Annotated in this window: 32 protein-coding genes and 1 pseudogene (1 of these 33 running past the window's edge); 20 read left to right on the top strand and 13 right to left on the bottom strand. The window is 62.7% G+C overall.

Annotation, left to right across the window (positions count from 1 at the left end; all coding sequences use genetic code 11):
- The 7 genes and pseudogenes from JHL17_RS25385 to JHL17_RS25355 form a co-directional block, all read left to right on the top strand.
- Positions 1–115, top strand: partial view of a glycosyltransferase gene (locus JHL17_RS25385; protein ID WP_200197469.1) — the 3' portion only. It extends 2,531 nt beyond the left edge of the window; the window shows 115 of its 2,646 coding nt (coding positions 2,532–2,646); its start codon lies beyond the left edge, outside the window; the stop codon is at positions 113–115.
- 304 nt (positions 116–419) lie between these two features.
- Positions 420–5,630: a glycosyltransferase family protein gene (locus tag JHL17_RS25380; RefSeq protein ID WP_200197468.1), complete on the top strand. Its 5,211-nt coding sequence runs from the start codon at positions 420–422 to the stop codon at positions 5,628–5,630.
- Between the two features lie 26 nt (positions 5,631–5,656).
- Positions 5,657–7,009 (top strand): nucleotide sugar dehydrogenase, encoded by a 1,353-nt coding sequence (locus tag JHL17_RS25375; RefSeq protein ID WP_200197467.1) that lies wholly within the window; start codon positions 5,657–5,659, stop codon positions 7,007–7,009.
- 40 nt (positions 7,010–7,049) lie between these two features.
- Entirely contained in the window at positions 7,050–7,772 is a 723-nt protein-coding gene (locus tag JHL17_RS25370) for a class I SAM-dependent methyltransferase (protein WP_200197466.1), read from the top strand.
- Positions 7,773–7,970: 198 nt separating this feature from the next.
- Complete coding sequence (locus JHL17_RS25365) at positions 7,971–9,533, top strand: glycosyltransferase family 2 protein (RefSeq protein WP_200197465.1); 1,563 nt, start codon at positions 7,971–7,973, stop codon at positions 9,531–9,533.
- Positions 9,534–9,623: 90 nt separating this feature from the next.
- Positions 9,624–10,443: pseudogene (locus JHL17_RS25360) on the top strand (IS66 family transposase); the annotation flags it as partial.
- 105 nt (positions 10,444–10,548) lie between these two features.
- Positions 10,549–11,436 carry a polysaccharide deacetylase family protein gene (locus JHL17_RS25355; RefSeq protein ID WP_200197464.1) on the top strand — a complete coding sequence of 296 codons (888 nt, stop codon included), beginning with the start codon at positions 10,549–10,551 and terminating at the stop codon, positions 11,434–11,436.
- Positions 11,437–11,867: 431 nt separating this feature from the next.
- Here JHL17_RS25355 and JHL17_RS25350 read toward each other — a convergent pair whose 3' ends face one another.
- From JHL17_RS25350 to JHL17_RS25335, 4 genes are all read right to left on the bottom strand, one after another.
- Entirely contained in the window at positions 11,868–12,233 is a 366-nt protein-coding gene (locus JHL17_RS25350) for a hypothetical protein (protein ID WP_200197463.1), read from the bottom strand.
- Between the two features lie 166 nt (positions 12,234–12,399).
- Positions 12,400–13,755: an SEL1-like repeat protein gene (locus JHL17_RS25345; RefSeq protein ID WP_200197462.1), complete on the bottom strand. Its 1,356-nt coding sequence runs from the start codon at positions 13,753–13,755 to the stop codon at positions 12,400–12,402.
- A gap of 2 nt (positions 13,756–13,757) precedes the next feature.
- Complete coding sequence (locus JHL17_RS25340; RefSeq protein WP_247893811.1) at positions 13,758–15,179, bottom strand: HlyD family type I secretion periplasmic adaptor subunit; 1,422 nt, start codon at positions 15,177–15,179, stop codon at positions 13,758–13,760.
- Between the two features lie 11 nt (positions 15,180–15,190).
- Positions 15,191–17,347: a peptidase domain-containing ABC transporter gene (locus JHL17_RS25335; protein WP_200197461.1), complete on the bottom strand. Its 2,157-nt coding sequence runs from the start codon at positions 17,345–17,347 to the stop codon at positions 15,191–15,193.
- Between the two features lie 361 nt (positions 17,348–17,708).
- Here JHL17_RS25335 and JHL17_RS25330 point away from each other — a divergent pair, with 361 nt between their 5' ends.
- Positions 17,709–19,670 carry an O-linked N-acetylglucosamine transferase, SPINDLY family protein gene (locus JHL17_RS25330; RefSeq protein WP_200197460.1) on the top strand — a complete coding sequence of 654 codons (1,962 nt, stop codon included), beginning with the start codon at positions 17,709–17,711 and terminating at the stop codon, positions 19,668–19,670.
- A 27-nt stretch (positions 19,671–19,697) separates the two neighbouring features.
- On the opposite strand, the gene fcl is transcribed toward JHL17_RS25330, so the two are convergent.
- Positions 19,698–20,678 (bottom strand): GDP-L-fucose synthase, encoded by a 981-nt coding sequence (gene fcl, locus JHL17_RS25325; protein WP_282189362.1) that lies wholly within the window; start codon positions 20,676–20,678, stop codon positions 19,698–19,700.
- A 174-nt stretch (positions 20,679–20,852) separates the two neighbouring features.
- Here fcl and JHL17_RS25320 point away from each other — a divergent pair, with 174 nt between their 5' ends.
- Complete coding sequence (locus tag JHL17_RS25320) at positions 20,853–22,034, top strand: glycosyltransferase family 4 protein (protein WP_200197459.1); 1,182 nt, start codon at positions 20,853–20,855, stop codon at positions 22,032–22,034.
- A 42-nt stretch (positions 22,035–22,076) separates the two neighbouring features.
- Positions 22,077–23,783, top strand: coding sequence for a glycosyltransferase family protein (locus JHL17_RS25315; protein ID WP_200197458.1), 1,707 nt, complete (start codon positions 22,077–22,079; stop codon positions 23,781–23,783).
- A gap of 16 nt (positions 23,784–23,799) precedes the next feature.
- On the opposite strand, the gene JHL17_RS25310 is transcribed toward JHL17_RS25315, so the two are convergent.
- Complete coding sequence (locus JHL17_RS25310) at positions 23,800–25,617, bottom strand: tetratricopeptide repeat protein (RefSeq protein WP_200197457.1); 1,818 nt, start codon at positions 25,615–25,617, stop codon at positions 23,800–23,802.
- A gap of 204 nt (positions 25,618–25,821) precedes the next feature.
- Here JHL17_RS25310 and JHL17_RS25305 point away from each other — a divergent pair, with 204 nt between their 5' ends.
- Positions 25,822–27,279, top strand: coding sequence for a glycosyltransferase family 9 protein (locus tag JHL17_RS25305; protein WP_200197456.1), 1,458 nt, complete (start codon positions 25,822–25,824; stop codon positions 27,277–27,279).
- 35 nt (positions 27,280–27,314) lie between these two features.
- Here the strand turns inward: JHL17_RS25305 and JHL17_RS25300 are convergent, their stop codons facing one another.
- Genes JHL17_RS25300 through JHL17_RS25290 form a run of 3 tightly spaced genes read right to left on the bottom strand, consistent with a single transcriptional unit; the run spans position 27,315 to position 31,029 of the window.
- Positions 27,315–28,235 carry a class I SAM-dependent methyltransferase gene (locus tag JHL17_RS25300; RefSeq protein ID WP_200197455.1) on the bottom strand — a complete coding sequence of 307 codons (921 nt, stop codon included), beginning with the start codon at positions 28,233–28,235 and terminating at the stop codon, positions 27,315–27,317.
- Positions 28,228–28,986, bottom strand: coding sequence for a class I SAM-dependent methyltransferase (locus JHL17_RS25295; RefSeq protein WP_200197454.1), 759 nt, complete (start codon positions 28,984–28,986; stop codon positions 28,228–28,230). The genes JHL17_RS25300 and JHL17_RS25295 overlap by 8 nt, the downstream gene beginning before the upstream one ends.
- A gap of 57 nt (positions 28,987–29,043) precedes the next feature.
- Positions 29,044–31,029 carry a tetratricopeptide repeat protein gene (locus JHL17_RS25290; RefSeq protein WP_247893824.1) on the bottom strand — a complete coding sequence of 662 codons (1,986 nt, stop codon included), beginning with the start codon at positions 31,027–31,029 and terminating at the stop codon, positions 29,044–29,046.
- Positions 31,030–31,196: 167 nt separating this feature from the next.
- On the opposite strand from JHL17_RS25290, the gene gmd reads away from it, so the two are divergent.
- Genes gmd through JHL17_RS25270 form a run of 4 tightly spaced genes read left to right on the top strand, consistent with a single transcriptional unit; the run spans position 31,197 to position 35,576 of the window.
- Positions 31,197–32,252: a GDP-mannose 4,6-dehydratase gene (gene gmd / locus JHL17_RS25285; protein ID WP_200197453.1), complete on the top strand. Its 1,056-nt coding sequence runs from the start codon at positions 31,197–31,199 to the stop codon at positions 32,250–32,252.
- A gap of 31 nt (positions 32,253–32,283) precedes the next feature.
- A complete protein-coding gene (locus JHL17_RS25280) occupies positions 32,284–33,276 on the top strand; it encodes a GDP-mannose 4,6-dehydratase (protein ID WP_200197452.1) in 993 nt (330 codons plus the stop codon).
- A gap of 1 nt (position 33,277) precedes the next feature.
- A complete protein-coding gene (locus JHL17_RS25275) occupies positions 33,278–35,101 on the top strand; it encodes a tetratricopeptide repeat protein (RefSeq protein WP_200197451.1) in 1,824 nt (607 codons plus the stop codon).
- A 43-nt stretch (positions 35,102–35,144) separates the two neighbouring features.
- Positions 35,145–35,576, top strand: coding sequence for a hypothetical protein (locus JHL17_RS25270; RefSeq protein WP_200197450.1), 432 nt, complete (start codon positions 35,145–35,147; stop codon positions 35,574–35,576).
- 38 nt (positions 35,577–35,614) lie between these two features.
- Here JHL17_RS25270 and JHL17_RS25265 read toward each other — a convergent pair whose 3' ends face one another.
- Positions 35,615–37,510 carry an O-linked N-acetylglucosamine transferase, SPINDLY family protein gene (locus JHL17_RS25265; RefSeq protein WP_200197449.1) on the bottom strand — a complete coding sequence of 632 codons (1,896 nt, stop codon included), beginning with the start codon at positions 37,508–37,510 and terminating at the stop codon, positions 35,615–35,617.
- Between the two features lie 213 nt (positions 37,511–37,723).
- Positions 37,724–45,055 carry a calcium-binding protein gene (locus JHL17_RS25260; protein ID WP_345773875.1) on the bottom strand — a complete coding sequence of 2,444 codons (7,332 nt, stop codon included), beginning with the start codon at positions 45,053–45,055 and terminating at the stop codon, positions 37,724–37,726.
- Positions 45,056–45,774: 719 nt separating this feature from the next.
- On the opposite strand from JHL17_RS25260, the gene JHL17_RS25255 reads away from it, so the two are divergent.
- From JHL17_RS25255 to JHL17_RS25235, 5 genes are all read left to right on the top strand, one after another.
- Positions 45,775–47,943 carry a tetratricopeptide repeat protein gene (locus JHL17_RS25255; protein ID WP_211113554.1) on the top strand — a complete coding sequence of 723 codons (2,169 nt, stop codon included), beginning with the start codon at positions 45,775–45,777 and terminating at the stop codon, positions 47,941–47,943.
- A 43-nt stretch (positions 47,944–47,986) separates the two neighbouring features.
- Positions 47,987–50,977 carry a class I SAM-dependent methyltransferase gene (locus JHL17_RS25250; RefSeq protein ID WP_200197447.1) on the top strand — a complete coding sequence of 997 codons (2,991 nt, stop codon included), beginning with the start codon at positions 47,987–47,989 and terminating at the stop codon, positions 50,975–50,977.
- Between the two features lie 215 nt (positions 50,978–51,192).
- The gene (locus JHL17_RS25245) at positions 51,193–51,723 is read left to right on the top strand and encodes a methyltransferase domain-containing protein (protein ID WP_200197548.1); all 531 of its coding nucleotides are present in this window, start codon (positions 51,193–51,195) and stop codon (positions 51,721–51,723) included.
- Positions 51,720–52,709 carry a polysaccharide pyruvyl transferase family protein gene (locus tag JHL17_RS25240; protein WP_200197446.1) on the top strand — a complete coding sequence of 330 codons (990 nt, stop codon included), beginning with the start codon at positions 51,720–51,722 and terminating at the stop codon, positions 52,707–52,709. The genes JHL17_RS25245 and JHL17_RS25240 overlap by 4 nt, the downstream gene beginning before the upstream one ends.
- A 19-nt stretch (positions 52,710–52,728) precedes the next feature.
- A complete protein-coding gene (locus tag JHL17_RS25235) occupies positions 52,729–55,800 on the top strand; it encodes a glycosyltransferase (protein ID WP_200197445.1) in 3,072 nt (1,023 codons plus the stop codon).
- A 414-nt stretch (positions 55,801–56,214) separates the two neighbouring features.
- Here JHL17_RS25235 and JHL17_RS25230 read toward each other — a convergent pair whose 3' ends face one another.
- Both JHL17_RS25230 and JHL17_RS25225 read right to left on the bottom strand, forming a co-directional pair.
- Complete coding sequence (locus JHL17_RS25230) at positions 56,215–56,916, bottom strand: TylF/MycF/NovP-related O-methyltransferase (protein WP_200197444.1); 702 nt, start codon at positions 56,914–56,916, stop codon at positions 56,215–56,217.
- 126 nt (positions 56,917–57,042) lie between these two features.
- On the bottom strand, positions 57,043–57,671 hold a 629-nt coding region (locus tag JHL17_RS25225; protein WP_200197443.1), incomplete at its 5' end, for an ISAs1 family transposase.

The raw sequence follows: 57,671 nt of genomic DNA, 5'->3' as shown, positions 1-57,671 counted from the left end.
TTACCGTAACGATCTGAGAAGGATCACAGCGGAGTGGAAAGAGATAATCGGAGATCCCTTCCATAATGCCGCTTTCAACCGCATGGGCGCCCCATTCACAAGGTTTCTATTATAAATTATTTGTATTTTTATTTTATTTTTCGCCAATATTTAGACAGGGGTTTGATTTTATAATGATAAAGGGAAAAGAATCTGTTTGCGAAACCTTATTGGATGGATTTCATGTCACAACCAAGCGCTCACCATATTGCCAGTTACTAATTAAAAGTGAATGCGTATCTTTGTCTGCTAATTTATCATTAAAGGGAAATATGATCAAACTATCTAAGAAATTTATGTATCTTAATATAAGGTGTTAAATAATTGATATAGCGGAAATAAATTAACTAAAATATTCACGCAAATAGGAAGATAATTCTATGAATGAAGTTATCTCTTTTGAGAAATCACGAACCTCAGTTGAGGAAGGGGATGTTTTATTAAAAGAAGGTTTTATAGAATCTGCTCTGGAGCTGTATAAGAATCATGTTCTCTATTTGAGATGGGATCCGAATCTTCATTGGCGCATTGCTAATTGCTATAAAAATATGAAGCGATGGAGTGACGCGGCTAACGCCTTTCGCGAAGTGATCAATATCGACCCGGAACGGAAGGGTGCTTGGTTCGAGCTCGGCGTTTGCCTGTCCATGCTCAATTTCCTTTATAGCGCTCGAACATGCTTCCAAATGGAAATCACTACATCTGGAGCAGCAGAAGCAAAAACTAACTTAAGCTATGTCGATTCTTTGCTATCTAATTTGGAAAATAAGCCCAGTTCGCGTGATAATGTATCCGAAAATACACCCTGGGTCCGTACTCTGTTGCGGAAAAACCGTCAGGATCCCTTACAAAAATCTGGAATCGAACCTAAGCAGACAACGTTATCTATTATTCTTTCCTTGAATGTTTTGACTATTTCTGATCTTGCTCTGGCCCTTCATGCGATCGAGTCGGTTCGTCGCCAGTCCTCTAATAATTGGGAGTTGTGCATCGGTCTCCTTGCTGCCCCGCCAAAGCTGCAATCTCTCATTGATGGGCTGTCGGAAAATGACCGTCGTTTCAAGGTGACAAGGCTTGCTCCAGGCGCCACCCTCAAGGATGCCCATCAGGCAGCTTTCGGCCTTACATCGTCAGAATACGTTGGCTTTCTCGACTCTTGCGATGAGTTAGCGCTCGACGCGACTCTAGAAGTTTCAAAGGCAATTATTGCCAATCCGCAAGGTCAAGCATTCTATACCGACCATGACCTTGTGGATTTGGCATACCACAGAACGGCGCCATCGAAAAAACCTGCTTGGTCAATTGGGCGCTTCCGCCGCGGCATGTTCTCCAGCCATTTCCTCGTGCTACGCCGGGATTTGGCAAAGGAAATCATATCCTGCAATGGTGCCGCTGAGTCGATTTGGCACATTGAGGTGCTGCTGCATGTCTCGGAACGGACTGAGCGCATCGTTCATATTCCCTGGCTGCTGTACCACCGACGGGTCAGTGCCACCACCTGCAACGAAGAGGTGGAAAGGAGCGAACAGATCCGCCGACTCAAGGAACAAACCCTAACTGCGCATTTGAAGCGGATCGACATGGCAGCCACTCAGTTCAGCGGGATCGGCAGCGGAGAAGTTCGAGGCAATACCGTACAGGGCAGGATCCGTAAAGGTAGCGATGACGCTCCTACTATGGTCGATTTGGTCATAGACCAAGTAATTGTGACAACTACTGCAATTGAAACACTCAGTTCCGATCCAGATGACAGCGACATCGCTCTCTTCCACTTCGACATTCCAAAGACATTCATCGACGGTTCCGTCCACGTTATCTCCGTCCGTACCAGTGGGCACAAGTCTTCCCTGACAATATTGCCACCCCAAGAGTGTTTCCTCACGGCTATTGAGGCAGGGGCCTGGACGATCCGTGGCCAGTTGGTGCAGGGCTGGCTAGTTGCTGTCGCCGACCTCACCATCAATCTGAGAATCTTAGTCGATGGCACAGTCGCCGGAACAGCTTCCGTACACGCAAGTGCAGGGAAATCAACAGAGTTCTCCTATTCGATTTCACGCCATTTTGTCAACAACCGGCCCCATTTGGTGAAGGTGGAATATGTCGACGAACCAGACAACTTCCTGCCCTGGCAAGGCGGCGGCACAGAAGCGCCGTTCCAGGCGCGCATCCTTGGAAACGTTGAACAGACGAAGGGTGGCATCGTCTCCGGCTGGGCCGTCGATATGGCCGCTCCAGACGCTCCGGTCGACGTCGAACTTCTGGATTCTGGCATTCTGGTCGCTCAGACGAAGACGCTCTCCAACCGCATGGATGTGAATGCCGATCTAGGGATCTCTGGAACACACGGCTTCCAGCTTTCCGTTCCCGAAAGGCTGTTCGACAACCGTCCCCACACCCTTTCGTTGGTCGTGCAGGGGGAGCAGCTTCCCATCAGGGCAGATCGCCAATTTCCAGTGAAATTGGACCGCACGGTGGTGCGCGATGCGGCGGATCGCTATGCCGGTTTCATCGAGAAGGTCGGACCACTAGTGATCAGTGGATGGGCCGCCGACCGAATGGACCCCTATCGCCCGGTGCATGTGGCGATCCATGTGGACGGCGTATGGGAGGCGACCGTCGTTGCTAACCAGTTCGAGAAGCGACTGCAGCATGTGACTCCAAGTGGCCATCATGGATTTACCTACAGATTTCCTTCGCGGCTAATGAACAGCGCTTGGCACAAGATCGAAGCGTTCTTCGTGCCAACCAGCTTGCCTCTGAAGAAATCCAAGGAGAAGGAAACTTCGTTCAACGTCTTTTTCCCCCTCATAGATTTCTTCTCCACCTATGAGGCGCCAGGAAAGTATCCTGGTTTCCTCCCGCCATCGCTGACCAACTTAGCCCGGCGCCCGGAACGACGCCTCATGGCCGCAGACAACGGCATCTTAGTCAGCCTTGTTGTGCTCAATTGGAACGGCAGACAATTGTTGGAGCCGTTCCTGCAATCTGTCCAAACGTATCTGCACGGACGCTCAATAGAAATTATCGTTGTTGATCATGGCTCTGACGATGAAAGCCTTCAAGTCCTCGATGATTTTAAGTCCACTCTAAATTTGTCTGTTATTTCCCGGAATGCCAATTATTCTTTCTCCTCCTCCAACAACCTCGCAGCCAAAAAAGCGGCAGGTCGTTACCTGTTCTTCGTAAATAATGACATCGTTTTCACTAACGATTGTCTTCCGATCCTGACCGAATGGCTAGATTCCGATCCGACTGTCGGGATCGTCGGAATGCGGTTGGTGGAGCCGGTGCCTCAAGCCGGTGGATGGGGCTACACCACACATCACCGCGGGATAGAATTCTGTCCGAAGGCTCTCTCCAACGGTGATTTCACCTATTTCCCAGCAGAGATCGCCGACAGCTATGCCGACATCGGTGCGGCATTCGAAGTGCCTGCTGTCACGGGGGCAGCCTTGCTATGCCGACGAGATGAATTCCTGAAAATAGGGGGATTCGACGAGAGTTATTTCTACGGGCTGGAAGATGTGGATTTCTGCCTGCGCTACGCCGAACGGTTCAGCAAGCGTATTATCTGCGATACGTCAACCGCTGCGATCCACAATCGTAGTTTCACCCGAACGGCAAGGTTGCTCTCGGACAAGCCCAATCCCATCCTCGCCAATCCCAAAAGTCAAAGCGACAACGCTGTCATATTCAGCAGGTGGATCAAGCGCCGAGTGGTGTGGAAGACACGGGCGTCTCTCATTGCTGGTTCGTCGACATGGCGACAGAAGCCGTTGCGCGTCACCTTCGCAGTAACTGATGCTTCTCTGGTAACGCCAGCGGGTGATTTCTACACTGCCATGGAAATGGCCGAAGCAATGCGCAGCCTATTCGGTTGGGAAACCTTGTTCGTTAAGCGCGATATGGAACGGATACCGGATACTGACGTTCTGGTGGTAATGCGTCACGACTACGTACTATCGAAGGTCCAGGAGGCCAACCCCGGCCTTGTTACCGTCGCTTGGATCCGGAATCGCGTCGACGAATGGCTGGCTGCCCCTGATTTCGAAGCTTATCATCTGGTTTTCTGCTCATCCAAGCTGGCAATCCAGACGGTCGCCGATGCAACAGGACGCACAGCCTATCTCCTGCCTATCGCTACAAATGAGGAACGCTTTCGCGCCAAGCCGCCAGTTGAGCGTCATGCAACGGACATCGTGTTCACCGGAAGCTTCTGGGGCGCATCCCGCGAGGCCATGGATATTCTCGACATGGACGAACTTCCGGGTCAGATCGCCATCTACGGCCACGGATGGAAAGATCACGGACGCCTGCGTAAATATTGGCGGCAAGCACTTCCTTACTCGGAACTGCCAGACGTTTATCCGTCAGCAAAGATGGTAATAGACGATTCTCATCCCGTCACCAGGGAATGGAATTCGCTAAATTCACGGATCTTCGATGCACTGGGCAGCGGTACTCTGGTATTGACAAACTGCCGCAAGGGCGCCGAAGAGATGTTTGACGATCGCCTACCAACTTTCTCTACGCGGGAAGAGTTGACGACTCTTCTTCACTATTACTTGAATAATCCGCAAGAACGGGAAAGATTGGCGCTTCAACTCCATAACGAAGTTTTGGACAAACACACCTACAAACACCGCGCACAAGCTTTCAAAGCGGTACTGGAGGAGCATGCCGGTGCGACACTTCATGTCGCCATCAAAGTCGGCGTCCCTAACCATGAAGAAAAGCACGGATGGGGTGACTGGCATTTTGCCCAAGCACTCCAACGAGCACTGCGCAGAGCTGGCCACCATGCTCGCATCGACATCTTGCCGGAATGGTATACTACCTTGTCAGTCAGCGATGACATGGTCATCGTCCTGCGTGGCTTGTCGGAATACAAACCAGCCCCCTCAAAGATCAACGTAATGTGGCTGATCAGTCACCCTGATGATGTACCTCTTAGCGAATTTGATCGCTATGATCATGTTTTCGTTGCCTCAGAGCCTTATACTGAACTGCTAAGACGACGGTTGGGTGACCGTGTTTCAGTCCTCCTTCAATGTACTGACCCCGCCGTCTTCCATACAGTTGGTGAGAAGCCTACGGAGTGTCCCGAAATTCTGTTTGTCGGCAACTCACGTGGAGTTCGCCGCCCGATAGTCGATCACGCAATTGAAATGGAAATAAATATTGGTGTCTATGGCGGGCGGTGGGATGGGATTATTCCGCAAAATCTCTGGCATGGTAATTATATACCGAACAACAATCTTAAATCATATTACTCTAATTCAAAGATAGTTTTAAGCGATCATTGGCCGGACATGAAGAGAGATGGGTTTATCTCGAATCGTATATTCGACGCTGGCGCTTGTGGATCTGCCATTATTAGTGATGATATCAACGGTCTTCATAAATTGTTTGGAGATTGCGTAATCACCTATGATGGAGCAAAAGATTTAACAGAAAAGGTAAGATACCTCCTAGATAATGATAGTAAACGTGCTGATGTTGGAAGAAAACTTCAGGAAAATATCCTCACGAACCACACTTTTGATCACCGCGTTTATGATATACTACAAGTAATCCGACCCCTCCTTTAACGAAGAATTTTATACGGAACGTCATAATGAATATAGCGGATACCAGTGGGCTCGATATTCCTGCGCTGGAGGCTGCCTATCGCGGCCGCAACGCGCAGGTGGCGGTGATCGGGCTCGGCTATGTCGGTCTGCCGCTGGCCCTGGCGCTGACCGGGGCCGGCTTCGCGGTCACCGGTTTCGACATCGACCCGGCGAAGGCGACGGCGCTGAACGGCGGGCGCTCCTACATCCGGCAGATCGCCGACGACCGCGTCGCCCAGGCGACGGCGACCGGGCGGTTCCGGGCGACGACCGACGCCGACGCGTTCGCCGCCTGCGACGCCGTGATCGTCTGCGTTCCCACCCCGCTGTCGCCGCAGCGCGAGCCGGACCTGAGCTTCGTCGAGGCCTCCACCCGCCTGATCCGCGACCGGCTGCGCCCAGGCCAGCTGGTGGTGCTGGAATCGACCACCTGGCCCGGCACCACCGACGAGGTGATGCGGCCGATCCTGGAGGAGACCGGGCTGGTGAGCGGCCGCGACTTCTTCCTCGCCTATTCGCCCGAACGCGAGGACCCCGGCAACATCACCTTCACCACCAGCACCATCCCCAAGGTGGTCGGCGGCGACGACGAGGGCGCGCGGCGGCTGGCGGTGGCGCTCTACGAGCAGGTGGTGCCGCAGGTGGTGCCGGTGTCCGGCACGCGGACGGCGGAGGCGACCAAGCTGACCGAGAACATCTTCCGCTCGGTCAACATCGCCCTGGTGAACGAGCTGAAGATCGTCTTCGAGCCGATGGGCATCGACATCTGGGAGGTGATCGAGGCGGCCAAGACCAAGCCCTTCGGCTTCATGCCCTTCTATCCCGGTCCCGGGCTGGGCGGCCACTGCATCCCGATCGACCCCTTCTACCTGACCTGGAAGGCGCGCGAGCACCAGATCTCCACCCGCTTCATCGAGCTGGCGGGAGAGGTCAACACGATGATGCCGCGCCATGTCGTCGACCGCCTCGCCCTGGCGCTCGACCGCCGGTCCGGCATCGGGCTCAGCCGGTCGCGCATCCTGCTGGTCGGCATGGCCTACAAGAAGAACGTCGACGACAGCCGGGAATCGCCGGGACTGCGGCTGATGGAGATGCTGCTGGAGCGCGGGGCGGCGGTCGAGTACCACGATCCCTTCATTCCCATGCTGCCATTCACCCGCGAGCATGCGGCGCTCGCCGGCCGGAGCTCCGTCGCCTGGGAACCGGAGCGGCTCGCCGGCTTCGACGCTGCGGTGATCGTCACCGACCATGACGGCCTCGACTATCAGGGCCTCGCCGCCCATTGCCCGCTGGTGGTCGACACCCGCAATGCGATGCGCACTGTCGAGGGCTTCGCCGACCGCATCGTCAAGGCTTGATCTCTGTCGTTGCAAACTAGGACGCGAAGGACCTTAGCACATGCCTCAAGATATCATCGACCTCTCATGCAACATTTGTGGCGGTACAATTTTCGGGCCGGGACCGGTTGGACGCATGTCAGATACTGGTAAGCCTCCTCATTGCACGCGCTGCGGATCACTGGAGCGACACCGGGCAAATAGAGCGCTGTTTCAGAGTATTCCCATTGGCGCTCTATCCTGGCGCCGCGCTCTTCAATTCAGCCCCGACATGGCCCTAAACAAAGCATGGTTCCAGAATTTCGAAGTATCGGTTTACGGTGGAGAGAATAGTCTCGACATCCAAAATATCAATCGCCCAGACGCATCATACGATTTTGTGTCTTTAAGCCATGTTTTGGAGTTCGTTCCAAACGATCATGAATCATTTTCGGAACTTATGAGAATTCTCAGCCCGAAAGGTATACTGCATCTTGTTTTATCACAGCCATTATCTAGACCACATTGCATAGATTTTTCATCTGCTACTGGAATTCACCAGTACTTTCATCTTTATGGTCAAGATTTTGAAAAGCGTTTTAGTATAAAGGAACACGGTTTTTATGCTACATTATTTAATGTTATGGACCCAATCACGGAGGTAACAGAAACCATACACGTCATCTCCAAATCAAAAGATTATTCGCAAAAAATAAATGAAGCTATTATATTTAATTCACGTCATATTGAAGTGTCTGAGATAAATCAAAAATCACGCATAGAGATTTGGAATACAGAATCATAAATTTGAAAAACATATAACTATTTTCGTACATCAAAGTGGATATTGGGTGTGCAATGCCGATATGTTCAAGTGGTTAATATGGCCGTTCCTGACGGCAACATAAATCCAAAAAAATACTAACGGATAATGATATTATTGACAATGATAACGCATGTGGCAATGCTATTAGTAAATTTTCTTCATCTGAGGCAGGTTAAAATGGGACTTTCATCCTCCAAGAAAATTCTTTGCTTTGCTCTCGCTTACTTAAACGTTGAGGTGTTTGAGAGATTTATCTCATCTATAATTCCTGAAAAAGATAAAATTGATTTAGTAGTTGTTGAAAATGGAAGTAAAAACTCAAACAAAATGCGTGAAATCGTGGATCGGTATGCGGATAATTTTATTATTGGTCATTTTCTTTTCAGAAGAAATATATATTTCAATGCAATGCAGCTTGCAATCGACGAAATTATGAGGAGTTCCCACATAAACTTAGGGAATTATGATTATTTCATAATCACAGATGGCGATCTTGTACCTGATAAGGGGTGGCTCGACGAAATTATTTCTGTTCTTTCTCATAATGCCGAGGTGTTTTCATGCGGAATGGGCGTTCATCTTGTGAATAAGCCCGCAAGTTTGTCAATGCAGAAAGTATTCCCGATCCCAGATGTTGATTGCGGATCATATATGGAATCTCGTATGGGATGGGTTTTTATGACTTTTACAAGGGAAAATTTTTATTCATTCTTCTCTTATAGAAATAAGTGGCAGACACTACTTCATGATCAAGAGCTATTTTATTACGCAAAATATCGGATGCAAAAAAAAGTTGGTAAAATTAAAAATATGAAGGCCTATCATCTTACTTGGGATTACTTAACGCCAGAGTATATAGAGAATAAGTATAAAATTATAGATCCGTGGCAGCATAATTCATATAGCGAGTATGTTCTTCACATTCCAGAATATGGAAGCAATTATTTTTTTGAATCTCCGATAGTTACTGAACATTCTACTGACTTAAAAACAAATTTGAGAGAAGTTGTATTTGAAAACTACCTAGATGAAGATGTTTCGGTGTGTTTGTCGGACGACAACGAGTTTTCGAAAAACTCTTCTCATGACATGAAAAATATATTAATTACCCAAAACGACACGGTATCGATTCATTTCGGAGCTATAGGCATTCTTAACTTTTTTATTAGAACAAAAGGCGGTAGGGTAATAGAAGGAAAGAGACCAGTATCTCCTGAAACTGATAAATTTACTATTCGAATATTGGAGTCAGGTGACACAATAGCAGAAATTTTTGATCTATCTAAAGCAGTTCCCTGTGGAGGGGAAGTTGCTACCCGTGTGGCTTTTAGAGAGGGAAAAGGGCTATTTATTCATACGGCCAAAACAGAAACACTAGGAGGTCGCGCGAAAATTTCATCGTTGGATCTATCAGGCGCAATCTACATGTTAGTGAGAGTATATTTAGATCACTCAAAAGCAAGTTCTGCTAGATTTAGTGTCACTGTAAATGGAGAGGGTAGCAACAACACCTCTCTTAACTGGAAATCTCCGCCATGTTCTTACCCTGAAAAAGGAAGAATTTATAAAATACCGATCAACATCATCGATAGAAAATCGGACATTTTCCTGGACGTTTTTCTATCTTCCTCTGAAGAAGACACCTCATATGGATGGTTTTATTTCGAAAACATTCAGTTAATCTATAGGGCCGATGAGATGCCGCATGGTGACTGGGCAACTGCTCACCGAACCGGCTGATTGGGCGCCGCCCGCCTGGCATTCTGCGCATTGGGGGTGTTCAGCAAACAAGTGCTGCGTTTTCGGGTGCGAACGTGAGTCAATATGTCCATGACAGTTCCGCCATGCTATCGTCTGATTGACGCCGAGAAGGACGCCCTGCTGGTCGAGCAGGCGGCGCTGATCGAGCGCATGGCGGCACGGATCGCCGAACTGGAAGCCTTGATCGGCAAGCCGAAGAAGACCTCGGCGAACTCCCACATCCCGCCTTCGCAGGATGGCCCCGGGGGCAAGGCCCGTAAGGCAAAGCGGGGGCGCAAGCCACGGCCATCGCGTCCCGGTGTCGTGCGGCCGCTCGCGTCCGATCCCGATCGCACCGAATGCTGCCTGGCCGACAACTGCCCGCATTGCCAAACGGCCTTGTCGGCGCAGGCGCAGCGCTGCCGGCACCGCTACGATCACATCGACCTGCCCGAGGTGCGCCCGGTGGTGACGCGGGTGGAGTTGTTCGGCGGCCGCTGCCGGCAGTGCGGCCGGCGCTATCGGGCCGAGCCACCCGCCATCGTGCCGCCGAGAACGCCCTTCGGTTCGTGGATCCGCTCGCTGCTGGCTTACGCATCACAGCCATCATGTCGGCTTCGAACGGCTGATGCGTCTGCTGAAGGAGGTGTTCGGGCTGACCATCTCCGAAGGCACCATCGCCAATGCCTTCCGCCGCATGGGCCCGGCGTTCGACACCGCCTGCACGGCAATCAAGGCCAAGTTCCTGACCGTCCCCGTCATCGCTTCGGACGAGACCACGACACGGGTCAACAGTGTGATCCAGTGGCAGTGGGTGTTCCAGTCCGACGAGGCTGTGCTGTACACCATCCTTCCCAGCCGGAGCCAAACGGTCACCGCCGCAGTCTTGGGCGAGCACCAGCCGAAGGTCTAGGTCTCCACAAAACACACATAACCACAGCGCGGACATACAGGCTTCTCTGACAATCATGGACACTCAAAACCATTGTTCATTCCTTATATATGGAATGCGTCGTTGGTCCGTGACAGCATCCAATTTTTTAATAGACGTGTAGAACTCAATGTATGCTACATGTTGGAAATGTCCACAGCGCATAGTAGAAGACATAAGATGTTAACATCTATTGAAAAATTGCGCGAAGAAGTTATTCTATCTTTAGAGCATAATACCAAAGTTAATCTTTGGTGGAGAGATGATGATCTCATTAATAATTCAGTGAAATTTAACAATTTAGTTGATATATCAGGGAATTATGGTGTTCCAGTTCTAATATCCATTATTCCAGGATTAACATCTGATTCTTTGGACATTCATCATTGCGATGAAGAATTGATTTATTTCTGCCAGCACGGTTGGAAGCACATTAATCACGAATTGGATGGAGAGTTGAAGAGCGAGTTTGGATCCACCCGAGAGACATCAGTCGTTTTAGATGAAATAATTTCTGGACAAATGAAGCTCACTTACCTTCTTGGTGAGCGGCGCCTTCCGGTTTTCGTACCCCCTTGGAACACATTCGGAGATAAGCATCTAAATATATTAAAAGACCGTGGCTTTACCGGCTTATCAACTCATAATATAAGAAAGAGTCCTTTTGCTATTGGCGATATCAGAATAGCAAACACTCACATAGACATCTTGCGTTGGCATGCTCATGCTAATCCCAGTATGATCCCTTTGGAAAATATTATCGAGAAAATTACCGATTTGGTTCGACGACAGCGTATTCATCCTTTACCAGACCCAGAACCAATTGGGCTGCTCTCCCATCACCGGGCGATGGATAAAGATTCCTGGCTGATGATAGATGAACTATTCTCAGTCCTTGCATCAATTTCTGGTATCACATGGATGACGCCACCGAAAGTGTTCGAGAAGCCCAAAATCATTCTAGTCGATTAAGGCCACCTAATAATATGCACGAGAGCCCTGTTGAATGTGAGGAGCCAAAAAATCGCTCCCTAAAAGGCAGGAGGCACATCTCTGTGCATCCTGCACCACTTGCTCTACATCGAACACCATTATGCCTGCGCTGGAATCTTGGACTCGTGCGGTGTTAGGTAGGAATAAACTACGTGCTGTGCCGTCATGTCACCACGTTTAAGTCAGCATCACTCCGCGCTTCCAAACCATACCTAAAACCGACGGTGCCTCACTTTAGAAGTCCAACGACGCATCAGGAGTTGGAGCCCAGTTCACCACATCGTGGCTTGAATGAAAGGGAAAGCCGCAGAGGGGCACCACCTGCTTCATCATTACCAACCTGCCCCACTGCACTGAGCGTTTGTTGTACGTAGGTGTGCATTGTCAGCACGAGCAAGTGGAAAATCACATCAAGAGCGGGCTGCCCCCCGGCCGGCATTGCCCGAGCCTTTCGGCTTTTCCCCCGAAGCGGCGGATGCCGCCGCCTCCTGCGGCAAAGCCGGCATATGCAGGACCTGCCGCAGGGTGATCGTTCCTTCCCGGCCCTTGTGCACGGCCAGCACCAGCTTTTCGGCACCGCCTGCCGACGCATTCCGGGGCGCGCGGCGGTTCACGATGACGATGTCGCCGTCATTCATCAGGCGCGCGTTGGCGCCGAAATAGCCGGGCGCCAGCACCGTCGCCATCTCGTCCCGGGTTCCGACGCCCCAGACGGTGAACCCCAGCGAACCGGGAAGCTCGGCGATTGGCTGGACATGGGTATAGGGGGTCATCATCGCTGCGGCTCCATGCGGATTGATCCGCAAGGAATAAATGCATGCGATAGGATATCGGTCAACAATGCCGGGAAAAACCCTGCCCGATCAGGCGGATAGCCGCTCCACCCCCACGGGGGCAGGGCCGGCACGCCCCCGATCGGGGCCGGACGATCACGCCGGCCGGCTAGGCATTCGCCACCAGCTTGGGGTTCTTCTTCCAGTCTTCCATGATGACCTGGGCCTTGTGGCGGTCCTCGCTGGTCAGCTGGTTGCCCAGTTCATGCGCCTTGGCTTCCAGCCCCTCGCGCTCGGGTCCGGGCTGGGTGCCGGCGGCGGCCATGATATACCAGACATAGGCCTGGAGCGGGTTGTGGGCCTTGCTGTCCGGGCTGGCGTAGAGCGCGCCCAGGTTGGTCATGGCGCCGGTGTGGCCCTGCGCCGCGGCCTTGCGCAGCCAGTCCACCCCCTCGACCAGGTCGGGGCGGCCGCCCCAGCCATGGACCAGCATCAGCCCCAGATTGACCTGGGCGCCGACATTGCCCTGCATCGCCGCCTTGCGGTACCAGACCGCCGCCTCGGCATAATCGGGGGCGCCGGCCAGCCCGTTGGAATAGATCAGGCCCAGGTTGAACTGCGCGTTGACGTTGCCCTTCTCGGCCGACAGCCGGCACCATTTCAGGGTTTCGCGGTAATCCTTGGGCACGCCGTGGCCGCGGGCATAGAGCAGGCCCAGATTGACCTGCGCCACCGGATGGCCCTGTTCCGCCGCCTGGCGGTAGAACTCCGCCGCCCGGGCCGGGTCGGGCTCCACCCCGGTGCCGTGCTCGTGGATGACGGCGAGCGCCAGCTGGGCGTTGGCGAAGCCCTGTTCGGCGGCGCGGCCGTACCAGGCGATCGCCTGGCCGATGTCGCGCTCCACCCCCTGGCCGTTGGCGTAGAGCGAGGCGAGCGCATGCTGGGCCACCGCATAGCCGGCCTCGGCGGAGCGGCGGTACCAGTCGGCGGCGACGGCATGGTCCTGCGCCACCCCCTGCCCGAAGGCATGCAGCAGCCCCATGTGGTGCTGCGCCTCGGGGTGGCCGGCCTCGGCGGCCAGCCGGTACCAATGCACCGCCTGGGCGATGTCCGGCGCGATGCCCAGCCCGTTGGGATAGAGCAGGGCGAGATTCGCGTCGGCCGTCGGCGGGCTCGCCTTGGAGACGGTCTTGTACCAGCGCACCGGCAGCGCGTTGTCCTGCGCCGCCCCCTCGCCGTTGGCGTAGCACAGGGCGAGCGAGAACTGCGCGTCCCTGTGGCCCTGCTCCGCCGCCTTGCGGAACCAGTGGGCGGCGTCGCCGAAATCGCGGACCACCCCCTGGCCGCGGGCATAGAGCTGGCCGATGCGGTACTGCGCCTCGGCGTCGCCGCGTTCGGCCAGCGGCATCCAGTCGGCGACGGCGGCGGCATAGTCCTCCGCCTCGAAGGCGGCGAGGCCGCGCCGGAAATCGGGCTTGCGGGAACCGGTGGTGGATTTGCTTCGCTTCAGCATCTTGCCGAACAAGATCAGGGCTCCCGCAGGCTTTCGTCGAACCCGCGCAGGATGGGGCGCAGGAAATAGGTGATGATCCGGCGTTCGCCGACCTTGATGTCGGCGGTCAGCGGCATGCCGGGGATCAGGCGGAAGTTGGACGGCACATTGTCCAGGCTGGTGGTCAGCAGCTTGACCCGCGCCCGGTAGAACAGAATCCCGTTCGCGTTGTCCTTGCTGTTGGAGAAGGAGTCCTCGCTGATCGTCGCCACCTCGCCCTCGAGCGAGCCGTGCTGCATGTAGGGATAGGCCTCGAGCTTGACCCGCACCTTGTCGCCGATCTGGACGAAGGCGAGGTCGCGGGCGTCGATGTTGGCCTCGACCTCCAGGGGGGCGCCGACCGGCACCAGGGTGAAGAGCGGCTCGGCCTCCTTGGCGATCGAACCGGGGGTGGCCTTGGGCGAGACCTCCAGCACGATGGCGTCGACCGGCGCGTCGAGCTGGACCAGCGACTGGCGCTTGCGCGCCTTGGTCAGCTGCTCGCGCACGGCCTCGCGGTCGTTGCGCTGGGTGGTCAGCTCCTCGATGATCTTGCCGTTCCACTGCTGGATGAAGACGTCGCGCTCGGCCAGCTGGGCCTGCAGGTCGTGGCGGTTGCCCTGCAGCTCGTTCTGGTTCAGGACCAGGTTGCGTTCGATGTCGATGCGGTCGCTGATGGCCTGCAGCAGGTTCAGCTTGCTGCCGACCTGCGTCGCCAGCAGCGAGGAGCGCATGGTCTCGATCTCGCGCACCACCTTCAGCCGCTCGTTCAGATGGACGCGGTCCATCTCGTATTTGGAGACGTTGGACTGCAGGCGGGCGAGCTTCTCCTCGTAATTCTGCATCTGCGACTGGTACTGCGCCTGGCGCTCGCGCCACAGCGCCTGCTGCAGCGTGCCGTAGCCATAGCGGTCGCTGCCCGCCACGAAGGGCTTGCCGTCATGCTCGGCCTCCAGCCGGGCGATCTGCGCGTCGGCGCTGGCAAGCCGGGATTCCAGCTGCAGGACGTCGGCCTGGGTGAAGGTCGGGTCCAGCGTCGCCAGTGCCTGGCCCTGGTGGACGACGTCGCCGGCGCGGACGAGGACCTGCTTGATCGCCGCCATCTCCAGCGGCTGGATCATCACGTTGGGCTCGGTCGAGATGATCTTGCCCTGGGAGGCGACGATCTTGTCCAGGTAGGACAGCGACGCCCAGGTGATCGCCCCAATGACGAACAGGGCCAGCAGATGCAGCGTGATGCGCGCCAGGAACGGATCGGGGGCGTTCTGGATCGCCTCCGTGTCCTTCTGGAAGGCGCCGACCGCCGCCTTGCCGCGCGCCTTGGCGCGCTTGTCGAGCGGGGAGGCCGGGTTGCGCGCTACGGCATCGTTCGCGGGGACGCGCGTCGTCTCAATTTTCGCAAGCTTCTGTGCGGTCAAGGGACGCGCTCCTAGATGTGCCGGTTCTGCTGGTGCCAGAGATGCTGGTAGATGTCGCAGCGCCCCAGCAGCTCGTCATGGCGGCCGCTGTCGACCACCTTGCCGCGGTCCATCACCAGGATGGTGTCGGACGGCACCAGCGACGACAGGCGGTGCGAGATCATGATCATGGTGCGGCCGCGGGCGATGTTCATCAGGTTGGCCTGGACGATCGCCTCGCTCTCGGCGTCGAGCGCCGAGGTCGCCTCGTCCATGATCAGGATCTTCGGGTTGGTCAGCAGGGCGCGGGCGATGGCCAGGCGCTGGCGCTGACCGCCGGACAGGTTGGACGAGCCTTCCTCCAGCATGGTGTCGAGGCCCTTGGGCAGCCGCTCCACGAACTCGTCGGCGCCGGCCAGCTGGATCACCTTCAGGATCTCGTCGGTCGTCGCCCCCGGCTTGGCGGCGGCGACGTTGTCGCGGATGGTGCCGGTGAACAGGAAATTGTCCTGCAGCACGACGCCGATCGAGGCGCGCAGATGGTCGAGGTCGTATTCGCGCAGGTCATGGCCGTCGATGCGGATCAGGCCTTCCTGCGCCCGGTGCAGCCCCTGCAGGAGACGGGTCACGGTGGTCTTGCCCGAGCCGGAGCGGCCCATCACGCCGAGGATGGTGCCTTCGGTGGCGGCGAAGGACACGCCGTCGAGCGCCGGCGGCGCCGAGGGGGCGTAGCGGAAGCGCACCTCCTGGAACTCGACCGTGCCGCGCAGCGGCGTGCGCAGGCCGCGGCCGGTGCGGCCCTCTTCCGGCGCGTGGTTCATGATCGTGCCCAGCATCTGGACCGAGATCGACACCTCCTGGAACTGCTGGACCAGCTGGGCCATCTGCAGCAGCGGCTGGGTGACGCGGCCGGCCAGGATGTAGAAGGCGATGAGCGCGCCCATCATCATGTCGCCGTTCAGCGCCAGATAGGTGCCGAGACCCAGCAGGCAGGCCATCATCAGCTGGTTCAGCGGCATGGCCACCGTCTGGCCGATGATCATGATGCGGCCGACGTCGAAGCGCTGTTCGGCGGCGCGGGCGACGCGGTGGTCCCACTCCTGCTTCTGGCGGGCGTCGAGCGCCAGCGACTTCACCGTGCGCATGCCGTGGATGTTTTCGATCAGGAAGGACTGCTGGCGCACCTCGGCCTGGTAGAGATCCTTCATCCGGCCTTTGATCAGCGGGATCATGATGCCGATGTTGATCGCCATCAGGATGGAGAAGGCCAGGACCAGGACGGTCAGCGGCACGCTGTACATGAACATGATCGGCAGGAAGACGACCAGCGAGACCGTGTCCAGCAGCGTCATGAAGAGCTGGCCGGTGAGGAAGGTGCGGATCCGCTCGGCCTGCTGGACGTTCTTGACGATCTCGCCCGACGACACCTTCTCGAAATAATGCATCGGCAGGCCGACGAGCTTGTTGAAGACCTGGACGTTCATCTTCGCGTCGATCTTCTTCGTCGCGTAGAGCATCAGGTACTGGCGCAGGTAGGAGAAGGCCGTCTCGAACAGGATGACGCCGACCATGCCGATCATCAGCACGCCGAGCGTGCCCAGGCTGCGGTGGACCAGCACGCGGTCGACCACCAGCTGGAAGAAGATCGGCACGGCGAGCGCGAACAGGCTCATCAGGATCGCGGCGATGCCGATGTCGCGGAAGATGCGCTTGTGGCGCAGGATCTCCACCACGAACCATTTCAGGCCGAAGGGCTGCTCGGCGTCGGCCAGGCCGTAGTCGCGCTTCAGCAGCACCACCTCGCCGGCCCAGGCCTGGCTCAGGCGGATGCGGTCGACCGGCAGGATCAGTTCCTGCCCGGCCAGCGGGTCCTGCAGGATGGCGACGTCGGTGTCGCCCTGCTTGCCGAAGCCGACCACCACCATCGAATTGCCGTTGCGCAGGCGCAGGATGGCGGGGAAGGCGTCGTGGAGCTTGCCCAGGTCGTCCCAGTCCAGCGTCGTCGCCTCGGCCTTCAGGCCGATCGACTTGGCAACGCGCAGAAGGCGCGCGGTGTCCAGCTCCTCGTTGCCGATGACGTTGCTGTGCTGAAGCCGCTCGGCCGAGACGTCGAGGCCGCGCTGACGCGCGACGACGGCCAGGGAATGCAGCCCGGTGTGGGCGCAGGGGACTTCCGCAGCAAGGGTCATGGGAACCGCCGTAAGGAATAAGGAGTGCGTCGCGAAAGCAAGGTCTTCATACCGTTCGGTCACCCGGCCTCGATCGACCATGCGCTCCTGGGGCCGGGGGCGCGACGAAGCGCGTGGCGTCCACCACTTGCGGACGAGACATAGCCACACGATTCCGCTGGAATAACAGAAGAAGCCCAACAGCGGCAAGCCATCTGTCCCAGGAGGCATCCGCCATCCATCATATGTCTCCCCCCATGTGTCCGTTGCGGCACATCCGCCCGCAGGACGAGATGCCGCTTGCGGCACCGCACGGTCGTTGCTATCGACCGGCAGGTCGGCTCTTCTGCCGGCAAGGACTTAACGCCAAGCGGTCAGCCCGATGAAAAAGCCTTCACGCAAGCAGGCCAAGGCCAGACGCCTGGCCATTCCGGCCTCCGTCCCACGGAGCGGGGCACCCGCCCCGGCCGAGGCGGACGCCGGCTTCGGCCGGGCGCTGACCCTGCACCGCGAAGGACGCACGGCGGAGGCGGAGGCCGGCTACCGCGCCGTGCTGGCCGGCGATCCCGGCCACACCAACGCCAACAACAACCTCGCCATCATCCTGCGCGCCCGCGGCGACTGGCAGGAGGCGCTGGACTGCTACCGCCGCGCGCTCGCCCGCAACGCCGCCGACCCCTTCGTCCACAGCAACCACGGCTGCCTGCTGCTCGACATGGGGCATGCCGCGGACGCGGAGGAGGCGCTGCGCACCGCCATCCGGCTGAAGCCCGACTATGCCGAGGCCCATTTCAACCTCGCCAACATCCTGCGCAACCGCGGCGACCGCGAGGCGGCCAAGGCCGCCTATGGCGAGGCGCTGCGCCTGAAGCCCGACATGGCGCAGGCGCTGTGCAACCTGGGCGACCTGCACAAGGGAGCGGTCGAGCTCTCCCGCGCGGTGGAATGCTTCGTCGCCGCGCTGAAGGCGGATCCGAAGATGGCCGAGGCCTGGAACAATCTGGGCGAGACGCTGAAGGAGATGGGCCGCATCGAGGAGGCGATCAACGTCTTCCAGAAGGGGCTGGAGGCCCATCCCGCCCACGCCCTGATGCATTCCAATCTCCTGCTGGCCCTGCACTACACCCCGGCCGTCCCGCCCGAGACCATCTTCAAGGCCCATGCGGTGTGGGGGCAGCGCCATGCCGACCCGCTGCTGCCCGCCGGCAAGCGCCACGCCAACCCGCGCGATCCCGAACGCCGCCTGCGCGTCGGCTATGTCTCGCCCGACTTCTGCGCCCATTCCGTCGCCTTCTTCGCCGAGCCGCTGATCCGCGAGCATGACCGCAAGCAGTTCGAGGTGTTCTGCTATCACGCGATCGCAAGATCGGACATGGTCACCGAACGGCTGAAGGGGCTGGCCGACGGCTGGCGGTCGCTGGTCGGGGTGGACGACGCGCAGGCCGCGGCGATGATCGAGCGGGACGGCATCGACATCCTGGTCGACCTGACCGGCCACACCGCCAACAACCGGCTGGCCCTGTTCGCCCGCAAGCCGGCGCCGGTCCAGGCGACGTGGCTGGGCTATCCCGACACCACCGGCATGCGCGCCATCGACTGGCGCTTCAGCGACGCCGTCGCCGAGCCGCCGGGCGAGGCCGACCGGCTGAGCAGCGAGCGCATCGTCCGGCTGCCGCACGGCTTCCACAGCTACCGCCCGCCGGTCGACGTCGCCCCGCCGGCCGAGCCGCCGTTCCGCGCCAACGGCCATGTCACCTTCGGCTCCTTCAACAACACCTCCAAGGTGACGGGAGAGGTGGTGCGGGTGTGGTCGGAGATCCTGAAGCGGGTGCCGGACTCCCGCCTGATCGTCAAGAGCGCCCAGATGGGCGACGAGGAGACGCGCCGACGCTACCTGAACACCTTCGTCCAATGCGGGATCGACGCCGGCCGCATCGAGCTGCTGGCCCGCATCGACGCCGCCGACGGTCACCTGCGCGCCTATGACCGCATCGACGTCGCCCTCGACCCCTTCCCCTACAACGGCACCACCACCACCTGCGAAGCCCTGTGGATGGGCGTGCCGGTGGTGTCGGTGACCGGCGCCAACCATGTCGCCCGCGTCGGCGCCAGCCTGCTGACCCATTGCGGGTTGAGCGAGCTGGTGGCCTCCGACGAGGCGGGCTACATCGCCATTGCGGCTGGCCTAGCCGGCGACCCGGAGCGCCTCGCGACCCTGCGCCGGACCATGCGCGACCGGCTGGACGCCGCCCCGCTGACCGACTACGAGGGCTTCGCCCGCGGGGTCGAGGCGGCCTACCGCGCCATGTGGCGGGACTGGGTGGCCCGCAGTGCCGCCGCCTGAGGACTGGAGGGAGGAACGGCGCGCCGCCTATAGCCCGCGCAGCGCCCCGTTGCCGATGTTTTCCAGGAACCAGCGGTAGGTGGCGGCGAAGCCTTCGCGCAGCGGCGTCGCGGCGGTCCAGCCCATCTCCGTCATCCGGCTGACCTCCATCAGCTTGCGCGGGCTGCCGTCCGGCTTGGAGCTGTCGTAGCGGAACCCGCCCTCATAGCCGACGACGTCGCGGATCAGATCGGCCAGTTCGCGGATCGACACCTCGCTCCCGGTGCCGACATTGACATGCGGCTCGCCCGAATACTGCCGGGCCAGGAAGACGAGGCCGTCGGCCAGATCGTCGGCGAACAGGAACTCGCGCTTGGGCGATCCGGTGCCCCACAGCTCGACGAAGGGCTGCCCCTCCACCTTGGCGCGGTGGATCTTGGCCAGCAGGGCGGCGGCGACATGGCCCCCCTGCAGGTCGAAATTGTCGTTCAGGCCATAGAGGTTGGTCGGCATCGCCGAGATGAAGTCGCAGCCATACTGGCGCCGGTAGGCCTGGCACAGCTTGATGCCGGCGATCTTGGCGATGGCGTACCACTCGTTGGTCGGCTCCAGCGGGCCGGTCAGCAGGGAGTCCTCGCGCATCGGCTGCTCGGCCAGCCGGGGATAGATGCAGGACGATCCCAGGAAGACCAGCTTCTTCACCCCCGCCCGGTAGGCGCCGTGGATGATGTTGGTCTCGATCGCCAGATTGTCGTAGAGGAACTCGGCCGGCCGGGTGGAGTTGGCGAGGATGCCGCCGACGGTGGCGGCGGCGACGAAGACCAGGTCCGGCTTCGCTTCGGCCATCCAGTCCTCGACCTGCGATTGGCGGCGCAGATCGACGCGCTCGCGGCCGACGGTGATCAGCGCGCACGGCTCGCGCTCCAGGCGTCGGACGATGGCAGCACCCGCCATGCCGCGATGCCCGGCCACCCAGACCCGTTTGCCCTCCAGGGAGAAAAGCGATTCCGTCCGCACCCTGCGCCCCATGCCGCTATGAAAAGCCGCTGGTGTCGTAGCATCGGGCCGGCGGGGAATCCAGTCCGCTCCACTCGACTTGACAAGCGCCGGCCCGGCGCGGGATCGTCCGCCCGCTCTTCGGGCCGGCGCCCGGCAGCAGCCGACATGGGCCGCCGACGCGGGTGGCCAGAACAGGGTTCCATCATGATTCCGAACTTGGCGTTCACCTGGCAGCTCACGGAGGTCCACGGCTGGGGACTGGTGGGTGTCCACACCGCCCTCTACCTCGCAGACATGGGCAAGCCGCCGCTGCTGCTCGAAAAGCCGTTGATCGGCACCCTGCGTCCGGAAAACCGCGCCAAGCTGCAATCTCTGGAGGCCACCTACCAGCAAATCACGGCAATGGCCGACAACGCCAAGGGCCACATGCTGCTGCTGAAGGAGTTCGACCTCCTGCACGCGCTGGGCAACGGCTTTTCCATCGGAACTGCCTCCACCCGCTTCCGCGGCCGGCGCAACATCGGCGTCATCGCCTATGAGGACACCCGCTTCACGCCACAGGTGATGGCCCGCGCCCGCCAATACGACCGCATCGTCGTGCATTCGACCTACAACAAACAGCTTCTGGAAATCTGGGGCTTCGACAATGTCGGCCTCGCCTTCCAGGGCATCGACCCGACCGAGATGGTGGAGGCGGAGCCGAGCGGCCGCTTCGGCGACCGCTTCGTCGTCTTCTCCGGCGGCAAGCTGGAGTTCCGCAAGGGCCAGGACATCGTGCTGGCCGCCTTCCTTGCCTTCCGTCAGCGCCACCCTGAGGCGCTGCTGGTCACCGCCTGGCAGAATGGCTGGGCCGATGTCGCCATGACCATGGCGGAATCGCCGCTGGCATCGAAGCCGCCGCGCATCCTGCCCAACAAGATGGTCGACGTGAAGACCTGGGCCATGGAGAACGGCGCCGACGAGGAGGGCTTCGTCGATCTGGGCTTCCTCGGCCGCCACCAGATCGCCGGAATTCTGGCTGACTGCGATGCCGCCGTCTTCCCCAACCGCTGCGAGGGGGCGACCAACCTCGTCGCCATGGAGGCGATGGCCTGCGGCGTCCCGGTGGTGCTGTCCAACAACACTGGCCACCGCGACCTGCTGAAGAGCCCGGCCCAGGGCGACGATCTGTGCCTGACGCTGGACCGGCAGGTTCCGGTCGCCGACCGCGACGGCAGCCGCTTCGGCTGGGGCGAATCCTCGGTCGACGAGCTGGTGGAGGCGCTGGAGCACATCTACGCCGACCGTGCCGCCGCCAAGGCACGGGCCGACCGCGCCAAGGCCTTCATCCGCACCGAGCGGAGTTGGCGCGCCTTCGCCGAGGCGTTCGTCGACGCCACGCAGTGACCGTCCTTGATGGTCCCCCCTGGACTCCAAGGATCTGACGCCATGACGATGCCCGTGTCCGCGAATCTCCGGTCTGTTCCCTTGGCGACGCTGGACGAGGCCCTACGGGCTGCGCTGCGCGGGGATACCGCCCGGTTGCATGAGCTGTGCAGCCTCCATCCGGACTCCGCCGATTTCCGCCATCTGGCCGAGCTGAGTGCGGCAGGAAGGGTGGCTCTCGCCTCCCCTCACCATGCCCTGGAACGCGCCTGGGAGCACCATGGCGGCGAGCGGCTTCTCCTGGCCCGGGTGGCCTACCAGACCGCACTGGCGGTGGCCCCCGCCAACCGTGAAGCACTGAGCGGGCTTGGCATCTTGCGGATGCGCTTCAACGACATCCCCGGCAGCCTGACCGCGCTCACCCGTGCCGCCAACCTGCTGGGACCCACGTTGCAGGCCGCCGATCTTCACCAAACGGATCGGGAACTGGAGATCCGCTTCGGCATCCTGGCCGCCCGGGCATTATCCACGCTTGCCGACATGATCAACACGGCAGCCGACGTGGCGACGGTGCTGTCACGCCTGGCGCTTCCCTTCCGTCACGCCGCCGGGTTCTACCGGGAGCTGGGCATGCTGGTTGCCCGACGGGCGGTCGAGAGGATGAAGGAGGGCGATCCCATCCAGGCCGTCGCCCTGGGACGCTTGTCCGTCATTCTGGAGCCGGGACTTCCCGAAGCCTACTCCAACCTCGGCTATGCCAGCGAAATGGCCGGCTGCTACCCCCAGGCGTATCGCCCCTACCTGCGCGGCGCCCTGGCCAACACCGACCCCAGCCGGCGGGCTTACGCCTACCTGATGCTGAAGCATCTCTGCTTCAGGCTTGGCCTATGGGACCAGTTCGCCGACCTGCTGCCCCACAAGCGCAACTACGGGCCGTTGACCTGGTGGAACACCCTGCACCCGGCTCCCTTGTGGGATGGAGCGCTCAAGCCCGGCACCAGCATCCTGATCTACGCGGAATCCGGCTTCGGTGACGTCATCCAGTGCATCCGCTATGCCGATTATTTCCAAGCCCATGGCATGGAGGTCCACGTCGCCTGCGACCGCCGTCTGGTGTCGCTGTGCCGGCTGGTGCCGGGAGTGACCACGGTCCAGGCGCCGCCTTGCCGAATCGGCAACGTCGACTGGCGCGTCTGGTCTTTCGATCTGTTCTATATGATCGAGCGCGATCCGGTCCGAACCTTCAAGGCGGAAGGTTATCTTGACTTGGCCCGCGGCCCCGAGGTGGGGCCGGTGCTGGAGCGCCGCCCCGGAGAGCTGCTGGTCGGCATCAAATGGACGACCACCGATCCTGCCAAGGACCTGCCGCTCGACGCTTTCGCCAGGCTGCGCGTGCATCCGGGCATTCGCTTCGTCAGCCTGCAGCCGGAGCCGCCGCCAGCCGCCTCGATACTGACGGTCGAGCGTCCGCTCGACGGGTTCTTCGGCGATGCCGAGGATTCCTTCCTGGCCACCGCCCAGGTGATCGGCCAGCTCGACCTGGTCATCACTGCCGACAGCGTGATCACCCATCTGGCCGGTGCGCTCGGTGTCGAGACGTGGGTGGCGCTGAAAGCGGTGCCTGACTGGCGCTGGATGGTGGAGCGGGACGACAGCCCGCTCTACGACAGCCTGACCCTGTTCCGTCAGCCGCTGGGTGAAACCAGCTGGGATAGCGTGTTCGATGCGCTGGAAGCGGTAATGCGCCAACGCCTCGTTGCGGAGGCGTAAAGCAAAACGAGGAGCCTCAGCGCCCCACACCATCCAGCAGGCCGAGCAGACGACGGGATGCGGCTTCCCAGGTGAAGGCGTCCGTCAGGTGGCGGGCGGCATCGCGGCGCTCGCCATCGGGATTGCCGATGACGCGGGCGAGGATGTCGGCCGCCGCCGCCTCGTCCGGATGCCACCAGTCGAGGCCATGGAAGGGCGGATAATAGGCCTCGCTGTAGGGCATCAGCGCCGGACCAGTGATGGAGGGGATCAGGTGGGCGACGCGCGCGTCGAGATAGGTGGTGTAGGCGCTGTGGGCAGGGGCGATCAAGCCGGCGCCCAGGCAGCCCGCCCGCGTGATCGGCAAGTCCCAGCCCTCGCCATGCGACAGGCTGAGATAATGGGTCGCCGTGGCATAAAAGCCGGCCATTTGCCGCTCGTCGTAGCGGTCGGTGAACAGGGCGATGGGCGCTGCCTCCTCCAAACGGCGGCCGACGTCGGTGGCGCTGCGCTCCAGCAGACGACCGACCTGCCGGGCCATCGTCGCCCCGCCCTTGCCCACCTTCACGATCAGGATGGCGTCGTCGTCGGCACGGGTGGCGCGCAACCACACCCGGAACAGTCCGTCCAAATTCTTTCGGGCGACGAAGTCGGAAATGTTGAGGACGCGCACCCGGTAATCCATCACCCTGCGGCCGCGCGGCCCCAGGACCGTCAGGGGTTCGGCCGCCCGGTCCAGCGGGTTGGGAGCAATCCCCGGCGGGCAAACGCCGATGCGGTTTTCCGGATGGCCGGCGGCGATCCAGGCGAGCTTCGAGGACTCGGTCGGCACCACGACGAAATCATGAGCCCGGCTGCGCTCGGCCCAGCCGGCGGGAATGCGCGGCCCCTCGAACATGGTGTAGTTGACGGTGGGCAGGCCGGGAACCGGTTCCACCAAAAGCGGCGTGAGCACGCTCAGCACCAGACGAGGCCGCACCGGATTGCCGAGCCGACCGGCTGCGGCATCGAGAACCGGGTCGGCAAACGCAGGACGCCAGCCATCCTCTCCCGTCAGTCCGACCAGCCGCAAGGTCGTCCCACGCTCCATCAGGCTGCGCACGAAATGTTGGGCGAAATCACCGTAGCCCGACAGAACCGAGAAGGGCGCGCGCATCACCAGCCCGTCCGGTGCCTGGGGGTTTCCGACATCCGCGGCAAGGCGACGATACAGCCGGACCCGGGCAAGGAGGGTGGCGGCATCGCTGTCGGGCAAGGGTTCTCCCAAGGCTTGGAGCACCTGCTCGGCCAGATCCGGACGGCCAAGCGCCAGCCACGCGCTCGCCAGATGGGTGCGCGCGTCAGCCAATGCCGGCGCAGCGGCCAGAACCTCCTCCAGATGCCGGGCGGCGTCGGCCGATGCGCCGTCGGACAGCAGCGCGACCGCCAGCATCACGCGATGTGCTGGATCCTCGGGTGCAAGCCGGGCGGCCCAGCCGAGATGGCGGATCGCTCCCTCGCGGTCGCCCTGGCCATGCAACAGCCCTCCCAACCGGCTGTGCGCGTCGATCCGGCTGGGATCCAGCACGGTTGCAACGCGAAGATGGCCGACAGCCTGCACGCCGGCGCCGGCTTCCTGCTGCACCACCGCCAGATTGATTCGGGCCTGCGCGAACAGCGGGTCGACGCCCACCAACCGAAGCAGCCTGTCCTGCGCCTCGTCATAACGGCCAAGCTCGAACAGGATCACCCCAGTCAGATTGAGGGCGGCGGCATCACAGGGCGCATCGCACAGGACCGCCTCGGCCAAACCCAACGCCTCCTCGCGGTGGCCGGACCGGTAATGCTCGATGGCGCGCGCCGTGTCCTGTCCCATGGGTCCGATCGTCGTAGAAAATTCGTATCGGCCGCTTCGGGCCGGGCTGGGCCGGCATAGCATGGCCTCTTTTGGCCGGTCAACCAGCGCTCCGGCCGTCTGGAGCCAGGTTTCGCCACATGATGCTTGCCCTGCCTTCCCGCGGCACGCTAGGTAGCCGCGTCGCTCCATCCCGCGGCCGGCTCCTCCGCCTTCGAGGTTTTGATGTCCACGCTGCTCGAGCTGTTCTCCCAAGCCGTCACGCTCCAGCAAGCCGGACATCATGGTGAAGCGGCCCGGCTGTACCGGCGCCTTATGGTGCATGCTCCCGACCATCCGGCAATTCTGGCCAATCTGGCCGTCGCCGAAGCCGAAGAGCATAATATCGGCGGCGCCCTGCTCCTCCTGGATCGTGCCTTGCGGATCGAGCCCACCCTGGCCCAAGCCCGCAAGCAGCACGGCAGTCTGCTGCTGCAGGCAAAGAACCTCGCCATCACCCATTACAACGCCCAGCGCTTCCCGGAGGCCCTGCAGGCCATCCGCTTGACGATCCGCTTTGGCGACGACACTCCCCAGACCCGCGCCGTCTATGCCCGGCTGCTGGGCGAAGTGGGTGATCTGGGCGGCGCCGCGGCGGAGTATGATGCCCTTTTCGCCGCCTTGAAGTCCCCCGGCTCCGAAAATGGAGCGCCGCAGCTCGATCCGGCAGCCGGCGGCAACCTCGGCGTGGTGTGGAACGATGTTTTGCTGCTGGGCTGGAGCAGCCATCTGCTGTTGGGAGATCCGCAGTCCGCCGACCGCTACGCCCGGAAGACCCCTCCCTTCACCCTGTCGAACCGGCCGATCTGGGACGGCATCCCCAGGCCGGGCGCCCGCATCCTCTATGCCCTCGACATGGCTTTCGGCGATGCGTTCCAGTATGTCCGGCAGGTCGCGACCCTGAAGGCGCTGGGCATGACGGCGACCGTCGTATGCAACCGCAAGCTGACCCGCCTACTGGCACGCTGCCCGTTCATCGACCAGCTCGTCGCCTCGGGGGAGGCGATGCCGGAGCATGACGCTTGGCTGCTCAGCAGCCGCCATGGCGATCGGGTGAATGCCCATGGCACTGCCGGGATCACCTTTCCCTATATCCATGCCGAGCCGGGCCTGACCGCCATCTGGGCGGCGCGACTGGGAGCATCCGGACGCCTGAGGATCGCCACCAACCTCAGCGCCTCTTCGCCGTTGCGGGATCTGCCATTCTCCGTCCTGGAGGAGTTGGGCGGCCTCGACGGGGTCGAGATCCTGGACATCACCAAGTCGGGAAGCGCCCTGGCCGCCTTGCGGTCCGGTCCTCTTCCTGCCGGCGTCTCCCACATCGGCGATGCGCTCGACGCCGGCCCCGATGCCTTCGTCGAAACGGCCGCCGTTCTGGAGACGGTCGATCTGGTCATCACCACCGACACCTCAATCGCCCATCTGGCCGGCGCGATGGGCCGGCCGGTCTGGGTTTTCTTGCGCTTGATGGCCGACTGCCGTTGGGGCCCGCCCGAGCATCCGGCCCCCCATTACCCCACCATGCGGCTGTTCAGACAAACTGTCCCCGGCAGCTGGGCCGACGTGCTCTATCGTATGAAGCGCGACCTGGTGCCGTTGATCGAAAGTAAGGCTGGCAGTGGCTTCTGGCGTCTGCCCACCTGACACAGGGCCGGCGGCATCGCACGCACAAAGCCTGGTCAGCGTTTGCGCGCCACGAAGATGATCGGCGTTTCCCAATGCAGGCGCCGGGCAAGCCAGATCGCCGGCTCCAACAGGCCGGAGCGGTGGACGAAGGTGACGATGCGCTTGGCGACCGACAGCGCCGCCCAATCGCCGAAGCCCAGCGTGCGCAGGCGCTGCTCGAAGACGCTCCAGCCCCAGTCCAGCACCTCCAGCTTGCCGGGGTGGCGGCCGAGCCAGCGATCGAACCAGGGGCGGTCGATCAAATTGAGGGTGTCGACATAGGCCGGGTCGCGGCCGAACAGCCGGACATAGAGCTTGGCCAGCCCGGCCGGCATCCGCGGCAGCCACAGGATGCCATAATGCCCCTCCCACCAGGAGCCGTAGTTCGGTACGACGACCAGCAGCAGCCCGCCCGGCTTCAGCACACGCAGCGCCTCGTCCAGCACCGCCGCCGGGTCGCCGACATGCTCCAGCACGTTGGAGGAATAGACGATGTCGAAGCTGGCATCCGCGAAGGGGATCGCCTCGCCGGTGGCGTCGCGCACCGCGTCCTCCGGCAGGCCGTAATGGCCGATCAGCCGGCGGCAGACGTCGAGGGTTGAGCTGTATTCGCCCATGCTGGGCTCGATGCCGTGGATGTCCAGCCCATGGGCCGTGCGCCCGCGCACCACGGTCATGCCGCAGCCGGACCCGACCTCCAGGATGCGGGCCTTGTCCGCATCGACGCCGGCGGCCGCGGCGGTTCGCCGCAGTTCCGCCACCTGTTCGTCCGCGCGCGTCTCCGACAGCATGTCGCGCACGACGTCCCCCACCGGCACACGGGTGACGCCACCGATGAAGCCGCTGTCGATGTAGCCGCGGGACAGCAGCCGGCCCAACTCCTCCCAGTCGGGGGGTGCGATGCGCCTCTCCTGTCCCGCTACGGCATCAGCCATTCTTCGTCGCCCGGATCACAAAGATCGTGGCGCTCTTCATCCGGCCCAGCCGGTCCTGGATGCACTCGGCCTTGAAGCCGTTGCGCTCGAACAGCGCAACGATCTCCTCGATCGAATAGAAGGTCTTGTAGGGCGGATAATACCAATCCTCGACCTGTGCCTGGATCGACACGTTGTCGGCACGGCGGTTGATCTCCTGGCCCTTGAGGGCGCAGGCGACCTTGGTCAGCCCGGTGAAAAAGCCGCCGACCAGCTTGCGCCGGGCCGGCGTGTCCATGTAGGCGCGGCAGAAATGGCGCACGCCTTCATGCACCGGCGACAGCCAGGTCTTCAGGTAGAGGCCGAGATAGACGGTGCCGCCCGGCTTGGTGACGGCCATCAGGTTGCGCATGACCTTCATTGGGTCGGGCGCCATCATCGCCACGCCCCAGCACCAGACCAGATCGAATGGACCGAGGTTCGGGTCCAACTCCTGCAGGTCCTGATGATGGAACTCGATGTTGTCGCGGCCGAAGCGCTGGGCCTGCTGACGCGCGGTGGCGAGGCTGTCGGACGACACGTCGACCGACACAACCTGCTCCGCCATTTCCGACAGGATGACGGAGCAGATGCCGTGGCCGCAGCCTGCATCGAGCGCCCGGCCGATCTGCCGCTCGGTCAGGGTCTCCAGCATGTACTTCTTGGTCTCGTCGTAGATCGGCACGAAACGGGGCCAGAAGTCGTCGTAGAATTCTTTGGTCGCCAGATCCATGGGGGTGCCCTCCCGCCCGTTGAGGGCGTCGCTTTGGTCGGTTGGTGGTGATGGTCTTTAAGGGGTATCGGAAGACACCGTCCAGGGAGAATAGGGCCTGATCCGCTGGGCCGCCGCGTCCGGTTCGACGAACAGACGGGCGTCACGGTTCAGGAGGGCCGCCAGTTGGCTGTAGCCGCTCTGGGCGCTGACCCCCAGCACGTCGGCGTTCATCAGCACATGGAAGTCCTGCAGAAACTCCAACCCCGTCCACGGCTCCGCCGCCCCGTCCTTCGCCAGATCGGCCAGGGAGGTCGGCGCGAACTCCGCGAAATCGGCGATGGTCGCCGGGTCGTCGGTGGCGATGTAGAGCACCGGCCGGTCTAGCGTCGGCCACAGCGCCTTCAGCCAGTCGACATACCAGGAGGTCTCGGTGATGGTGTAGCGGAACCAGACGAAATCGCCGCGGCGGATGTGCAGGGCGACCACCGTGTTGCCCCGGCGTTTGAGCGCCTGCATCACCGGATCGACGTAGGGCAGCCATTCGGGCCGCGGCCGCAGCCAGGACTGCACCCGCTCGCGCCACTCCTCACGATGCTCGAACAGGAACAGGGGAGAGAGGATGTCGACGTCCGGACGCGGATCGTCGCGCCGTCCGGTCACCAGATCGTTCAGGATGCGCCGTCCGAAGGACAGTGGCTTCAACCCGCCCGATGGCTTGGGGTCGTCAAGCTCGAAGTAATGGCCACCGACCCAATCCGGCGTCTCGAGCCGGTAGCTGAATTTTTCGGCGTAGAGGCGCAACAGCACATATTCCAGCACATTGTGGGCAAAACGCCCGTGGGTGGCCAGCGTCGAGGAACAGACGCGCGGTTGCGAGGGATCGGGGTTCACCGGCCGGACCAACCGCCGTCCCTGCTTGGCCAGCACCTGTTGCAGCCCGGCAATCGACTTCACGGTGAAAAAGCGGCTGCCATGGCCGTGTACGCCGGCCAGAACCTCGACCGCATGGTCGACCTCGCCGGCTGCCAGCCAGCTTTCGGCGACAGCGGTCATGCATTCAAGGCGAAAGGTATTGGGATCGGCGACATGGGGATAGCGGTAGTCGGCGAAGAAGCGGCGCGACTCCTCATGGCGCCCCTGGCGCACCAGCAGAGCAGACAGCATGTCGATGGCGCCGGGAATGTCGGACCCGGCCGTGGTCAGCGCCAGCCGCAGCACCGCCTCCGCATCCGCTTCGCGGCCTAGGATGGTCAATACATCGGCCAAGCGGGTCAGGGCCTGCGGCAGCCCGTTGCGTGCGGCGCGGGCATAGCTCTCAGCCGCCGTCTCGCTCTGGCCCGCGGCATATTGCGCATTGGCTTGGTTGTACAAGGTGGCGGCCCGCTCCGGTTCGACCGCCAAGGAGCGGCGGAAACAGACCAGGGCCTCGTCCAGACGTCCAAGCTCCACCAGCCCATTGCCAAGATTGCCGAGGGCGGCGGCGAAGCCCGGTGCATGGGCAAGCGCATTGCGCTGGCTGGCCACCGCCAGTTCCACCGCTCCATACTGGCGTAGCGCGATGCCGAGATCGTGGAAGATGTCGGCGCGATCGGGCTGCAGCCGCAAGATGCGGCGAAAAGACGCTGCCGCCGCCATCCAATCGCGTGGCCCGCCCCGGCTGCACAGCAGGCTGGCAAGGCCGTGATGGGCCGCCTCCAGAGCCGGATCGAGGGCAAGAGCCCGGCGCTGGGACGCCGCGGCCGCATCGACCTGCCCCAGCGTCGCCAGGACGCCCCCCAGATTGCAGCGGACATCCGCCATTTCCGGGGCGATCGCCAATGCCGCACGGAAGCGCTCCGCCGCCTCCTGCAGACGGCCCTGGCGACGATCGGCCAGCCCCAACAGATGCAAGGCGGCGGCAGTGCGTGGATCCGCCTCCAAAATACGGGTAGTCAGCGTACGCACATCATCCAGCCGGCCGGCGCGGTACAGCTCAAGGGCGATCTGCAAGGCTTCGGCGACGGTGGGCATGACGATCCGTACAATGGGCGATCCGTTCGGCGTGGCCCGGACTTGCAGCATCGCCACGGCCGGCCGTTCCGTTCGGCGCGCACCCTATCGCCCCAGCCCCGGCGCTTCAACTCCGTTCATGGCCGCCGGGTCCCGTCACATGTTTGAACCTTGCCTTGCCCTGACCCTTTGAGGATAGTGCCCGATCATCAACGCCGTACAGATCAAGGGTCGGTCCTTTGCGCAAAGTTGCCCTCATCACCGGCGCCACCGGCCAGGATGGCGCGTATCTTGCCGAGCTTCTGCTGGGGAAGGGCTATATCGTCCACGGCATCAAGCGCCGGTCTTCCTCCTTCAACACGGGCCGGGTGGAGCATCTCTACCGCGACCCGCATGAGGAGGACGTGAGCTTCTTCATGCATTACGGCGACCTGACCGATAGCACCAACCTGATCCGCCTGGTCCAGCAGGTCCAGCCGACCGAGATCTACAATCTGGCAGCCCAGAGCCATGTGCATGTGAGCTTCGAGACGCCGGAATACACGGCCAACGCCGACGGCATCGGCACGCTGCGCCTCTTGGAAGCGATCCGCATCCTGGGGCTTGAGAAGACCGCGCGCTTCTATCAGGCCTCGACCTCGGAGCTGTACGGCAAGGTGCAGGAGACGCCGCAGCGCGAAACCACGCCCTTCTACCCGCGCAGCCCCTATGCCGCAGCCAAGCTGTACGCCTACTGGATCACGGTGAATTACCGCGAAGCCTACGGCATGCACGCCAGCAACGGCATCCTGTTCAACCACGAGGGTCCGACCCGCGGCGAGACCTTCGTCACCCGCAAGATCACCCGCGCGGTGGCGGCAATCGAGCATGGCCGCCAGGATTGCCTGTATCTGGGCAACCTGGACGCTAAGCGCGACTGGGGCCATGCCCGCGACTATGTTGAGGGGATGTGGCGCATCCTGCAGCAGGACGAGGCCGACGATTACGTGCTGGCCACCGGTGAAACCCACTCGGTGCGCGAGTTCGTCGAGTTGGCTTTCGGCCACATCGGCCGCGGGATCGAGTGGCGCGGCGAAGGCGTCGACGAGGAAGGCATCTGCCAGAAGACCGGCAAGGTGGTGGTCCGCATCGACCCGCGCTATTTCCGCCCGACCGAGGTCGACCTGCTGCTGGGCGACCCGACCAAGGCGCGCGAGAGGCTGGGCTGGACCCACACCACCGCCTTCCGCGATCTGGTTCGGGAAATGCTCGAATCCGACATGCGTCTGGCGGCCGACGGCGACGATCACCGCTGACCGCCTTCGCACGACCTGTAAGGCGCTGTCCATGACCGCAGGAACGACGGCCCGGAGCGAACCGAAGACCGCGCTGATCTTCGGCGTTTCGGGTCAGGACGGCGCCTATCTCGCCCAGTTGCTGCTGGGCAAAAGCTATATGGTCCATGGCACCTCGCGAGACCGCGAGATGTCGAGCTTCATCAACCTGCGGCGGCTTGGCATCTTCGGCCGGGTCGTCCTGCATTCGGCCGTGCTGACCGACTTCCGCAGCGTGGTCGAGGTGATCAGCCGGGTTCGCCCTGCCGAGATCTACAATCTTGCCAGCCAAGCCTCGGTCGGACTGTCCTTTGACCAGCCTGTCGAAACGCTCAACAGCACCATTTCCAGCACCATCAACATCCTGGAAGCGATCCGTTTCCTGGGCCTGGACACCCGCTTCTACAGCGCCTGCTCCAGCGAGTGTTTCGGCAATACCGAGACCCCGGCGGACGAATCCACCCCCTTCCATCCCCGAAGCCCCTATGGCGTCGGCAAGGCGGCGGCTTTCTGGGCGGTCGCCAATTACCGTGAGGCCTATGGTCTGTTCGCCTGCTCCGGCATCCTGTTCAATCACGAATCGCCGCTGCGCCCGACCCGCTACGTCACGCAAAAGATCATCCGCGGGGCTGCCGACATCGCCGAGGGCAAGGCCGAAGTCCTGGAGTTGGGAACACTGTCGATCGCCCGCGACTGGGGCTGGGCGCCGGAGTATGTCGACGCCATGGCTCGCATGCTGACTCGGGACGAGCCCGAGGATTTCGTCATCGCCACCGGCGAAACCCACAGGCTGGAGGATTTCGTCGCCCAGGCTTTCTCCTGTTTCGGGTTGGACTGGCGCCGGCATGTCAGCAGCAACCCGGATTTGCTGCGCCCCTCCGACATCGCCTTCAGCGTCGGCAACCCCGCCAAGGCGGCCCGGCTGCTGGACTGGCGCGCCGAGCGGCGCATGGCCGAGGTGGTCGCCGGCTTGGTCGAGGCCGAACTGCAGCAGAGGATGGGTTGAGATGATGGCTGCGTTCAGTCACAACACGATGACCATTGGCAACATTGTCACCGACTTGATGGCGCAAGCCACGGCACAGCTGGCAGCAGGCGATGCAGAGGGGGCACTTGCGATGGTGCGCGCCTGCCTGTCCTCGCAGCCCGATGATGCGCATGCGCTGCAGTTGTGCGGAATCATCGAGCGTTGGTTTCAGCGGCATGCCCAGGCATTCGCTCTGTTTGGCCGCGCCGTGCGCACTGCCCCCGGCGACGCAGCCATCCGCCGCAACCACGATGCCATAGTAACCGGAACCCTCGATCAGCTCGCTGGGCTGGTCGACAAAGAGCCGCTGCTGGCCAAGATCCTATGCGATCTGCTGCCGCAGGCATTGGTGGACGAGAGACACATCACGATTCTGGAGCGGATCCGCACCTCCGTACCGTTGCCCTTGCTGCATCAAGGCGCCGAGCATCACCGTGCCGGCCGATATGAAGAGGCAGCCACCCGGTACCGAGCGGTCCTAGAGATCGACCCCCAGCATGCCGATGCCCTCCATCTTCTGGGAAAAATCGATCATCTGCAGGGCGATCCGCTGCGCGGACTGCAGCGCATCGCGACCGCCTTCGATATCGGCGGCCTGCCACCGGAGGCGGAGCACTCCTTGCGAGCCTGTCTGCAGGACCTCTTCCAGGAGTTGAACCGCGCCTACACCGCCCAAGATTTCGTGGCGCTGCTGGAGCTATCTTCCAGCATCAAAGCCATGGGCGGGCGCCATCTCCCGACGCCCCACCGAGATTTGATGGGCGCGATGCTGCACAATGCCTCCTTTCCGCTTTACAACGAGCGCGGTGACCAGAGGCTGGCCTTGGCCTGTTCGGAAGCCGCTTTTGCGCTGACGCCGACTACCCAGATCTATGAACAACTCCTCCTGCTGCGGTTGAGCACGCGTGACTACGCCCGTGCCTGGAATCCCAAGGATTGGGCGTTCATCCACTCGTCCTCACCAGGGGTATGGGATGGTTCCGCCTGTGGCAGCTTGCTGGTCGTCAACACCAACGGCCTTGGCGATCTCCTTCAGTTCCTGCGCTTTCTTCCGCACGCGGTGCAGCGGGTCGGTCGCGTCCTCCTGCAGGTGCGTCCCGATGTGTTGCCCCTGGTCCGCCTCTCCCCGCTTGTGCGCAACGTGACAATCGTCCCGACCGGCACGCCGGCCGAGGCGGACAGCCAATGCGAACTGTTCAGCCTACCCAACATCCTCGGGCTTGATCCGTTGCGCGTGCCGCTGCCCGATCCGTCCTTTCCACTACCAGCCGATCTGGTTGCCGACTGGCGGCGTGTCGTGCGCCGCCGCGAACGCCCGCATATCGGTCTAGTCTGGTCAGGCTGGGGACCGCATGATCGGCGGTCGGTCGAGCTCGCTCCTCTTTTGCCTGCCATCGCCGGTAGCGAGGCGACCTTCATCGCCTTGCAAAACAATGCCGCCAAGGCCGAATTGCTGAAACAGCCCCTTCCCGATAATCTGCAAGATTTCGGTGTCCAAGGCCTGCTCAACCTTGCCGCCATCATGCTCGCCTGTGACTTGGTCGTCAGCGTGGACTGTGGACTCGCCCATCTTGCATGCACTTTGGGCATGGAGTCCTGGGTTCTGGTACAGCGTCACTGCGATTGGCGCTGGCACTTGGAAGGCGAGCACTGCGACTGGTACCCGCGCGCGCGTGTCTTCCGCCAAACCGAGCAGGGCGACTGGACAGGCGCAATCCGCGCGCTGGAGGACGCCTTGCGGCTGCGCTGCTCCGCCTCGGAGGCAGCCACAGTGACGGCCGCTATGCCGATAAGCGTGCCGTAACTCTACCATTCGTCCCATCGTCACGCCCCACATGGAAGCCCCGATGGCCGCCCCCAGCAAGCTCGTCATCAACGTCGAGGTGGACGACCGCACCGTCCTGTTCCCGGACGGCAAGTTCCTGTCCCACATCACCCTGCACGAAGACAAGGCAGCCGAAGGCAGCGGTATCGTCCGGCTGGACGGCGTTTTCCTGTTCAACGAAAGCCGGTTGGGGCCGGAGATCGTCTGTCTGGAGTTGGAGGATGCCCGCGAACTGGCCCGATCGATCCTGGACGCCGTCTTTCAGGGTCGGACACAGCATGTCCTCTCAAATACCGCCAAGATCGCGGTGATCTTCAATCCCAACGGCTTCATCCTGCGCTCGGGCGAGGGAGCGGCTTTGCGCGAGCTGTTCATCGGGTCGCCCGCCATCATCCGGCTGGCCCAAGGCATCTTGCGGATCGCCGATCGGCTGTCGGCCTCGCCCGCTCACTGACCCTGCCCCAACCGGCCGAACGGCCGGTCGCGTTCCGGTCAGGCGGCCTTCAGGAGAAAGCCTTCGATCGCCCGGACCGACCCCTCGTCATCGAACAGAACGCCGCATCGCTCAAGGATGCGCCGCCGGACTTGGGCGCGAAGCAGCGGATCGGTGCCGAGCCGGACCACCCGCTCGACATAATCGGCCGGATCGCTCGCCACGCAATCATCGATCCCCATCAACTTGTAGAAGCCCAGGGTGTGGCGCCCGCGCATGAAGGCACCGGGGCACGTCACCACCGGCGTGCCGAAGGCCAATGCCTCCAAACTTGTCTTGCCGCCGCTGTAATGGAACGGATCGAGCATGACGTCGGCGTCGGCGGTCAGCGCGATGAAATCCGTAGCTCCCAACCCCGGCAGCAGGAGGATACGGCCGGCTACGTCGGGTCCCTTGGCCGCCAGCCGTCGCACCAAAGCAGCGCCTTGGCCGCGCGGATCGACGAAGACGAGGATGCCGCTGCGGTCCCGCCGCAAAATGGCGATCAGAGCTTCGTCGTAGTCGGGATGAATCTTGAACAGGCTCTGTGGACAGAGATAAAGCCGGCCATCGGCCGGCAGGCCGAAATCGATGCGGGTCTTGCGCGGTTCGGCCAGCTGCGGGCGCCGGTAGCAGACGGTCGGCCCGGGCAAGCGGACCAGATGTTCGGTGTAATGGGCCTCGCCATTCTCCGGCTCCATCGCATCGCAGCTCAAGAAGCAGTCCAAGGTGGGAATGCCGGTGGTGTCCGGATGGCCCCAGGTCAGACATTGCAACGGCGCCAACCGGGCGAATGCGAGGAAGTAGGTGAAGGGCGACATGCCGATGTCCGTGTAGTAGAGGACATCCAGCTGTGCCTCGGCGATGATCCGCCGTGCGGCATCGAGTTCGCCCGGAACATCGACGGCCCGGTCCGCCACCATGCGCAGATGGCGTCGCAGGTCGTCTTCCGGCCCCGGTGTGAGGAACAGCACCACCTCGAAGCGTTCGCGCGACAACCGCTCGATCAGCCCCTCGTTCAGCATGCCGATGGTGTGATTGTAGAAGCAGTCGGAAATGAAGCCGACGCGCAGTCGCCGTCCGACCCCGTCCTCCAACCCGCCCGCTCGCCCGGACTCCCGATAATTGGACTCTCGGCAATGCGCGGCGGTGTAGAGCAGGGAAGGACAAGCCTCCCGGTACAAGGCGGCCAGTTCTCTGTTCAAGGCGAGATCATCGAGACCGTGATAGGAAAGGAAAAACGAGGTGACGCCGACCTCGCGCAGCGGGTCGGCGATGCGCAGGCCATGCTCACGGGCCTGCCGCAGCACCGCGGCGCAATGGGCGCGGCTTTCCTCGATCTCTGCTGTTGAGCAGGGGATGACCGGCAGGCTCAGCGCCTCGCGCACCAACAGTCCATCTCCTCCACCCAGACGCCAGGCCCGGCGGTAGGACCGCCGCGCCTCGTCCAGCAGGCCGGCACGTTGGGCGACGATGGCCAGCTTGCGGTACGCCTCCGCCATGCCGGGTTCCAGCGCCAGCCGGTGCTGCAACGGGGTGAGCGCTTGCAGGGCATGGCCCTGGTCGCCCAGACAGCTTCCCAACCCGTCGAGCAGCCGAGCATCGGCCGGTCGCAGCCGCAGGGCCCGATGGAACGCTGCGACCGCACCGGCCCTACGGCCAAGGGAGTGGAGCAGGACGGCCCGGTTCACCGCATAGACCGGCTGTCCCGGATCAAGAAGCATAGCCGTGCCGATATGGGCCAGCCCCTCCTCTGTCTGGCCAGACGCGCACAGGGCAGTGCCAAGCACATGCCGGGCGACGGCATGGTCGGGCACCGGCCGCAGCACGGCCCGTGCAAGCGCCGCCGCCTCCACAAAGCGCCCGGCGGCATGAAGCTGCTGGGCATGGGTGAGAACATCTTGGATCGAGGCCATCGGGAGCCAGTGAAGTGGGGACGAAGGACTGGCCCGCCATTAGCATTTGCGGGCACATAGCCGACCCTAGCCGGCTTCCATCCGGCTTTCCACCCCGGCCTCCCATCCGACAAACGCCGTGTCGTGGGGCCATGTCGAAATGTGCCCTTGCCGGGCGCATAAAAAAAGGGGCGCCCGGATGGGCGCCCCTCTCTCTTAGAAAGCTCTCCTGCCTCAGCCGAGGTTGAAGTTGGAGAGGCTCAAGACCGACCCGTTGTAGACACCGAGCAGACGCACCTCCGACGAGGTCACCTGACCGTCGCCGTTGATGTCGGTGACCTGGTACAGGCCGCTGTTCGTGCCGTTGTTGGCCAGCACCAGCGTGCTCGCACCGGCCGACGAGTTCGTCAGCGTGCCGAGAGCCGTCCGGAAGCCCGCCAGATCGGTATCGGTCAGGCTGCCGCTCACGACGGAGGTCAGGCTCACGAGTTCGTTGCTCATGCTGACGCCGTTGGTCGCAGCCGACGCCGTGGTCAGAGCCGCGTCGCCGTTCTTGTCCGCCACCGTCCGGGCTGCACCCGTGAGCTGCACCTGGTCACGCGACGCTTCGAAGTTCGTCACCGAGATGAAGCCGGTGTTCGAACCGGCCGTGAAGCCGGCGAAGGTCGAGTAGACCACCGTGTCGGTGCCCGCGCCCGAGGCCAGCGTCAGGCTGTCGCCCGCACCGCCCTGGAAGCGGATCGACCCGCTGGTAACCGTCACGACGTCGGTGTTCGCACCGCCGGTCAGCGTCTCGATACCCGACACGCTGATCGTGTTCACGGTGTCGCCCAGCGTGATCACGTCGTTGCCCGCACCGCCGATCAGCGATTCGATGCCGCGCAGCAGGACGGTGTTGCCGTTGTCACCCAAGGTGACGCGATCCGAGCCGGCGCCGCCGACCAGGATTTCGACACCCGTGGTCACCGTCATCGTCACGCCGGTGTCACCCAGGATGACGAGGTCGGACCCATTGCCGCCGGTCAGGACGTCGATGCCGCGGGTGATGACGGTGTTGCCGCCATTGCCGAGGAACGCCACGTCGGAGCCCGTGCCGCCGACCAGGAACTCCACCGCCGAGACCGTCATCGTCGTGCCGGCCGCGGCCGTGAAGACGATGTCGGTACCCGCACCACCGGTCAGCGTCTCGATGCCGCCGACGGTCAGGGTGTTCGGGGTGTCGCCCAGGGTGATGACGTCGAGCCCGGCGCCGCCGGTCAGCGTCTCGATGCCACGGGTCAGCAGGGTCGAGCCGGAGGTACCGGTGGTCACCACATCCGTGCCGGCACCGCCGACCAGGATTTCGATGCCCGTGTTCAGCTCCAGCGTCACGCCGGTGTCACCCAGGATGACGAGGTCCGAACCGGATCCGCCGATCAGCGTGTCGATGCCGCGGGTGATCAGCGTGTTGCCACCCGAGCCCAAGGTGATGAGATCGGTGCCGGCGCCGCCGACCAGGAACTCGACCGCCGAGACCGTCATCGTCGTGCCGGTCGAAGCCGTGAAGACGATGTCGGTGCCCGTGCCACCGGTCAGCGTCTCGATGCCGCCGACGGTCAGGGTGTTCGGGGTGTTGCCCAGGGTGATGACGTCGAGCCCGGCGCCGCCGGTCAGCGTCTCGATACCGCGGGTCAGCAGGGTCGAACCGGAGGTGCCGGTGGTCACCACATCCGTGCCGGCACCGCCGACCAGGATTTCGATGTCCGCCCCCAGTTCCAGCGTCACGCCGGTATCACCCAGGATGACGAGGTCCGAACCAGAGCCACCGCGCAGCGTCTCGATGCCGCGGGTGATCAGGGTGTTGCCACCCGAACCCAGGGTGATGACGTCGGTGCCGGCGCCGCCCACCAGGATATCCACGCCAGAGACCAGCATGGTCGAGCCGGTGGTGGCGGTGAACAGGATGTCGGTGCCCGTACCGCCGATCACCGTCTCGATACCGCTCGCCAGCAACGTGCCGCCGGAGGTGCCGAAGGTGACAGCGTCACTGGCCGAGGAGCCGACCAGCGTCTCGACCAGCGACACCACCAGGGTGTTGCCCGCCGTGCCGCCCAGCGTGATGATGTCGCTCGCCGTGCCGCCGACCAGCGTCTCGATGCCGCTCACCAGCAGCGAGTTGGCCGTGTTGCCCAGCGTCACCAAATCGGTGCCGGCGCCGCCGGTCAGCGTCTCGATGCCGCGCAGCAGCACCGTGTTGCCGGCCGTGCCCAGCGTGACGACGTCGGTGCCCGTGCCGCCGATCAGGATGTCGATGGCCGATGCCAGCAGCGTCGTGCCGGCCGAGCCGAGGAACACCAGATCGGTGCCCGAACCGCCGGTCAGCGTCTCGAGCAGGTTGACCGACAGTGTGTTGCCCAGCGTGCCCAGCGTGACGACGTCGGTGGTCGCCGAACCGGTCAGCGTCTCCAAAGCGGAGACCAGCAGGGTGGCGCCGACCGTGCCCAGCGTCACGATGTCGGTGGCCGTACCGCCCGCCAGGGTCTCGATCGCCGCAACCAGCAGGGTGCTGCCGGTGTCGCCGAGCGTGATGGCGTCGGAACCGGCGTTGCCGGTCAGGGTCTCGATGCCGCGCAGCAGGAGGGTGTTGCCACCGGTGCCCAGCGTGACGACGTCGTTGGCCGTGCCGCCGACCAGGATCTCGATCCCGGACACCAGCAGCGAGTTGCCGGCGGAGCCGAGGAAGATCACGTCGGTGCCGGTGCCGCCGGTGATCGTCTCGACCAGGTTGGCGAGCATGGTGCTGCCAGCCGTGCCGGTGAAGATCGCATCGGTGCCGGTGGAGCCGGTGATCGTCTCCAGGGCGGAAACCAGCAGGGTGCCGCCGGCCGTGCCCAGAATGACGACGTCGGTGCCAGCACCGCCGGTGACCGTCTCGAGCAGGTTGGCGAGCAGGGTGTTGCCCGTCGAGCCCAGCGTGATGATGTCAGCACCAGCCGAACCGCCGGTGATCGTCTCCAGAGCCGAGACCAGCAGGGTGTTGCCGGCCGTACCACCCAGAGTGATGACGTCGGAACCCGAACCGCCGATCAGGGTCTCGAGGTTGGCGAGCAGCACGGTGTTGCCGGTGTTGCCCAGCGTGACGACATCGGTGCCGGCGTTGCCGTTCAGCGTCTCGATGCCACGCAGCAGGATGGTGTTGCCACCGGTGCCCAGCTGGATGGAGTCGCTGCCCGTACCGCCGACCAGGATCTCGATCCCCGACAGCAGCAGGGTGTTGCCGGCCGTGCCGGTGAGGAAGACCAGATCGCTGCCGGTTCCACCGGTCAAGGTCTCCAGACCGGAGGCCAGGATGGTGTTGCCGTTTGTGCCCAGCGTGACCACGTCGGAACCAGCCGAGCCGGTCAGGGTCTCGAGCGCCGACACCAGCAGGGTGGTGCCAAGCGTGCCGCCAAGCGTGACGACGTCGTTGGCCGTACCGCCGATCAGGGTCTCCAGATCGGTCACCAGCAGGGTGTTGCCGGTGTCGCCGAGCGTGATGACGTCGGTGCCGACATTGCCGGTCAGCGTCTCCAGGCCGCGCACGATGACGGTGTTGCCCGCCGTGCCCAGCGTGACGACGTCGGTGCCTGCACCGCCGATCAGGAACTCAAGGCCGGAAGCCAGCAGCGTGCTGCCCGACGAGCCCAGGAAGACCAAGTCGCTGCCGGAGTTGCCGGTGATGGTCTCCAGGTTGGAGGCCAGCAGGGTGCCGCCCACCGTACCGAGCGTGATGACGTCGGAGGTCGTCGAACCGGTCACCGTCTCGAGCAGCGACACCAGCAGGGTCGAGCCGACCGTGCCCAGCGTGACGACGTCGGTGCCAGCACCACCCGTCAGCGTCTCCAGGATCGAGGCCAGGATGGTGTTGCCGGACGAGCCCAGCGTGACCACGTCGGTGGCCGCCGAACCAGTCAGGGTCTCCAGCGCCGAAACCAGCAGGGTCGAGCCGGTCGTACCCAGGGTGATGACGTCATTGGCGGTGCCGCCGATGATCGTTTCGAACAGCGACACCGTGGCGGTGTTGCTGGTGTTGCCCAGGGTCAGGACGTCGGTGCCGACGTTGCCGGTCAGCGTCTCGATGCCGCGCAACAGGACCGTGTTGCCGGCCGTACCGAAGATGACGGCGTCGTTGGCGGTGCTGCCGACCAGGATGTCGATGCCCGACACCAGGAGCGTGTTGCCGGCCGTGCTGCCCAGCGTGACCAGTTCCACACCAGTGCCGCCGATCAGGGTCTCCAGACCCGAGGCCAGCAGGGTCGCACCCGCCGAGCCGATGGTGACGACATCGGAACCAGCCGAGCCGGTCAGGGTCTCGAGCGCCGACACCAGCAGGGTGGTGCCAAGCGTGCCGCCAAGCGTGACGACGTCGTTGGCCGTGCCGCCGATCAGGGTCTCCAGATCGGTCACCAGCAGGGTGTTGCCGGTGTCACCGAGCGTGATGACGTCGGTGCCGACATTGCCGGTCAGCGTCTCCAGGCCGCGCACGATGACGGTGTTGCCCGCCGTACCCAACGTGACGACGTCGGTGCCAGCACCGCCGATCACATATTCCAGACCAGCCACCAGCAGCGAATTGCCGGTCGAGCCCAGGAAGACCAGGTCACTGCCGGCACCGCCGGTAATGGTCTCCAGGTTGCTGGTGAGGATGGTGTTGCCGACCGTGCTCAGCGTGATGACATCCGTACCGGCGTTGCCGGTCAGTGTCTCGAGCAGCGACACCAGCAGGGTCGAGCCGAGCGTGCCCAGCGTGACGACGTCGGAGCCGGCACCACCCGTCAGCGTTTCGACGCCGGCCACCAGAACGGTGTTGCCGAGGGCGGAGCCGAAGGTGACGACGTCGGAACCAGCCGAACCGGTCAGCGTCTCGATGCCGGTGACGAACAGGGTGCTGGCGGCATTGAGGGTGAGGACGTCGGTAGCGGTGCCGCCGATGACGGTCTCAAGCGCCGAGACCAGCATGGTGTTGCCGGTGTTACCCAGCGTCACGATGTCGGTGCCGGCGTTGCCGGTCAGCGTCTCGATGCCGCGCAGCAGGACCGTGTTGCCGGCCGTGCCGAAGGTGACGACGTCGCTGCCGGTGCTGCCGATCAGGATGTCGATGCCCGAAACCAGCAGGGTGTTGCCGGCCGTGCCGCCCAGCGTGACCAGTTCCGAACCGGTGCCGCCGACCAGGGTCTCCAGACCCGAGGCCAGCAGGGTCGCACCCGCCGAGCCGATGGTGACGACGTCGGAGTTGGTCGAGCCGGTCAGGGTCTCGAGCGCCGACACCAGCAGGGTGTTGCCAGCCGTGCCGCCCAGCGTGACCACGTCGGTGGCCGTGCCGCCGATCAGGGTCTCCAGATCGGTCACCAGCAGGGTGTTGCCGGTGTCGCCGAGCGTGACGACGTCGGTGCCGACATTGCCGGTCAGCGTCTCCAGGCCGCGCACGATGACGGTGTTACCCGCCGTGCCCAGCGTGACGATGTCGGTACCGGCACCGCCAATCACATATTCCAGGCCAGCCACCAGCAGCGTGCTGCCGGTCGCGCCCAGGAAGACCAAGTCGCTGCCGGAGTTGCCGGTGATGGTCTCCAGGTTGGAGGCCAGCAGGGTGTTGCCCACCGTGCCCAGCGTGATGACGTCAGTGCCGGCGGTGCCGATCAGCGTCTCGACCGCGGACACCAGCAGGGTGGCGCCGCTGGTCACGGTGACCACGTCGGTGCCGGCGCCGCCGGTCAGGGTCTCCAGCAGGGAGGCCAGGATGGTGTTGCCGCCGCTGCCCAGCGTGACGACGTCGGAGGCGCTCGTGCCGGTCAGCGTCTCGATGCCGGACACCAGCAGGGTGGCGCCGCTGGTCAGGGTGACCACGTCGGTGGCGGTGCCGCCGATCAGAGTCTCCAGCGACGCAACCAGCAGGGTGTTGCCGGTGTCGCCGAGGGTGACCACGTCCTTGCCGCTGTTGCCGGCCAGCGTCTCCAGGCCACGGACGAGGATGGTGTTGCCAGCGGTGCCGCCCAGCGCGATGGCGTCCGAGTTGGTCGAGCCGACCAGGATCTCGACCTGCGAGACCAGCAGGGTGTTGCCGGCGGTGCCGCCCAGCGTGACGAGGTCCGAACCGGCAGAGCCGGTCAGGGTCTCCAGGCCGGACACCAGGATGGTGGTGCTGGTGGCGCCCAGCGTGACGACGTCAGAACCGGTCAGACCGATCAGCGTCTCAATGCCGGACACCAGCAGGGTGGCGCCGCCGGTCAGGGTGACCACATCGGTGGCCGTGCCGCCGATCAGCGTCTCCAGCAACGTAACCAGCAGGGTGTTGCCGGTATCGCCGAGGGTGACCACGTCCGAGCTGGTCGAGCCGGCCAGCGTCTCCAGGCCACGGACGAGAATGGTGTTGCCGGCGGTGCCGCCCAGCGCGACGGCGTCCGAGTTGGTCGAGCCGACGAGGATCTCGACCAGCGAAACCTGCAGGGTGTTGCCGGCGGTGCCGCCCAGCGTGACGACGTCAGAACCGGCAGAGCCGGTCAGGGTCTCCAGGCCGGACACCAGGATGGTGCTGCTGGTGGCGCCCAGCGTGACGACGTCAGAACCGGTCAGGCCGATCAGCGTCTCGATGCCGTTGACCAGCATGTTGGTGGTGCCGGCCGTGCCCAGCGTCACCACGTCATTGCCGGTGGTGCCGGTCAGGGTCTCCAGGCCGGACACCAGGACGGTGCCACTGTTGGCGCCCAGCGTGACGACGTCGGTCCCGGATTGGCCGAGGATCGTCTCGATGCTGTTGAGCAGCAGGGTGCTGCCCGCGGTGCCGATAGTGATGGCGTCGCTGGTGGACGACCCGGTCAGGGTCTCGACGAAGGCGACGGTCAGGGTGCCGCCCACGGAGCCAAGCGTGACGATGTCGGAACCGGCGTTGCCGGTGACCGTCTCAAGCAGGCTCACCAGGAGCGTGCCGCCAGCGGTGCCCAGCGTCACGACGTCGGTACCGGCGTTACCGGTGATCGTCTCGATCGCGCTGACCAGGAGCGTGCTGCCGGCGGCGCCCAGCGTGATGACATCGCTGGTGGTGCTGCCGGTGACCGTCTCAAGCAGGCTCACCAGGAGCGTGCCGCCGGCGGTGCCCAGCGTCACGACGTCGGAGCCGGCGTTGCCGGTGATCGTCTCGAGCGCCCTGACCAGAAGCGTATTACCGGCGGTGCCAAGCGTAATGACGTCGGAGCCGGCGTTACCGGTGATCGTCTCGAGCGCACTGACCAGGAGCGTGTTGCCGGTCGTGCCGCCGCTCAGCGTGATGACGTCGGTACCCACACCGCCGGTGATCGTCTCAAGCAGGCTCACCAGCATCGTGGAACCGGACGCACCGACGGTGATCACGTCGGACGTGGTCGAACCGGTGATCGTCTCAAGCACGTCGACCAGCATCGTCGCGCCCGTCGTGCCGAAGGACACCACATCGGAGCTGGTGCTGCCTACCAGGGTCTCAAGCAACGAAACCTGCAGGGTGGTCCCCGCAGTCAAGGTGACGATGTCGGTATAAGTCGTACCAATCACCGTCTCCAGAAGCGAAATCGACACCGTGTTACCCGCGGTCGAGCCGAGGGTAATGACGTCCGAGGCCGAGCTTCCGATGATCTCCGAGTACTGCCCCAGCTCTAGGGTCGTCCCCGCGGTAATATTGGTCGCTATATTATAGGTTCCAGCCATACTAGTCCCCTTCAGGTTTGGTTCGCCGGCGGATGAACCACTTTAGAGGTGTGCGCCGCGCCAGGGCTGAAGGCAGGCAGATTCAGCCCTGGCGCGAGCTAACACACCGTGCCCTTGTTATCCGAAGGAACCAATCCATGGCAACGCGTTTCTACCGAAATGAGTAGCCTCTGCCTCTTGTCGCGCGGACATGTCACGCGAAGGAGGTAGACAGGGCAGCCGTCACCCACCCCAACGCCTTGTAAGGCCTGGCAAAATGGCCGGCATGGCAAATGCGCCACAGACGACGATAAGAGGTGACGTATGGCCAAGCCACTGCTGCCCTGCAAGACCGCAGCGGTTTCTTTTCTCGAATCGATCATCGCATGACCTGTTTCGGCCGAAACTTGTCATACCAAACACCCGTCGTAGGACGTTTCTGTTGCATTTTGTTAACATAGACTGCGCCTGCCCCTTCCAGACCTCAGGATGGGCTTGGAGAAATCGCGAGCAGCCGCTATTCCGTTGCAGCGACCGGGCAGCATATCGCCGATGTGCCCGCGGACGCTGACCAATGACCTCCATGGCGTGCAGGACGACGGACCCAAGGTATGGCGACCATCCAGGAAGCACTCGCCGTTGCGGTGCAGCAGCATCAACACGGCCAACTGGCCATGGCCGCGCGGATTTATGGCCGCATCCTCGCACTTGATCCTGCTCATTCCGACGCCCTGCACCTGATGGCGCTGATCATCCGGCGCGGCGGCCAACCGCAAGCCGCCTTGCGGATGATGCACCGGGCTCTGCTCCTTGCGCCGGACATCGCCGAACTCCGCCTCAATCTCGGCAATCTGTTGCGCGAACTCGGGCTGGGAGCGGCGACGTCCTACCGCAGCGCGATCGCCCTGCGCCCGGATTTGGCGACGCCCCAGGAAAGCCTGGGCGGGCTGTTGCGCGCGCAAGGCCGTCTCACCGATGCCGAAGGGGTCTATCGGCGGGCAATCCACCTCAATCCGGCCGGCACGGAGGGGCACAACGGGCTGGCCAACGTCCTGCAGGAACGCAACATCCTGGACGGTGCCGTCGCCGCCTACCGCCGCAGCTTGGCCATCGACCCCGCACACATCGCCACCTGCAACAATCTGGGCATCGCGCTGCGCGGGCTGGAGCGCCCGGCCGCGGCGATGGCTTGGCACCGTCGCGCCGTCATGCTCGACCCGACCTTCGCCGCCGGCCACACCAGCTTCGGCTTGTCCTTGCAGGAGCAGGGACGGCTGGAGGCGGCTGCGCAAGCCCATGTCCGCGCCATCGCCGCGGATCCGGCCTTCGCCGGCGGCTATGCCAACCATGCCAATGCCCGGCTGAACCAGAACAGGGCGGACGAGGCCATCACCGGCTTCCGCCGCGCCATCCTGGTCGATCCGGCAAGCCCCGACGCCCACCGCAATCTCGGCATGGCACTGCTCGTCGCCGGCCGTTTCGATGAAGGCTGGCGTGAATATGAATGGCGCCTGCGCTGCAAGGACGCCCCGACCCACGCCACCCTGTCAAAGCCGCGCTGGACGGGCGAGCCGCTGGACGGACGCCGCATCCTGCTGCACGGCGAGCAGGGGCTGGGCGACGCCCTGCAGTTCTGCCGCTACGTGCCGATGGTGGCGGCACGCGGCGGCCGGGTGATCCTTGGCCTTCCGGCGGCGCTGGAGCGGGTGATGGCAGGACTGCCCGGCGTGGAGCGCTTCGTCAGCGGGCAACTTTCCACCGACGCCTTCGACCTGCACCTGCCGATGCTGAGCCTGGGTGAGGTGTTCAGGACCCAGATGGACAGCATCCCGCACCGCGTGCCCTACCTGTCTGCGGAACCGGAACTGGTGTCACGCTGGGGGGATCGGCTGGCGGGGCTGAGCGGGCTGAAGGTCGGCATCGTCTGGGCCGGATCGCCCACCCACGGCAACGACCGCAACCGCTCCATCGGGCTCGCCCCCTTCGCCAGGCTGGCCGCCATCCCCGGCGTCAGCCTCGTCTCCATCCAGAAGGGGCCGACCGAAGGACAGGCCGCCGACCCGCCCGGCGGCTTTCCCCTGCTCAACCTCTCCCCCGACATCAGGGACTTCGCCGACACCGCCGCCATCATGGCAGGCCTCGACCTCGTCGTCTGCGTCGACACCTCCGTCGCCCATCTCGCCGGAGCCCTCGGCGTCCCGGTCTGGGTGCTGGTCCCCTTCGCTCCAGACTGGCGATGGATGCTCGACCGCCAGGACAGCCCCTGGTATCCAACCATGCGACTCTTCCGACAAACAAGGCCGGGGCACTGGCAAGAGCCCCTCGGCCAACTGGAACATGCCCTGCGCGAGCACACCGCCCACTCCACCCACAGCCGAACCGGACCTTCCGACATGCCGATCCTGGCGCCCGTCTCCTGGGGCGAATTGCTGGACAAGATCACCATCCTCGACATCAAGGCGGAACGTATCGCCGACGCCGACAAGCTGGCCAACGTTCGGCGCGAGCGTGAAGCGCTGATGGCCGTGGCGGCACAAGCCGACACCAAGCGGCCGGATGTGGCGGTGCTGATCGACGATCTGCGTGCGGTCAACACCACACTGTGGGTGGTCGAGGACGAGATCCGCGACTGCGAGCGCGCGAAGGATTTCGGCCTGCGCTTCGTCGAACTGGCCCGTCAGGTCTACCACACCAACGACCGCCGGGCCGCGTTGAAGCGCGACCTCAACCGCCTGCTCGGCTCCGAGTTGGTCGAAGAAAAATCCTATCAGGCCTATTGAGGCCCGAACGCCCTCATTCCCGCCAACCGAAGGGTCCTGTTCCATGACCGCCGCCGACACCACCGCCGGGACCGCCAGCCTTCCGCGTGAGCAGAGCACCCCGGACGATCGTGCCGTGGAACAGCGCCTGTCGCAGATCCTGGAACTGTGCCGGACCGGCCGGCCGGAGGAGGCCGAGGGACCCTACCGCGAGATGCTCGGCACCCCGCCGCGGGATGCAGCCGGGCTGCTGTCGCTGGCCGAAGCCGCCCGCATCCTGGGCCGGCCGGTCGAGACCGTGGCCTGGGCGGAAGCTGCGGTGCGGTTGCAACCGGACAGGGCCGAGGGTTGGAGCGTGCTGGCATTCGCGTTCATCGCCGCCGGCCGCCCCGACGACGGCTATGCGGCGGCGGCCGAGACGCTGCGGCGGGCCGGGGCGGCAGGCGGAACAGCGGCGATCCAGGCACACCGCGCGCAGGCGCTCGCCCGGCTGCGCCGCGGCCAACTGGCAGAGGCGGCGGCTGCCTGCGAAGAGGCCCTGCGCCTTGCCGGCACCGTCGCCCAACCGGCCCAGGGGCTGCGTCAGGCGCAGGCCGAGACGCTGGGCACCCTGGCACTGGTCCGCACGCTGGAGGGGCGGGCCGAGGAGGCCGAAGCGCTGTTCCAACGGGCACTGTCGCACCGACCGCTCCTGCCGGAAATCCTGGGCAACCACGCCTCGCTGCTGGCCCGGCTCGGCCGCGACGAAGAAGCGCTGGAACAGGCCGAGCAGGCGGTGGCGTTGCGCCCGCGGCTGGCGGGAACCCTGCACCTGATCGGCACCCTGCACCACCGCGCCGGCCAGCCGGAATCGGCGATCGCCGCCTTCCACCGGGTGCTGGCGGTCGATCCCGGCCATCTCGACGCCCGGCTGCGGCTGGCCGACAGCCTGCGCGTCGCCGGCCATTGGGAGGAGGCGGCCGTCGTCTGCCACGATGGGTTGGCACGCATCGCAAACCCGGACGATCCCGGCCGGACGGCACTGCTGGCCAATCTGGGTGCCGCCCTGCAGACCGGTGGCGACGCCGCGGGCGCGCTGGAGGCCTACCGTGAAGCGCTGCGCCTCGCCCCCGATCTGCCGGAGGTCCACAACAACCTCGCCCGTCTGCACCAGGAAACCGGGAACCCCGACGCTGCCATCGAGGCGTTGCGCCACGCCACGAACGGACGGACGGCCGACATGCCGCTTCCGCTGCGCCGCGCCCTGCTGTCGCTGCTGATCGCCGCCGGCCGGACCGCCGAAGCGGAGGCCGAGGCCTTCGGCATCGCCCGCACGGCACCGGAGGACGCGGAATTGTGCTTCGGCATCGCCGCGCTGTTCCTGCAGGGGGGCCGGCGCGACCAGGCCCTGCCCTATGTGCGCAAGGCGATCCGTCTCGCTCCCGATGTGCCGCGCAATTGGATCGCCTTGGTTGAGGCGCTGCGCGACGCAACCCTGCCGGAACAGGCCGATGGAGCGGATGAAGGATTGCGCGCCGACCTGCTGACAGCGCTCGGCCGCCCGGAGGTGGAGGGTGCCGGGTTGTCGCGCGCCATCGCCGGCGTCCTGATGGCATCGCCCATTCTGCGCCATCTCGCCGCCCTGCCGGAGGATGAGGGACCTGCCCTGGATGAGGCCAGCCGCACCCTGCTGGCCGACGGCTCGCTGGCCGGGCTGGCGGAGGATGCGCTGCTGCTGGCCCATCTGCGCGCCGCCCCGGTCTGCGATCCCGCCCTGGAGCGGGCAGTGACCCGGCTGCGCCGGGTGCTGCTGCTGGCGCTGACCGGCCCCGGCCTGCCCGACCGGCCGGCCTGGCGTGCCCTGTGTGCCGCCATCGCCGAGCAGTGCTTCCTCAACGAATACGTCTTCGCCGAGACCGACGGCGAGTTCCAGGTACTGGCGGTGCTGGTCCGCACGGCCGAAGCGGCCCTGGATCGCAACGAGCAGCCGCCGGCGGTGCTGGTCGCCCTGCTCGGCGCCTACCGGCCGCTCTACCACTGGGAGCGGGCGACCGCCCTGCAGGCCCTCTCCTGGCCCGAGGAGATCGCCCAACTGCTGGACCGGCAGGTCACCGAGCCGCTGAACGAAGCGGCGATCCAGGCGGAACTGCCGGCACTGACACCGATCGACAACCCGGTATCGGTCGGCGTGCGCGCCCAGTACGAGGAAAACCCCTATCCGCGCTGGATGAGCACCGGCCTGCTGCCGGAGCCGGTGCCGCTGCCGCGTTTCCTGCACGCCCTGTTCCCGTATGCCACCCTGCCCGCCTCCCCTGCCTGGGACGCGCCGGGCTGGGAGGCGCCGGAGGTGCTGGTCGCCGGCTGCGGCACCGGGCGCGAGGCGGTGTGGGCCGCCTCCACCTTGAAGAACGCAAAGGTGTTGGCGGTCGATCTCAGCCGCCGCAGCCTCGCCTACGCCACCCGGCAGAGCCGGCGGATGGGCCTGACGGGCATCGAGTTCGCCCAGGCCGACCTGCTGGAGCTGGGAGCGCTGGGCCGCCGCTTCGACGTGGTCCACAGCGTCGGCGTCCTGCACCACATGGAGGACCCAATGGCGGGTCTGCGCGTATTGCGCAGGCTGATGCGACCGCATGGCGTGATGGAGGTCGGCTTCTACAGCGCCGCCGCCCGCCGACCGATCCTGGCAGCGCGCCAGTTCATCGCCGAGCGTGGCCATCCGCCGACCCTGGAGGGCATCCGCCACGTCCGCCGCGATATCCTGGCCCTGCCGGAGGGCCATCCGGCGCGGGCCGTCGTCCGGTCCCCGGACTTCTACGGCACCAGCGCCTGCCGCGACCTGCTGATGCATGTGCACGAGTTGCACGTCACCCTGCCCTGGCTGGCCGGGGCGCTCGATACGCTGGGCCTGGAGTTCCTGGGCTTCCGGCTGGCCGATCCGGCGGTGGCGGCGCTCTACCGCAAGCGCTTCCCCGAGGATCCGGCGATGACTTCGCTGCCCCGCTGGGACCGACTGGAGGCGGAGCATCCGATGATCTTCGGCGGGCTGTACCAGACCTGGGTGCGGGTGCGGGAGTGAGGTTCCATATCGGGGAAAAGAGGGATAATCCGCATGGCGGGGTCATCCCCGCACAAGAGCCGGATGCCGAAGATTTCTTGATGGTTGTCGGTTGCTTGTCCGGCACAAGCATCTTCGATACATTGCTGGCGAAATCTGCACACAAGTTAAAAAATCCAGCTTCAGAGCTACTTGAACTAATCTGCAGAGGTCAAACGTCATGACGAAATACGGCAATCAGGAACTACAAGAAAAAAATTGGACCATTTAAAAAAATCCAGAGAACGCATTGTCAGTGTAATCAGCAGCCGACGCGCTTTCAAACCAAATCATCTGGCAATGATATCACCATTGTTGCCGATCTGGAGAATGCCGTGACGATTTCCGATGCGAGCTCCAACGTGATCGTCTGCACCCATGTCCTCTCGGCCATTCCCGATTCACGCGCCGCAGTGGCCGAACTGCATCGCCTGCTGCCACCAGGGGGCTTGCTGCTGATCACCATGCCCCCCATTCTGCAGAAATACGCCCCTGATCCCAAGGATTGCTGGCGCTTTACACGTGATTCCCTGTCTGATCCTCTGCACGGTTTTCCAAATTCTGAGCTGTCGATCCACAGCAACTCTGCAACCCTTGCGGGATCTTCATATTATCTAATGCATAACCATTTTCCTGTTGAGTTCCTTTCGACACACGATCACGAATGCCCGAGCATCGTCGCTGCTGCCGCCTGGAAATGTGCAATTCCCCGGAAAGCCCCCAAATGAATGCGCCCACCACCCGCCACTGGGATGATTTCGCCAAAGGTTTTCAGATGATCAGTGTGTTCGACACGCGGATTTGCGATAACAACCTAGGCAACCATATCATCATGGAGGCAGTCGACCACCATCTGGAGGCACTGTTCCCCGATGCTTTTCAAATTCGTCTCCCCTATCTGGACAGCTTGGGAGCTGAAGCAATCCGTTATTTAAACCAGAGCGCATATGCTTTCTTTGGTGGCACCAACGCACTTTCCAGCGACATACAGGCCTATCGTCAATGGGGGCTTGATCTCGACATCGCCCGTCAGCTAGGCAACGTCATCTTGATGGGTGTTGGCTGGTGGCAGTATCAAGGCGACCCTACCCCTTACACCCGCGATGTTTTGACCAACACGCTTGACCGCAACCGAATGCATTCGGTGCGCGACAGCTATACCTACGACAAGCTGCGCCGTCTGGGCTTCGACAATGTTCTGATGACTGGCTGCCCATCACTGTGGGAAATCACACCGGAACATTGCACTGCCATTCCGACTGAAAAGGCAGAAAACGTACTGCTCACCCTGACGCACTACTCTCCAGACGCCTCCGACACTCATCTCGTCAACGTGCTGCGCCGACATTACCGGAAGGTCTTCTTGTGGATACAAGGGCCGGAGGATTATCTGCACGCAGCTCGATTGGGCGGCGGCTTTGAAATTGTTCAACCCAGCTTGGCCGCTCTTGACCGACTGCTGCATTCGGAACTGTCCATCGACTGCATCGGCACCCGCCTGCACGCAGGAGTGCGCGCCATCGCCGCCGGCCGCCGGACCATCATCATCGGCGTCGACAACCGGGCGCTTGAAATGGGAAAAGATGTCGGCTTGCCAGTACTGCCCCGCCAGATGATCAGCCGGCTTGAAGAGCTAGTCTCCGGCCGCTTCGCCTTGAGGGTGCAGCCCCCCACCGATGCGATCTCCGCCTGGAAATCACAATTCACCGCCTGAAGGACCATTGAACCTCCCCATGCGCATTCTCAGCGTCAGCACCTTGGACCAAGCGGGCGGTGCCGAAAAAATCGCCCGTGATTTGTCGCATGGCTATCGCGCCCACGGATACGAATCCTGGTTGGCGGTGGGCTGGAAACGTGATCCCGATAGCGGAGCACTGGCCATACCGATGGATCATGGCTATCAAGCCAAAAATCCATTGGCCATTCCGCGACGCTCCGATTCCGAAATCGCCGCCGACCTCGAACGCGGGCGGGAGGTATTCGACTTTCCCGGTACATGGGATTTGCTGGACCTGCCGCCAACGCCTCCTGATATTCTGCATTGCCATAATCTGCATCGTTGGTATTTCGACCTGCGCGCCCTGCCCTGGCTTGGTCGCACCTTGCCCACGGTATTGACGCTGCATGACGCTTGGCTACTCAGCGGCAACTGCGCCCACTCCCTGGATTGCGAACGCTGGCAAACGGGCTGCGGCGCATGTCCCGACCTTTCCCTGTACCCTGGCCAGAAGCGGGACGACACCGCCGGAAACTGGTTGCGCAAGCGCGCGATTTTCCAGCAAAGCCGGCTCTACGTCGCAACACCGTGCCGCTGGCTCATGGACAAAGTGGAGAATGGGATTCTCGCCGAGGGTATGATCGAAGGGCGGGTCATTCCACAGGGCGTCGATCTGTCGGTCTATCGACCGGGAGACCGCGTCCAGGCCCGACGCGCCGTCGGACTGCCGGACGACGCCGTCGTCTTGCTGTTCGCGGCAAACGGCATCCGCGCCAATCCCTGGAAGGATTATGCTGGCTTGCGGCTGACGCTGCAGAAACTATCGGTTCGGTTGCCTGGCCGCCGGCTGCTCTTGATCGGTCTAGGAGAAAGTGGCCCGCCTGAGGCCATCGGCGAGGCGCAGGTGATATTCCTGCCGTTCCAAAGCGACCCGCAGATGGTGGCGACCCTGTACCGCGCAGCCGATGTCTACGTGCACATGGCGCGGGCGGAAACCTATCCGAACGTGGTGATGGAAGCCTTGGCTTGCGGCCTGCCGGTCATGGCCTCGGCGGTCGGCGGCATACCCGAACAAATCGTCAGTGCCTTCGATTGGTCCGGCGGTTCCGCCTCTCAGGATGCTTGCGGCGGCTTGGCAGCGGCGGGGGATGCCGACGCAATGGCCGAAAGGCTGGCGCTTTTGCTGCAGACCCCGGAACTGTGGCAGCGGTTGAGCGAGAACGCAGTCCGCCGAAGCGTCGCGCATTTTGATTTCCGCCGGGTGGTGCGTGACTATCTCGATTGGTTCACGGAACTGCGTGAGCGTTTCCCGGCGGATATACGCCCGCCAACGCCGCGCCGCGCCCACGACACCGCGGCTTCCCCGTTGTCCACCCCGGCATCGGTTCCGGCGCCAGCCTCTCAATGGCTTTCCACCTTGGCAACAGCTCTGGCCGCCGGGCATCCGGTCAGCCGAACATTTGGGCTGGATCGCGGCTCGCCCGTCGACCGGCGCTATATCGAGCATTTTCTCACCACTCATGCTGGCGACATCCGTGGCCGGGTTCTAGAAATCGGCGACGCCACCTATACTCGCCGTTACGGTGGCAACCGGGTGGGTCACAGCGATGTTCTGCATGCCGAACCCGGCAATCCTGCAGCCACCATCATTGGCAGCCTGACCGATCCTGCAACCGTGCCAAAATGCGCCTTCGACTGCATCATCCTCACTCAGACCCTGCACTGCATTCTGGACATGCGCACCGCCCTTCAAACCGCGCGTGACGCCTTGGCTCCTGGCGGTGCTCTGCTGTTCACCGTGCCTAACATCACCCCGATCAGCCGCTATGACATGGACCGCTGGGGGGATTTCTGGCGGTTCACCAGCAAAGCCGTAATGGAAACCGTCCGCAGCATGTTTCCAGAGGACGAGTTGGAGGTTACCCGCTATGGCAATGCCGCCGCCGCCACCGCTTTTCTGAACGGCATCGCTGCGGAGGAATTGCCCGACGATCTTCTGTGGGCGTCAGACCCTGACTACGAAGTTACCATCGCCGCCCGCTTGCGCCGCAGGTCTTCAGCACGCCAAGTTCGGCGCGTCGGCACGGGCGTCCCACCCGTGATATTGATGTACCATCGCGTGGCCGATTTGGCGCTTGACCCGCAACTTCTGTCCACCACTCCAGGCAATTTCGACCAGCAAATTGCGGCTCTGTCGTCGCTAGGCACCCCCATGCCGCTGGCGGAATTCACCAGCCGATTAGCGGCAGGAAAGCCGGTTGACAGCGCCCTGGTTGTGACCTTTGACGACGGCTACGCCGATAATCTGCTTGCCGCCAAGCCGGTCTTGCAAGCTCATGGCGTGCCCGCGACGATGTTCGTTACCGCTGGGATGGTCGACGGCGATCGGGAGTTTTGGTGGGACGAGTTGGAACGCCTGCTTCTGGTGACGGAAAACTTGCCACCAACCATAACGCTGCGCACTGGCAAAGGCGACCAAGTGTTCAGTCTGGGGGACAGTGCCCATTATGGCGCCGACGCCCGTCACCAGCACGCGGATTGGTCGGTTGAGCAGACAAATTTTCCGACGCTGCGCCATATGCTGTACCGCTATCTGCAACAAGCCGTCCACAACCTAGGGGAGGATCAGCGCCGCCAAAGCGTTCTGGACGCTGTTGCTGCTTGGGCGGGGCTTAATCGAATTGGTCGCACCAGCTATCGACCTTTGCGCGCGGAAGAAGTGGTGGCACTTGCAAGCGGTGTGACCACTGTCGGTGCCCACACCATGACCCACCCCATGCTCGCACTGCTGTCGGAAGACGCGCAACGCCAAGAGATCCTCGGCAGCCGTTGCTTTTTGCAGGAACTTACCGGTAGCACCATCGATTTTTTTGCCTATCCATACGGGTCAGCGCCCAGTTTTAGCCCCCAGACCATTGCCATCGTCAAAGAAGCTCTTTTCGCTGCTGCCTTCTCAACCCTTCAAGCTCCTGTTAGAGCAGGGGACGATCTTTTCACTCTTCCGCGCATGACGGTGCGAAACTGGACAGCAGAAGAACTGGAGCGACGACTGACTGACTTCCGTCACCCTCGATCTGGAGCGGATTGACCGGCATCAAATTGGGGAGTCCCATGAACGGGCTGTTGTGATTTGAAGTTCGGCTTGGTTTTGGGAGGCTAGTCTGGGTGGCAAAAGCACTGTCTATCGATCTTCGTCGGCGCGTGGTGGAGGCGGTTGTACGCCTCCAACTGTGCCGCGAAATGACTTTCTCATCATCAGACCGTCGCCTGGAGATCGCGAAGCCACCAGATCCCATTCTTAACCGACTCATTCAGGCCATCTGCTTCCCAGCAGCGTGGGCGTGGATCATACTGCTTTCGAGCAGATGCACATCCCAATCCACGTTCGGCGCCATGCCGCCTATCTCTGCAAAGATGCGGCCCCAGATTTTTGTTGACAAAAAAGCAGCGCTGCTTCCGTCAACCTTATTTATTTTAAAGTCTCTACGTATCCATATGGAAACTACGCAATGCGTTTTACTGTAAGAGATTGCTCACTATCAGTGATCTTGAAGTTCTTATTTTCAATTAGAAAATTATCAACTGCAGTCTTCGCGCCACTATAAAACCAGTAATCATCAAAAATAATAAATCCTCCAATGCTAACATTTGGCGCAATTCTCTCAATGCACACTGCAACAGGGTCATGCCAATCACAATCGATATGGGCGAATGCGACCTTGTCATTCACGAACAATGTATCTTCAAACAAACCTTTATGGAAATCAATGCTAGTATCATCCAAAGATAGACCGGTTGATTGGATATTATTTTTAACAACGTCGATCAGATTATCTTGATATCCATAATATTTATCTCCTCCAATACCTTCAGAGTTTCCAGATCTGATGACTTCATATCGGTCATGAGCATCTCTCCCGTCCTTCTCAGAGGGGGCAGGGATGGTAGAGAAAACATCATAAAGAGCTAATTTTTCATGCGGTCGCTTGAAGTTGGCAATAAGAGCTGCGGTTCCACCAAGAGCAACACCGGCTTCTATGTAAATGCCTTCAACCCCCTCATTAACCTCACGAAGCGCCTCGCATATCTTTACGAGCTTTAGAGGGGCACAGTAAGTCATTTTGTTCGATAGGATCAATTTTATTACTTCAATTTCTCGGTTGGTAAGCGCACGCATTTCCGCACCATACATCAAGTTCGACATGTGAGCGTTACCATAGCCGATATTGATCCTGGCATCCAAGATGCTCAGCCGAATAATCCGCTGTTGTTGGACAAAAACAATAAAAGTCAATCGAAGTGACGGTCAGCCCAGGGCTCCGAATCCGGGTTAACGGATTTTAACGGCGAGGATAGCGTCGAGGTAATCGGTGTCCCAGCCGGCCAGCTTCCGTCGGAGCTTGATGCTGGTGGGTCTTGGTGTGGCGGCCGGCTTTTTGGTGGCACGCCGTAACCCGGAGCGTGGCCGGGTGGGTTCGGTGGCCTTGCGGACGAGGTTGATGGCGAAGTGGCGGACGACGGCCATGTTCAGGGCACCGTGGCCTTTGCGTAGGCGGGATTGGTCGTCGTTGAAGACGACGTCGAGCACCCAGTGCAGTTGGTTCTCGATGCCCCAATGGCCACGCACGGCCTCGGCCGCCGCCTGGGCGGTGAGCGGGGCGGAAGTGATGTAATAGCGCGTGTCGGTGCGGCAGCGATCCTTCAGCTCGACCTTGCTGATCACCCGAACGATGGCGGCGACGGCGGGCAGGCAGACTTCGCCGGGAAAACGCCGTGCGCCGCTCAGCCAATCGACCTCGCGCGCGACCGTGATCGCGCGCTGCTCGATCCGGCCATGGCCCTTGTCGATGTCGGCGGCGTGATCGAGCGTCTCCGGCGGTGCGCTGGAGAAGAAGCTCTCGATCTCGTCGCGCAGGGTGGGCTGGTTGGCTTTGACCGCCAGCAGATAGTCGGCCCCGG

This window comes from Azospirillum endophyticum, from assembly GCF_016595245.1.
GTDB lineage: Bacteria > Pseudomonadota > Alphaproteobacteria > Azospirillales > Azospirillaceae > Azospirillum > Azospirillum endophyticum.
Note: the sequence above shows the minus strand (reverse complement) of the source record. Positions and strands in the feature narration are given on the sequence as shown.

Excerpts from the sequence above, each read along its gene's own strand:
- JHL17_RS25335 (WP_200197461.1), bottom strand. The coding sequence starts at position 17,347 with ATGACCCTTGCTGCGGAAGTCCCCTGCGCCCACACCGGGCTGCATTCC.
- JHL17_RS25235 (WP_200197445.1), top strand. The coding sequence starts at position 52,729 with ATGCGCATTCTCAGCGTCAGCACCTTGGACCAAGCGGGCGGTGCCGAA.
- JHL17_RS25380 (WP_200197468.1), top strand. The coding sequence starts at position 420 with ATGAATGAAGTTATCTCTTTTGAGAAATCACGAACCTCAGTTGAGGAA.
- JHL17_RS25255 (WP_211113554.1), top strand. The coding sequence starts at position 45,775 with ATGGCGACCATCCAGGAAGCACTCGCCGTTGCGGTGCAGCAGCATCAA.
- JHL17_RS25280 (WP_200197452.1), top strand. The coding sequence starts at position 32,284 with ATGACCGCAGGAACGACGGCCCGGAGCGAACCGAAGACCGCGCTGATC.
- JHL17_RS25295 (WP_200197454.1), bottom strand. The coding sequence starts at position 28,986 with ATGGATCTGGCGACCAAAGAATTCTACGACGACTTCTGGCCCCGTTTC.
- JHL17_RS25305 (WP_200197456.1), top strand. The coding sequence starts at position 25,822 with ATGTCCACGCTGCTCGAGCTGTTCTCCCAAGCCGTCACGCTCCAGCAA.
- fcl (WP_282189362.1), bottom strand. The coding sequence starts at position 20,678 with ATGGGGCGCAGGGTGCGGACGGAATCGCTTTTCTCCCTGGAGGGCAAA.
- JHL17_RS25270 (WP_200197450.1), top strand. The coding sequence starts at position 35,145 with ATGGCCGCCCCCAGCAAGCTCGTCATCAACGTCGAGGTGGACGACCGC.
- JHL17_RS25350 (WP_200197463.1), bottom strand. The coding sequence starts at position 12,233 with ATGATGACCCCCTATACCCATGTCCAGCCAATCGCCGAGCTTCCCGGT.
- JHL17_RS25230 (WP_200197444.1), bottom strand. The coding sequence starts at position 56,916 with ATGTCGAACTTGATGTATGGTGCGGAAATGCGTGCGCTTACCAACCGA.
- JHL17_RS25290 (WP_247893824.1), bottom strand. The coding sequence starts at position 31,029 with ATGCTGCAAGTCCGGGCCACGCCGAACGGATCGCCCATTGTACGGATC.
- JHL17_RS25300 (WP_200197455.1), bottom strand. The coding sequence starts at position 28,235 with ATGGCTGATGCCGTAGCGGGACAGGAGAGGCGCATCGCACCCCCCGAC.
- JHL17_RS25310 (WP_200197457.1), bottom strand. The coding sequence starts at position 25,617 with ATGGGACAGGACACGGCGCGCGCCATCGAGCATTACCGGTCCGGCCAC.
- JHL17_RS25320 (WP_200197459.1), top strand. The coding sequence starts at position 20,853 with ATGATTCCGAACTTGGCGTTCACCTGGCAGCTCACGGAGGTCCACGGC.
- JHL17_RS25315 (WP_200197458.1), top strand. The coding sequence starts at position 22,077 with ATGACGATGCCCGTGTCCGCGAATCTCCGGTCTGTTCCCTTGGCGACG.
- JHL17_RS25250 (WP_200197447.1), top strand. The coding sequence starts at position 47,987 with ATGACCGCCGCCGACACCACCGCCGGGACCGCCAGCCTTCCGCGTGAG.
- JHL17_RS25365 (WP_200197465.1), top strand. The coding sequence starts at position 7,971 with ATGGGACTTTCATCCTCCAAGAAAATTCTTTGCTTTGCTCTCGCTTAC.
- JHL17_RS25265 (WP_200197449.1), bottom strand. The coding sequence starts at position 37,510 with ATGGCCTCGATCCAAGATGTTCTCACCCATGCCCAGCAGCTTCATGCC.
- JHL17_RS25370 (WP_200197466.1), top strand. The coding sequence starts at position 7,050 with ATGCCTCAAGATATCATCGACCTCTCATGCAACATTTGTGGCGGTACA.
- JHL17_RS25275 (WP_200197451.1), top strand. The coding sequence starts at position 33,278 with ATGATGGCTGCGTTCAGTCACAACACGATGACCATTGGCAACATTGTC.
- JHL17_RS25330 (WP_200197460.1), top strand. The coding sequence starts at position 17,709 with ATGAAAAAGCCTTCACGCAAGCAGGCCAAGGCCAGACGCCTGGCCATT.
- JHL17_RS25240 (WP_200197446.1), top strand. The coding sequence starts at position 51,720 with ATGAATGCGCCCACCACCCGCCACTGGGATGATTTCGCCAAAGGTTTT.
- JHL17_RS25375 (WP_200197467.1), top strand. The coding sequence starts at position 5,657 with ATGAATATAGCGGATACCAGTGGGCTCGATATTCCTGCGCTGGAGGCT.